The sequence below is a fragment of the Candidatus Baltobacteraceae bacterium genome (assembly GCA_036489885.1).
Lineage (GTDB): Bacteria > Vulcanimicrobiota > Vulcanimicrobiia > Vulcanimicrobiales > Vulcanimicrobiaceae > JAFAMS01.
The window spans coordinates 57,672-115,342 of the sequence record DASXEW010000001.1 but is presented as its reverse complement, the minus strand read 5'-3'; the positions used below and the strand labels follow the sequence as shown (position 1 = coordinate 115,342).

At 60.4% G+C, this 57,671-nt stretch carries 59 protein-coding genes (2 of these 59 cut by a window edge); 24 read left to right on the top strand and 35 right to left on the bottom strand.

Features of this window, described 5'->3' with window-relative positions:
* On the top strand, positions 1–279 hold the end of the coding sequence (locus tag VGG22_00565) for a hypothetical protein (protein ID HEY1726854.1). 831 nt of this gene lie to the left of the window's left edge; the window shows 279 of its 1,110 coding nt (coding positions 832–1,110); its start codon lies beyond the left edge, outside the window; it ends in the stop codon at positions 277–279.
* A 17-nt stretch (positions 280–296) separates the two neighbouring features.
* Positions 297–1,736 (top strand): DcaP family trimeric outer membrane transporter, encoded by a 1,440-nt coding sequence (locus VGG22_00560; protein HEY1726853.1) that lies wholly within the window; start codon positions 297–299, stop codon positions 1,734–1,736.
* Here the strand turns inward: VGG22_00560 and VGG22_00555 are convergent.
* Positions 1,733–2,503 (bottom strand): GntR family transcriptional regulator, encoded by a 771-nt coding sequence (locus tag VGG22_00555; protein HEY1726852.1) that lies wholly within the window; start codon positions 2,501–2,503, stop codon positions 1,733–1,735. The two genes, VGG22_00560 and VGG22_00555, sit on opposite strands and share 4 nt — an antisense overlap.
* A gap of 107 nt (positions 2,504–2,610) precedes the next feature.
* Here VGG22_00555 and VGG22_00550 point away from each other — a divergent pair, with 107 nt between their 5' ends.
* The 4 genes from VGG22_00550 to VGG22_00535 are packed head-to-tail and all read left to right on the top strand — an operon-like array spanning position 2,611 to position 8,868.
* Entirely contained in the window at positions 2,611–3,807 is a 1,197-nt protein-coding gene (locus VGG22_00550; GenBank protein ID HEY1726851.1) for an aminotransferase class V-fold PLP-dependent enzyme, read from the top strand.
* A 10-nt stretch (positions 3,808–3,817) separates the two neighbouring features.
* Positions 3,818–6,790, top strand: coding sequence for an FAD-linked oxidase C-terminal domain-containing protein (locus tag VGG22_00545; GenBank protein ID HEY1726850.1), 2,973 nt, complete (start codon positions 3,818–3,820; stop codon positions 6,788–6,790).
* Positions 6,787–8,100, top strand: a complete 1,314-nt coding sequence (locus VGG22_00540; protein ID HEY1726849.1) for an MFS transporter — start codon at positions 6,787–6,789, stop codon at positions 8,098–8,100. Before VGG22_00545 ends, VGG22_00540 begins: the two co-directional genes overlap by 4 nt.
* Before the next feature lie 9 nt (positions 8,101–8,109).
* Positions 8,110–8,868 carry a hypothetical protein gene (locus tag VGG22_00535; GenBank protein ID HEY1726848.1) on the top strand — a complete coding sequence of 253 codons (759 nt, stop codon included), beginning with the start codon at positions 8,110–8,112 and terminating at the stop codon, positions 8,866–8,868.
* On the opposite strand, the gene VGG22_00530 is transcribed toward VGG22_00535, so the two are convergent.
* From VGG22_00530 to bla, 18 genes are all read right to left on the bottom strand, one after another.
* Positions 8,865–9,620 carry an IclR family transcriptional regulator gene (locus VGG22_00530; GenBank protein HEY1726847.1) on the bottom strand — a complete coding sequence of 252 codons (756 nt, stop codon included), beginning with the start codon at positions 9,618–9,620 and terminating at the stop codon, positions 8,865–8,867. The genes VGG22_00535 and VGG22_00530 overlap by 4 nt on opposite strands.
* A 2-nt stretch (positions 9,621–9,622) precedes the next feature.
* Positions 9,623–10,378 (bottom strand): enoyl-CoA hydratase/isomerase family protein, encoded by a 756-nt coding sequence (locus VGG22_00525; GenBank protein ID HEY1726846.1) that lies wholly within the window; start codon positions 10,376–10,378, stop codon positions 9,623–9,625.
* Positions 10,375–11,556 carry a CaiB/BaiF CoA-transferase family protein gene (locus VGG22_00520; protein ID HEY1726845.1) on the bottom strand — a complete coding sequence of 394 codons (1,182 nt, stop codon included), beginning with the start codon at positions 11,554–11,556 and terminating at the stop codon, positions 10,375–10,377. The genes VGG22_00525 and VGG22_00520 overlap by 4 nt, the downstream gene beginning before the upstream one ends.
* On the bottom strand, positions 11,553–12,731 hold the full coding sequence (locus VGG22_00515) for an FAD/NAD(P)-binding oxidoreductase (protein HEY1726844.1): 1,179 nt from the start codon (positions 12,729–12,731) through the stop codon (positions 11,553–11,555). The genes VGG22_00520 and VGG22_00515 overlap by 4 nt, the downstream gene beginning before the upstream one ends.
* Positions 12,731–12,922, bottom strand: coding sequence for a ferredoxin (locus tag VGG22_00510; GenBank protein ID HEY1726843.1), 192 nt, complete (start codon positions 12,920–12,922; stop codon positions 12,731–12,733). The genes VGG22_00515 and VGG22_00510 overlap by 1 nt, the downstream gene beginning before the upstream one ends.
* Complete coding sequence (locus VGG22_00505; GenBank protein HEY1726842.1) at positions 12,922–14,049, bottom strand: aromatic ring-hydroxylating dioxygenase subunit alpha; 1,128 nt, start codon at positions 14,047–14,049, stop codon at positions 12,922–12,924. The genes VGG22_00510 and VGG22_00505 overlap by 1 nt, the downstream gene beginning before the upstream one ends.
* A 93-nt stretch (positions 14,050–14,142) precedes the next feature.
* Positions 14,143–14,832, bottom strand: coding sequence for an ABC transporter ATP-binding protein (locus tag VGG22_00500; GenBank protein HEY1726841.1), 690 nt, complete (start codon positions 14,830–14,832; stop codon positions 14,143–14,145).
* Complete coding sequence (locus VGG22_00495) at positions 14,826–15,578, bottom strand: ABC transporter ATP-binding protein (GenBank protein ID HEY1726840.1); 753 nt, start codon at positions 15,576–15,578, stop codon at positions 14,826–14,828. Before VGG22_00495 ends, VGG22_00500 begins: the two co-directional genes overlap by 7 nt.
* Positions 15,578–16,522, bottom strand: a complete 945-nt coding sequence (locus tag VGG22_00490; GenBank protein HEY1726839.1) for a branched-chain amino acid ABC transporter permease — start codon at positions 16,520–16,522, stop codon at positions 15,578–15,580. The genes VGG22_00495 and VGG22_00490 overlap by 1 nt, the downstream gene beginning before the upstream one ends.
* Entirely contained in the window at positions 16,519–17,397 is an 879-nt protein-coding gene (locus VGG22_00485) for a branched-chain amino acid ABC transporter permease (GenBank protein ID HEY1726838.1), read from the bottom strand. Before VGG22_00485 ends, VGG22_00490 begins: the two co-directional genes overlap by 4 nt.
* Before the next feature lies 1 nt (position 17,398).
* Positions 17,399–18,571, bottom strand: a complete 1,173-nt coding sequence (locus VGG22_00480) for an ABC transporter substrate-binding protein (GenBank protein ID HEY1726837.1) — start codon at positions 18,569–18,571, stop codon at positions 17,399–17,401.
* Between the two features lie 72 nt (positions 18,572–18,643).
* Entirely contained in the window at positions 18,644–20,002 is a 1,359-nt protein-coding gene (gene dnaB / locus VGG22_00475; GenBank protein HEY1726836.1) for a replicative DNA helicase, read from the bottom strand.
* Entirely contained in the window at positions 19,999–21,972 is a 1,974-nt protein-coding gene (gene lonC / locus VGG22_00470) for a Lon family ATP-dependent protease (protein HEY1726835.1), read from the bottom strand. Before lonC ends, dnaB begins: the two co-directional genes overlap by 4 nt.
* A 6-nt stretch (positions 21,973–21,978) precedes the next feature.
* A complete protein-coding gene (gene rplI / locus VGG22_00465; GenBank protein HEY1726834.1) occupies positions 21,979–22,425 on the bottom strand; it encodes a 50S ribosomal protein L9 in 447 nt (148 codons plus the stop codon).
* 1 nt (position 22,426) lies between these two features.
* Positions 22,427–22,678, bottom strand: a complete 252-nt coding sequence (gene rpsR, locus VGG22_00460) for a 30S ribosomal protein S18 (protein HEY1726833.1) — start codon at positions 22,676–22,678, stop codon at positions 22,427–22,429.
* 87 nt (positions 22,679–22,765) lie between these two features.
* The gene (locus tag VGG22_00455) at positions 22,766–24,115 is read right to left on the bottom strand and encodes an NADP oxidoreductase (GenBank protein HEY1726832.1); all 1,350 of its coding nucleotides are present in this window, start codon (positions 24,113–24,115) and stop codon (positions 22,766–22,768) included.
* A 197-nt stretch (positions 24,116–24,312) separates the two neighbouring features.
* The gene (locus VGG22_00450) at positions 24,313–24,783 is read right to left on the bottom strand and encodes a YbaK/EbsC family protein (GenBank protein ID HEY1726831.1); all 471 of its coding nucleotides are present in this window, start codon (positions 24,781–24,783) and stop codon (positions 24,313–24,315) included.
* Entirely contained in the window at positions 24,777–25,661 is an 885-nt protein-coding gene (bla, locus tag VGG22_00445; protein ID HEY1726830.1) for a class A beta-lactamase, read from the bottom strand. Before bla ends, VGG22_00450 begins: the two co-directional genes overlap by 7 nt.
* A 65-nt stretch (positions 25,662–25,726) precedes the next feature.
* Between bla and msrA the strand changes: the two genes are divergently transcribed.
* Positions 25,727–26,377 carry a peptide-methionine (S)-S-oxide reductase MsrA gene (gene msrA, locus VGG22_00440; GenBank protein ID HEY1726829.1) on the top strand — a complete coding sequence of 217 codons (651 nt, stop codon included), beginning with the start codon at positions 25,727–25,729 and terminating at the stop codon, positions 26,375–26,377.
* A 3-nt stretch (positions 26,378–26,380) separates the two neighbouring features.
* Here the strand turns inward: msrA and VGG22_00435 are convergent, their stop codons facing one another.
* Positions 26,381–27,646, bottom strand: coding sequence for a DUF6600 domain-containing protein (locus VGG22_00435; protein HEY1726828.1), 1,266 nt, complete (start codon positions 27,644–27,646; stop codon positions 26,381–26,383).
* A 98-nt stretch (positions 27,647–27,744) separates the two neighbouring features.
* Here VGG22_00435 and VGG22_00430 point away from each other — a divergent pair, with 98 nt between their 5' ends.
* From VGG22_00430 to VGG22_00395, 8 genes are all read left to right on the top strand, one after another.
* Positions 27,745–28,281, top strand: a complete 537-nt coding sequence (locus tag VGG22_00430; protein ID HEY1726827.1) for a thiamine pyrophosphate-binding protein — start codon at positions 27,745–27,747, stop codon at positions 28,279–28,281.
* Positions 28,278–28,883, top strand: a complete 606-nt coding sequence (locus tag VGG22_00425; GenBank protein ID HEY1726826.1) for a thiamine pyrophosphate-dependent enzyme — start codon at positions 28,278–28,280, stop codon at positions 28,881–28,883. The genes VGG22_00430 and VGG22_00425 overlap by 4 nt, the downstream gene beginning before the upstream one ends.
* Before the next feature lie 91 nt (positions 28,884–28,974).
* Positions 28,975–30,654, top strand: coding sequence for an FAD-dependent oxidoreductase (locus VGG22_00420; GenBank protein HEY1726825.1), 1,680 nt, complete (start codon positions 28,975–28,977; stop codon positions 30,652–30,654).
* Positions 30,627–31,661 (top strand): succinate dehydrogenase/fumarate reductase iron-sulfur subunit, encoded by a 1,035-nt coding sequence (locus VGG22_00415; GenBank protein HEY1726824.1) that lies wholly within the window; start codon positions 30,627–30,629, stop codon positions 31,659–31,661. Before VGG22_00420 ends, VGG22_00415 begins: the two co-directional genes overlap by 28 nt.
* Complete coding sequence (locus VGG22_00410; protein HEY1726823.1) at positions 31,658–32,542, top strand: CoB--CoM heterodisulfide reductase iron-sulfur subunit B family protein; 885 nt, start codon at positions 31,658–31,660, stop codon at positions 32,540–32,542. The genes VGG22_00415 and VGG22_00410 overlap by 4 nt, the downstream gene beginning before the upstream one ends.
* A gap of 5 nt (positions 32,543–32,547) precedes the next feature.
* Positions 32,548–32,937 carry a thioesterase family protein gene (locus tag VGG22_00405; protein HEY1726822.1) on the top strand — a complete coding sequence of 130 codons (390 nt, stop codon included), beginning with the start codon at positions 32,548–32,550 and terminating at the stop codon, positions 32,935–32,937.
* 44 nt (positions 32,938–32,981) lie between these two features.
* Positions 32,982–34,202: an Nramp family divalent metal transporter gene (locus VGG22_00400; protein HEY1726821.1), complete on the top strand. Its 1,221-nt coding sequence runs from the start codon at positions 32,982–32,984 to the stop codon at positions 34,200–34,202.
* Positions 34,203–35,459, top strand: coding sequence for an Nramp family divalent metal transporter (locus tag VGG22_00395; protein HEY1726820.1), 1,257 nt, complete (start codon positions 34,203–34,205; stop codon positions 35,457–35,459).
* Here VGG22_00395 and VGG22_00390 read toward each other — a convergent pair.
* The 3 genes from VGG22_00390 to coxB are packed head-to-tail and all read right to left on the bottom strand — an operon-like array spanning position 35,456 to position 38,051.
* A complete protein-coding gene (locus tag VGG22_00390) occupies positions 35,456–35,830 on the bottom strand; it encodes a cytochrome c oxidase subunit 4 (GenBank protein HEY1726819.1) in 375 nt (124 codons plus the stop codon). The genes VGG22_00395 and VGG22_00390 overlap by 4 nt on opposite strands.
* Entirely contained in the window at positions 35,827–37,419 is a 1,593-nt protein-coding gene (gene ctaD / locus VGG22_00385; protein ID HEY1726818.1) for a cytochrome c oxidase subunit I, read from the bottom strand. The genes VGG22_00390 and ctaD overlap by 4 nt, the downstream gene beginning before the upstream one ends.
* Complete coding sequence (gene coxB, locus VGG22_00380) at positions 37,416–38,051, bottom strand: cytochrome c oxidase subunit II (GenBank protein ID HEY1726817.1); 636 nt, start codon at positions 38,049–38,051, stop codon at positions 37,416–37,418. The genes ctaD and coxB overlap by 4 nt, the downstream gene beginning before the upstream one ends.
* A gap of 80 nt (positions 38,052–38,131) precedes the next feature.
* Between coxB and VGG22_00375 the strand changes: the two genes are divergently transcribed.
* The 4 genes from VGG22_00375 to VGG22_00360 are packed head-to-tail and all read left to right on the top strand — an operon-like array spanning position 38,132 to position 41,620.
* Complete coding sequence (locus tag VGG22_00375) at positions 38,132–38,722, top strand: cytochrome c oxidase subunit 3 (GenBank protein ID HEY1726816.1); 591 nt, start codon at positions 38,132–38,134, stop codon at positions 38,720–38,722.
* Entirely contained in the window at positions 38,719–39,567 is an 849-nt protein-coding gene (locus VGG22_00370; GenBank protein ID HEY1726815.1) for a Rieske 2Fe-2S domain-containing protein, read from the top strand. The genes VGG22_00375 and VGG22_00370 overlap by 4 nt, the downstream gene beginning before the upstream one ends.
* On the top strand, positions 39,564–40,934 hold the full coding sequence (locus VGG22_00365; protein ID HEY1726814.1) for a cytochrome b: 1,371 nt from the start codon (positions 39,564–39,566) through the stop codon (positions 40,932–40,934). The genes VGG22_00370 and VGG22_00365 overlap by 4 nt, the downstream gene beginning before the upstream one ends.
* Positions 40,931–41,620, top strand: a complete 690-nt coding sequence (locus tag VGG22_00360) for a c-type cytochrome (protein ID HEY1726813.1) — start codon at positions 40,931–40,933, stop codon at positions 41,618–41,620. The genes VGG22_00365 and VGG22_00360 overlap by 4 nt, the downstream gene beginning before the upstream one ends.
* Here VGG22_00360 and VGG22_00355 read toward each other — a convergent pair.
* The 8 genes from VGG22_00355 to VGG22_00320 are packed head-to-tail and all read right to left on the bottom strand — an operon-like array spanning position 41,617 to position 48,584.
* The gene (locus VGG22_00355; GenBank protein ID HEY1726812.1) at positions 41,617–42,327 is read right to left on the bottom strand and encodes an ABC transporter ATP-binding protein; all 711 of its coding nucleotides are present in this window, start codon (positions 42,325–42,327) and stop codon (positions 41,617–41,619) included. The genes VGG22_00360 and VGG22_00355 overlap by 4 nt on opposite strands.
* Complete coding sequence (locus tag VGG22_00350; protein HEY1726811.1) at positions 42,324–43,043, bottom strand: ABC transporter ATP-binding protein; 720 nt, start codon at positions 43,041–43,043, stop codon at positions 42,324–42,326. The genes VGG22_00355 and VGG22_00350 overlap by 4 nt, the downstream gene beginning before the upstream one ends.
* Entirely contained in the window at positions 43,024–43,980 is a 957-nt protein-coding gene (locus tag VGG22_00345) for a branched-chain amino acid ABC transporter permease (protein HEY1726810.1), read from the bottom strand. The genes VGG22_00350 and VGG22_00345 overlap by 20 nt, the downstream gene beginning before the upstream one ends.
* The gene (locus tag VGG22_00340; protein HEY1726809.1) at positions 43,977–44,816 is read right to left on the bottom strand and encodes a branched-chain amino acid ABC transporter permease; all 840 of its coding nucleotides are present in this window, start codon (positions 44,814–44,816) and stop codon (positions 43,977–43,979) included. Before VGG22_00340 ends, VGG22_00345 begins: the two co-directional genes overlap by 4 nt.
* A gap of 36 nt (positions 44,817–44,852) precedes the next feature.
* A complete protein-coding gene (locus VGG22_00335) occupies positions 44,853–46,127 on the bottom strand; it encodes an ABC transporter substrate-binding protein (GenBank protein HEY1726808.1) in 1,275 nt (424 codons plus the stop codon).
* Between the two features lie 20 nt (positions 46,128–46,147).
* Positions 46,148–47,047 (bottom strand): CoA ester lyase, encoded by a 900-nt coding sequence (locus tag VGG22_00330; protein HEY1726807.1) that lies wholly within the window; start codon positions 47,045–47,047, stop codon positions 46,148–46,150.
* Positions 47,048–47,091: 44 nt separating this feature from the next.
* Positions 47,092–48,003: a DUF2249 domain-containing protein gene (locus tag VGG22_00325; GenBank protein HEY1726806.1), complete on the bottom strand. Its 912-nt coding sequence runs from the start codon at positions 48,001–48,003 to the stop codon at positions 47,092–47,094.
* A 29-nt stretch (positions 48,004–48,032) separates the two neighbouring features.
* Entirely contained in the window at positions 48,033–48,584 is a 552-nt protein-coding gene (locus tag VGG22_00320; protein ID HEY1726805.1) for an SCO family protein, read from the bottom strand.
* 281 nt (positions 48,585–48,865) lie between these two features.
* On the opposite strand from VGG22_00320, the gene VGG22_00315 reads away from it, so the two are divergent.
* Entirely contained in the window at positions 48,866–50,734 is a 1,869-nt protein-coding gene (locus VGG22_00315) for an S-layer homology domain-containing protein (protein ID HEY1726804.1), read from the top strand.
* Positions 50,735–50,781: 47 nt separating this feature from the next.
* Positions 50,782–51,150, top strand: coding sequence for a hypothetical protein (locus VGG22_00310; protein HEY1726803.1), 369 nt, complete (start codon positions 50,782–50,784; stop codon positions 51,148–51,150).
* Between the two features lie 362 nt (positions 51,151–51,512).
* On the opposite strand, the gene denD is transcribed toward VGG22_00310, so the two are convergent.
* Positions 51,513–52,457, bottom strand: a complete 945-nt coding sequence (gene denD, locus VGG22_00305; GenBank protein HEY1726802.1) for a D-erythronate dehydrogenase — start codon at positions 52,455–52,457, stop codon at positions 51,513–51,515.
* A gap of 62 nt (positions 52,458–52,519) precedes the next feature.
* Between denD and VGG22_00300 the strand changes: the two genes are divergently transcribed.
* Together VGG22_00300 and VGG22_00295 are read left to right on the top strand one after the other, a co-directional pair.
* On the top strand, positions 52,520–53,869 hold the full coding sequence (locus tag VGG22_00300) for a rhodanese-like domain-containing protein (protein ID HEY1726801.1): 1,350 nt from the start codon (positions 52,520–52,522) through the stop codon (positions 53,867–53,869).
* The gene (locus VGG22_00295) at positions 53,848–55,257 is read left to right on the top strand and encodes a M20 family metallopeptidase (protein ID HEY1726800.1); all 1,410 of its coding nucleotides are present in this window, start codon (positions 53,848–53,850) and stop codon (positions 55,255–55,257) included. Before VGG22_00300 ends, VGG22_00295 begins: the two co-directional genes overlap by 22 nt.
* Here VGG22_00295 and VGG22_00290 read toward each other — a convergent pair.
* The gene (locus VGG22_00290) at positions 55,229–55,855 is read right to left on the bottom strand and encodes a thymidine kinase (protein HEY1726799.1); all 627 of its coding nucleotides are present in this window, start codon (positions 55,853–55,855) and stop codon (positions 55,229–55,231) included. The genes VGG22_00295 and VGG22_00290 overlap by 29 nt on opposite strands.
* A 56-nt stretch (positions 55,856–55,911) precedes the next feature.
* Between VGG22_00290 and VGG22_00285 the strand changes: the two genes are divergently transcribed.
* Positions 55,912–56,709, top strand: coding sequence for a DUF5069 domain-containing protein (locus VGG22_00285; GenBank protein HEY1726798.1), 798 nt, complete (start codon positions 55,912–55,914; stop codon positions 56,707–56,709).
* Here the strand turns inward: VGG22_00285 and VGG22_00280 are convergent.
* Positions 56,706–57,362 (bottom strand): PilZ domain-containing protein, encoded by a 657-nt coding sequence (locus VGG22_00280; protein HEY1726797.1) that lies wholly within the window; start codon positions 57,360–57,362, stop codon positions 56,706–56,708. The genes VGG22_00285 and VGG22_00280 overlap by 4 nt on opposite strands.
* Before the next feature lie 44 nt (positions 57,363–57,406).
* On the bottom strand, positions 57,407–57,671 hold the final stretch of the coding sequence (locus tag VGG22_00275; protein HEY1726796.1) for a HAMP domain-containing sensor histidine kinase. Its footprint extends 1,142 nt past the window's final position; 265 of the gene's 1,407 nt are visible here — the last part of the coding sequence; its start codon lies beyond the right edge, outside the window; its stop codon occupies positions 57,407–57,409.

Here is a 57,671-nt window from a genome sequence, read left to right as displayed (position 1 = left end):
CAAGTCGGCGGCGAGGACCAGGTTGCGTATGACGACGCCCGGCAGCGCTTCTACACAGCTTCGCGCGACATGACCGCGAGCGGGATCGCAGGCAAAGGCGCCGTGACGCCGGTGCTTGGCGTGATTGACGCCAGGACGCTCTCTTGGATCAGCAACGTACCTACAGGACCGAACGCGCACTCGGTCGCCACCGACGCGAAAACGGGTCGCGTGTTCGTCCCAGTCGCTCCCAGTGCGACGAGCGCGGGCGGCATCAATGTCTACGGCTACCGCAACTAATGGTGAGGAGTACCAGAATGCGAAAGAACGTTCTTTTATCGTTTACTCTTATGAGCGTGCTCGGCGCCGCGTTGATCGTGGCTTCGACCTCCGCTCGAGCCGCAGACAACACGGTCGCGCAAGCAAGCTCGTCGGCGGCTCCGGCCGGCGCGAGCATGTCAGCGGCCGAACGCGACGCTGAAATTCAAGAGCTCAAAGCGCGACTCGAAAAACTCGAAGCCGCGCAGCAGGCCGAAGACGCGACCATTCAGGCTCAACAAAAGCAGCTCGAAACGAAGGCCGCCCAGGATAAAGTGGTATCGACCGGATCATTCCCCGGTTCATTCAAAGTCCCGGGCACAAATACGTCGATCAAGATCGACGGCTTCGTCGACCTCCAAACATTTTACGATCCGCAGCAAAATCTAGGCGACAAGTTCCAAGTCGGAAACATTCTGCCACCGAGCGGTGCGCAAGCACAAACCGCCGGAACCTTTCACGCCCAAGGCAAGCTGACGAGAATCAACATCGCGACCGAGACGCCCAGCGACCATTTGGGAACGCTGAAGACGTTCTTCTCGATGGACTTCTTTAACAGCCAGGCAAACGGTCCCGGGCAGACGATCCAGAACAACAACTACACACCACGCGTGCGTGAAGCGTGGGGCGAGCTCGGCGGTTTCCGCATCGGCAAGCAGTGGTCGCTGTTCCAAGACGACCCCGATTCGATGGATAGTCTCGACCTTTCGGGTCCGACCGGGGTTCCGGCGGAACAAGTGCTCGAGCTTCGATACACGCACAAGCTCGGTATCGGAAGTCTTGCGGTCGCGGCCAACAGCCCGGCCACCGATTATGCCGGTAGCGACAGCGCGAGCGATGTCGAGAGTGCATCGGCGTACAATCCGGTACCGGATTTCGAAACGCGATACGAGGTCGGCGGAAAGGCTGGACACCTCCAAGTCTCCGGTGTCTGGCGCAAACTTGCATACGACGATGGCGCTTACCACCGCACGATGACGACCGGCGGCGGCATGCTGGTCGGCGGTACGTTGAACCTCGGACAATACAGTGCCGTCGGTGGTGAAACGTGGTTCGGTAGCGGGATCGAGCGCTATTCGCCCGATGACTTCGGTCCGGTATCGAGCGCGCAGATCAACAATATCAATACGCCCAATCAGCAGATCTACGCAGCCAACTCGCACGGACTTGCAATCTACGCGCTGCACGTGTGGAGTGCCGAGTTCCGCTCAAACGTCGGCTACGGCACCTACGCCATGCAGTGGTTCTCGTTTCTTCCGCTCACCGATTCTGAACCGGCGCTCACGAGAACGTTGCACATCAACACGATTTGGAGTCCGATGAAGCCAATTGACATCGGTATCGAGTATATGAACGGCACGAAAGCGTTTCGTTCGGGCCTCGCACTACCCGACACCAACGCATCACGCTGGGAGATGGCCTTCAAGTACAAATACTAGGAGCGCGCTGCTCGTTTCCGTGCGCGGCTGATTGCCGCAGGGAGCACACTCTCCGCAACCGGTTCATCGCCACTCATCTTTCGCAACATCCCGACGATCGCGTCACACGTATGCGAAAGATGGGTCCGAAGGATCTGCGATAAGCCCGCACCATCGCGCTGCACGAGCGCAGACACAATGCTCTCGTGTTCGTGCATAGCCTCATCCCAACGCGGTTGCGTGCGGTTCGCCGCATAGCGTGCTCGACGAATGCGTGCATTCAGATTCATGTACAAACCCAACAGCAGTGAGTTATCAGTACCTCTTATGATTCGCTCGTGGATTTCTCGATTCAATCGGAAATACGACCGTAGATCGTGGTTGTCGTGATACTGCGCCATCTTGCGGTTCAAGTTCTCGACGACGGCGATCGCGGCATCGGACATGCGTTCGCAAGCCAATTGCCCCGCCAACGCCTCGAGCGAACCCATCACTTCGAACATCTCTCGGACCGCGCTCTCGGTCAGTTGTGTGACGCGAGCCCCTCGGTTGAGGTGGATCTCCACGAGTCCCTCGGAGGCCAGCACCTTAAGGGCCTCGCGCAGCGGCGTCCGGGAGATCTTGAAGCGCTCGCAGATCTCGCGCTCGGGAATGCGATCGCCCGCGTCAAGCTCTCCTTCCTCGATCATCTCCCGCAGCCGGGCAACGACCTCGTCGTGCAGCGAGGTGCGGGCAATAGCCCGGGCCGTCAAACGGCTCTCGAGCGGCGGCCGGCCGGCGGAAACCATATAGATATGCTTTCGACTTGCATTAGTCGAATATTGAATGCAATATTCATAAGACAGTCCACCGTACTATTCTACACGTCCCCATTCCATCGAAGGTAGGACTAAACATGCCGACCGCGACTGGGCGCCACTTTCTGCAGATCCCCGGCCCGACCAACGTCCCCGACCGTGTTTTGCGCGCCATCGACAGACCCACGATCGACCATCGGGGCCCTGAATTCGCAGCGCTCGGACTCGAAGTCTTGGCCGGGATTAAGACGATCTTCCAAACCCAGAATCCCGTCATCATTTATTCGTCCTCGGGCACCGGAGCGTGGGAGGCTGCGCTCGTCAATACGCTCTCGCCCAGCGACAAAGTCCTCATGTTCGAAACGGGCTGGTTCGCGTCGCTCTGGCGTGAAATGGCCGAACGCGTCGGTGTCAGCGTGGAATTCGTACCCGGCGATTGGCGACACGGTGTCGACGCGGCTGAAGTCGAGCGGCGGCTCGAACGTGATACCAAGCGCGAGTTCAAGGCCGTCATGGTCGTGCACAACGAGACCTCGACCGGCGTTACGACACGTATTCCCGACGTGCGCGCGGCAATCGATCGCACGAGTCACCCGGCGCTCTTGATGGTCGATACGATCTCTTCACTCGCATCGATTGATTATCGTCATGACGAGTGGGGTGTCGACGTAACGGTCGGTGGCTCACAAAAAGGCTTGATGTTGCCTCCCGGCCTTGGATTCAACGCCGTATCGCTAAAAGCGCTCGACGCGGCGCAGCGTTCACGCTTCGGTAAATCATATTGGGGTTGGCTCGAGATCATCAAGGCGAACCAAAATGGTTTCTGGCCTTATACGCCCAGCACCAACATGTTGTACGGACTACGCGAGGCGATTGCGATGCTGCACGAGGAGGGCCTGTCCGCGGTATTCGAGCGCCATGCGCGTCACGGTGAAGCAACACGCCGCGCCGTCGGCGGCTGGAATCTCGAGCTGCTGGCGGCCGATCCGCGCGAGTATTCGAATTCGCTGACGGCAATAGTCGTCCCCGACGGCGTAAATGCAGACGAGTTGCGAGCGGCAATTCTCGATCGTTACGATATGTCGCTTGGAACCGGTCTCGGACGACTCAAGGGCAAGGTTTTCCGTATCGGACATCTCGGCCATTTCAACGACTTGATGTTGGCCGGAACGCTGTGCGGCGTGCAGATGGGTCTCGATGTGATGAACATTCCGCACGGCGACGGCGTTTCCGCCGCTCTCAAATACCTTAGCGACTCGAAACAAGCCAAGATCGCGACGCTGGCCACGGCCTAGCCGGCAAGCAGTGCGAACCGCAGAACAGCGCGCCATTCCGGCACGCCCTGAGCGTAGCTCCGTCTTTGACTCCAAGCTGCTCGAAGCACGGCTGAGGCGCGAGGTCACGGGCGACATCTACTTCGACGCATTCAACCGCGGCCGTTACAGCACCGATGCGTCGATCTACCAAATCGAACCGGCGGCAGTCGTTGTACCGGCGTCGCTGAATTCTCTCAAAGCCGCAATTGCGATCTGCACTGACCTCGGCGCGCCGATCGTACCGCGCGGCGGCGGGACGTCGCAGTGCGGTCAAACGATCGGCACCGGCGTCGTCATCGATACGAGCAAACATCTCAACGCGCTGTTGAGCGTCGACGCCGCAGCCAAAACCGCCGTCGTGCAGCCCGGCATCGTTCTCGATCAGCTCAATAAGCAATTAAAAAAGCACGGGCTGTTCTTTCCGGTCGATCCGTCGACTGCGAGCCGCGCGACGCTTGGCGGCATGACCGCAAACAACAGTTCCGGCGCACGCTCGATCGAGTACGGCACCATGGTCGACAACGTCCTCGCCATCGAGGCGATCTTGCCCTCAAACGAAAGCTTCCGCTTCGGCGAATTGCCTGCAGACCTCAGCGCGTTGCCCGATGACGGCTATGGCCGTATCGCAAAATCGCTCCGCGATATCGGTCTACGGGAAGCGGACGAGGTTGCTCTCCGCTTCCCGAAATTGTTGCGACGCGTCGGCGGCTACAACATAGACACGATCTCGCCGAAGGGCCACAACCTCGCCAAGGTCCTCATCGGATCCGAAGGGACGCTCGGCTTCTTCACGTCGATCGAGCTCCGACTGGCCGACATTCCACCGCATCGCATGCTCGCGATTTGTCATTTCCCGACGTTCTACGCCGCGATGGACGCCACGCGTCATCTGGTCGCTCTGCAGCCATCCGCGGTCGAGCTCGTCGATCGCACGATGGTCGATCTCTCGCGCAACATTCCGATCTTCCGTCCGACGATCGAGAAGTTCGTGCACGGCGAACCCGATGCGCTCTTACTCGTCGAGTTCTCCGGTTCGGACGCGTCTGCGCTTACCCGCAAACTCGATGACGTCGAAGGCGTGATGGAGGGTTTGCACCTTTCCGGCGCAGTCGTTAACCTGATTTCGAACACGGATCAAAGCGATATCTGGAACGTTCGCAAAGCCGGACTCGACATCATGTCCTCGATGACGGGCGACGGCAAGCCGGTCTCGATCGTCGAGGATTGTGCCGTCGGGCTTGCCGACCTCGCCGAATTCACGCAAGAGCTGAACGACATGTTCGAGCGCTTTGGAACCAAAGGCACGTGGTACGCGCACGCGTCGGTGGGCTGCTTGCACGTGCGGCCGGTTCTCAACATGAAAAGCGCGGAAGACGTCGCGAAATTTCGCGGCATTGCGGAAGAAGGGTTTGCAATCGTCCGCAAATACAAGGGTTCGCATTCCGGCGAGCACGGCGACGGTATTCTGCGCTCCGAGTTTCACGCCGAAATGTTCGGCGAACGCCTTGTTCGGGCGTTCGAAGACGTAAAGGACGCGTTCGATCCGAACGGAGTCATGAATCCGGGTAAGATCGTGCGCCCATTGCGCATGGACGATCGCACGCTGTTTCGTTATCGGCCTGAGTACAGCGCGTTGCCGCTCGACACGACGCTCGACTGGTCAGCATGGCCGGGCGGCCTTAGCGGGGCCGTAGAGATGTGCAACAACAATGGAGCATGCCGCAAAGACGACGGCCTCATGTGTCCGTCGTACATGGTCACGAAAGACGAAGAACACACGACGCGTGGCCGAGCGAACACGCTGCGTCTCGCGCTTTCGGGACAGCTCGGCGCGGACGCGCTGACCTCGCAAGCAATGTACGAGACCCTTGATCTTTGCGTTTCGTGCAAAGGCTGCCGGCGGGAATGCCCGACCGGCGTCGACATGGCAAAAATGAAGCTGGAGTTCTTGCACCGGTATCGCCGCAAGCACGGCCTCGGTCTCAAAGATCGTCTCGTTGCGAATTTGCCGCGCTACGCTCCAGCACTAAGGCGCATTGCGCCGCTACTGCAAGCCGGCGCCACATCATCCGTGGCGCGCCATCTTGCGGAACGCGTCACCGGAATCAGCGCACGCCGAACCCTCCCGGCGTGGCGGCGCGATGTCTTCGATCACTGGGACCCCTCGAGCGCCACCTCACCAACCGGAGCAAAAGACGTCGTCTTGTTGGTCGACACGTTCAACACGTACTTCGAACCCGAGAACGCGTGGGCCGCGCGCGATGTGCTCGAGGCGGCCGGTTATAACGTCATCGTGCCGGCACCGGTGGACAAACGCAGGCCGCTCTGCTGTGGCCGCACGTTTCTCTCCGCGGGCTTGGTCGACGATGCTCGCACGGAGATACGCCGCTCGGTTGCAACGCTGCAGCCGTACGTTGCGGCGGGTACGCCGATCGTCGGACTCGAGCCGTCGTGTCTCCTGACGTTTCGCGACGAAGCACTCTCGGTGCTGCCGGGCGCCGGAACGCAGGCACTCGCCAAGCAAGCGTTTCTGTTCGAAGAGTTTCTGGTGCGCGAGCTCGAGGCCGGGCGCTTCGCACTGAAGCTGCAGGCGCTGCCGGGCGATACCCATCGTGCGTTGCTCCACGGTCATTGTCATCAGAAGGCTTTCGGAGCACTGACGCCTGCGCAGCGCGTCCTCGCGCTCATTCCAAGACTCAAGGTTGAGACCGTCCAGTCAAGCTGCTGCGGCATGGCGGGAACGTTCGGCTACGACGCTCACCACTTCGACATTTCGATGAAGATGGCTGAATTGAGTTTGCTGCCGGCAGTTCGTGCTGCCGGAGATTCCGCTTTCATCGTCGCCGACGGCACAAGCTGCCGGCATCAAATCCACGACGGCGCACACAGAGAGGCGATGCACGTCGCGCGCGTTCTGCACTCGGCTCTCACATCTTCTACGGAAAGGGCCAAAACACGATGAGTGTCCAGCAGACAATGGCGCCCGCGACCCGCGCGGTCGGAGCGTCGCATGTACGTTACGCGATCCTCACGCTTATCTGCATCTTGTATTTCCTTTCGTATCTGGATCGCACGGCAATCTCTGTCACCGCTCCTGCGATGATCAAAGAGTTTCACTTCAACAAAGCGACGATGGGTTTGATCTTCTCGGCCTTTGCGACGACCTACGCGCTGCTGCAAATCGTCGGCGGTACGCTCGGCGACCGTTTCGGTCCGCGCAGCGTGCTGACGTTTCTCATGGCGCTGTGGTCGGTGTTCACCGCTGCCACCGGTGCTGCGACTAGCTTCCTGACGTTGTTCATTGCGCGTCTGTTGTTCGGGTTTGGCGAAGCGGGCGGTTTCCCGGTCTCGACGCGCGCGCTATCGGCATGGTTTCCCAAGGAAATGCGCGGCTCGCTGCAAGGGATATTGCATGCCTGCTCGCGCAGCGGCGGCGCAGTATCGGCGATGATCGTCGTTGCGATCGTCGTGTGGACCGGCAACTGGCGATACGTCTTCTTCATCCTCGGAGTACTTGGGCTCGCATGGGCTATCGCTTTTTACGTCATGTACCGCAACTCACCGTCAGACGTGCCTAGGGTCAACCCGGAAGAGCTCGCGTACATCCGAGGCGCGGCATCGACGACGCCTGAGGCGCCGCAACAGCGAGCTGTTCCGTGGGGTCAGATTTTTGCCAGCCCCGATATCTGGCTCTTGACGCTCGCATATTTCGCGTACGGCTACACATTTTGGATCTACATCACGTGGCTGCCGACGTATCTGACGGAGGCGCGTCACCTTGCATTCGGAGCACTTGCGCTCGCAGTAACGGTACCGCTTGCAGGCGGAGTCCCCGGCGATCTGGTCGGCGGTTGGCTCTCCGATGAGATCTACAAGCGCACCGGAAGCCTCAACCTTGCGCGCCGCACGCTGATTGCCGTGTCTTTCATCGGCACGGTCGTGTTCATCGTCCCGGCGCTCTTCGCCGGCAACGTCGCTCTCGCGATCATCCTGTTTGCTCTCGCGATGTTTATGCTCGAATGCGCGGTATCCAATTGTTGGGCCGTCGCGATGGACTTGGGTGGACGGAACTTTGCCGGAACCGTCTCGGGTTTCATGAACACTGGGTTTGGTGTCGCGGGCATCCTGTCGCCTCTGGTTTTCGGAATCCTCGTCGATCGTACAGGCTCGTGGCGCGCAGGCTTCATGGTTGGTTCTACACTCTTGATCCTCGGAGCGATCATCATCTTGTTCGTGAACGCAACCCGTCAGGTGGGCCGAACCCAAGCCTAAGGAGCACTAATGTCCCGGCGCCGCCATCATCTCAGAATCTTCTTTTTCGCAATGTGCGCGTTTCTGTCGCTTCACGCGTTCGCGTATGCGGGTCCACCGTACGAGACCGACGATCCTGAGCCGACGGATTACCGAAACTACGAAATCTATCTCTACGGTGACTATCATCGGATCTTAGAAAACATTGCGGCGAGTGCGGCGACGCTCGAATTCAATTACGGAGTGCTGCCTAACACGCAGTTTTCGGTATCGATCCCGTCGTCAAGCTCTTCAGCCGGCAATGGAATCGGCGATCTCGAGATCGGACTGAAGTATCGTTTCGTCCCGGAGACGCTTGGACGGCCGCAAATTTCGTTCTATCCCTCCGTAACGGTTGCAACCGGTAATGCGGCGACGGGTCTAGGCGAAGGACACGGCACGTTGTTTTTACCTGTTTGGGGGCAAAAAACGTGGGGCAAGTGGACGATCTTCGGCGGTGGAGGGTTACAGCTCGATCGTGAGGCCGGCGGCGACTTGTCCTGGCACGAGGGCATCGCGATCACGCGTGACGTCGGCGCGACGAACGTCGGCGTGGAATTCTATCGCCAAACGCCGCAAGGCATCACCTTACCCGGTTACACGGACATCGGCGTCGGCATGATTTCCGATATCGGAAAGTATCACGCGTGGCTGTGGTCGTTTGGCCGCGCACTTGCACCCGAGAGCGTGCACGCATATGCCGCTTACGAATGGCGCCTCGGACCCACGTCTTCGAAAGAGGCGCCTTAAGAGACTCGTTCGAACGCGCCGTGCCGGCGTGAGATGTCGTGTGCCGCAGAGCAGACATGTTCTGCAAATTTTGTGATGCTCGGCTCGACGCGATCGCCGGGACCTGAAATGCCGACCGCGGCGATCACCTTGCCGTAGCGATCGAAAACCGGGGCGCCGATTCCCCAGACCGATTCGCGCCACTCGCCCCGATTGACGGCGTGCCCGATGCGACGAATCTCGGCCATGTGCGCAACGATCTTTTTCACGCCGACGAGCGTGCTCGCGGTAAAACGTTTCCCGCTTTCGGCGACCGTCACGATCTCGTTCTCGGGACGCCACGCAAGGAGCGCTTTCCCCGTTGCGGTCGCATAGGCAGGCGAGCGCCCACCGACGGACGTGTACGAGCGAATCGGGTGTAGTCCATCGACTTTCTCGACATACACCGAGTAGCCGTCTTCGTAGACGGCATAGTGCGCCGTCTCGCCGGTCCGCTCGACGAGATCGCGCAAGATCGGTATCACCTCATCGCGCACGGTTTCGGAATTCACGGCATTGCAGCCGATGCGCCACATCTTCAGACCCAGCGCATATTCGCCGTGCGCCGTGCGGCGAACGAAGCCTTTGGAAACCAGAATCCCGATGAGCCGCAGCAAGGTCGATTTCGGAAGCTTCATCTCCGCGGCGATTTCGGACAGGCTTCGGCTGCCGGAAAGACCGATGCATTCCAGGACGGCAAGCGTTTTGGCAGCGGACGTGGTCGATTGCGCCATCCTCAACTCTCCTTTGCTTTTGCTGGCAAAACCTTACGCGTATGCGCACGCATGCGCTCCGCGAGACCCTTACGCGCCGTCGCGCGCTGCAGCTCTTCCATATCTGTGCCCGATGCGGACTGACGCGTCAGGCGAAGGATCGTTCGCAACGTCTCGGCGTCAAATTCCAAAGCCTTCGCAAGAATCTCATCGAGGCGAGCCTCGAGACGTTCCGGCTCGCACAGCTCGCTGAGCAGACCGTTTGCACGCGCGGCGTGCGCATCGAGGATTTTTCCCTCGATCAACGTTTCGCGCGCTTGCTGTCCGCCGATCAAGCCGCTAAGATGACGCGTCCCCAAGATGACGCCGAATCGCGAGCCTGGGAATCCGAGGCGAGCGCGCTCCGTCCCGATACGATAATCGCATGCCGCAACGAGATCCGCGCCCGCGCCCATTGCGACTCCATTGACGAGCGCTATCGTCAGTGCCGGCGCGCGGCGAATTCGTTCGAGCATCGTCTCAATGGAAACGAAGCGCGCAGCCAGCGTCGCATCGTCGACCTGATCGATATCGGCAAGACCGAACCCCGCGCAGAAGCGGGTCCCCGAGCTTTGCAGCACGATCGCGCGTGTCGTTTCGCCGCAAGCTGTTTGCAATGCTTCATCAAGCTGCGCTACGAGCTCAGGCGAGAGAGCGTTCGCGTTTTGCACGTCATCAAGCGTGATGCGAACCGCGCCCGGATGCGCAGACTCGTGCGCGATCCTAACGCCGTGGCTCATGTTTGGGCACCGGTGCGGCTAGTGAGCCAGTCGGATTGCACTTCGTCGTTGTGTTCGCCCAGGCGCGGCGGTGCGTGGGGCATTGGCGGCCGCGTCTGATTAATCTGCACCGGATACGCGACCGTTTTACTCCTGCCGGCTACCGGCACGTCGAATTCGGTGACGAGTCCGCTCCTTGCGAGCTCAGGATCTGCCAGAATCTCGGCAAATGAGTTGATTGGTCCGGTCGGCACACCGCGCTTCTCGAACTCGGCGATCCATTCGGCCGACGTGCGCGTAACGAAGACCGGCTGCAAGATTTGCGTTAGCTCTTTTTGATTTCGCGCGCGATCGCTTATTGTCGAAAAACGCGGATCGGCGAGCAGCTCGCGTTTCCCGGTCGCTTCGCAGACTTGTTCCCAGAGCGAATCGTTGCCGGCCGCAATAATGAACGGCGCATCACTTGCGTGATATCCCTGATACGGTGCATTGCGTGGATGGGCCGAGCCCAATCGCTTGGGAGAAATGCCCGTGCCCCAATATTCGCTGGTCTGCAATCCGGAAATGCCGAGCAAACAATCCAGCATCGGGCAATCCAAGTGAACGGCACGATGCTCGCGTTTTGCAACGTCGCGCATCGCAAGGATCGTATACGCCGCGTACAGCGCGGCGGTCATGTCCCCGACCGGAACACCCGCCTTCGCGGCCTCGCCATCTTCATCACCGGTAACGCTCATCAAACCCGACATGCCTTGGATCACGACGTCGAATGCACCGCGCTTGGCATAACGCCCGCGATGCCCGTACCCCGAGATCGAGCAATAGACGATCTCGCTTTGCAGTTTTGCGACCTCGTCGAACCCCAAGCCTAACCGATCCAAAACGCCGGGCCGGTAGTTTTCGATGATCACGTCCGTAACCGCGCACAACCGGCGAATGCGTTCGAGGTCCCCGGGATTCTTCAGGTCGGCAACGACGCTGCGCTTGCCGCGGTTGAGCGCGGCAAAGTTCATGCTGTAACTCTCGCCATCATTTTCGGCGAAAGGCGGCCAGGTTCGCAGACCGTCACCTTGCGGCGGCTCGACTTTGACGACGTCGGCGCCGAGATCTGCGAGGAGCATTCCGCAGAACGGGACGGCGGCAATGTGTCCGAATTCCAGCACGCGCAGCCCCTGCAGCGGTGCGTGCAGATCGCTCATGCGGTTTTTGCCTCCAAGTGCGCGTTCGAATCGACCATCGCTTTATACGCGATGACGCGGTGCATGCTGTTGTACAGAAATGCGCCGGTGACTCGACCGCCGCGCAGAAAGACGGCAACGAAACGGCGCTCGTCAAGTGCGCCTTCCACGACGCGTAGCTCGTCTGGGGACTGCGGCATCCCGACGAGCTGCATCTTGTTTTCGTATTGATCCGACCAAAAGAACGACGTCATGTCGAATGCCGCAGCGCGCTCGCGACCCGAGATGAGCGTCGCAGCCGCGGCCTCGCCTTGCCCGATCGCGCTGTCCCAATGTTCGATCCGAACCGGACCGTAGCGCGGATGATCCCAACGCGCGACGTCGCCGGCCGCCACGATATTTTCCGCCGCCATCCCGGTTGCATCGCAAAGGACGCCGTTCTGCAGGTCGAGACCACTATCTTCGAGCCAACCGACGTTGGGCGTGACGCCGATGCCGGCAATCACGATTTCGGCCTCGATGACGCGACCGTCACTCAGACGGACGCCTTCGATCGCATCGCTACCGGCGAAACCGTCGACGCCGATGCCAAGTTCGAGTTTCACGCCGTGTGCTTCGTGGAGCGTACGGCACACCTCGCCCAAGCGTTCGCCCAGCACGCGCAGCAACGGAAGCCGATCCATCTCAACAACCGTCACATCGCAACCGAGCTTGCGCAGCGACGACGCGACCTCGCAGCCGATGAACCCCGCGCCGACGACGACGGCTTTGCGCGCGCCGCGCGCGATGCGGTCGCGAATCGCGGATGCGTCCTCAACCGTGCGAAGCGTGTATGCGCCGTTGCGCCCGGCGAAGCCGGCGGGTGCGCGCGCACGTGCGCCCGTTGCGATGACGAGGCCGTCAAAAGGCACATGTTCTCCGGATGCCAGCGTGACGCGCCGCTCGGCGACGTTAAGTCCCGTGGCGCGCGCGCCGAGCCGCCAATCGAAATCCTGACGTTGAATGCGCAGATCGAGTCGCGGCCGCTCCCAGTCCCCGGTAAGAAATTGTTTCGAAAGCGGTGGACGCTGATATGGAGGAGATTCTTCTTCTCCAACGATCGTGATGGTTCCGTCGAAGGCGAGGTCGCGCAAACGATGTGCAGCAGCGAGCCCCGCGAGCGAGGCCCCGACGATAACGACCGATCGGAGACTCACTAGCCTTCGATCGTTATCGCCTGCGTCGGGCAAAGGCGCACTGCCTCCACAACCTTTGCACGAAGCTCCTCGGGCGGCGTTTCGTTCAGAATGTAGAGCATGCCGTCTTCGCGCACTTCGAAGACTTCAGGCGCGGCCATCATGCACAGCGCGTTGCTCATGCACGCCTTCATGTCGACGACGACTTTCATTATTTTGCCCGCGTTAGGTCCGTAGCGTACTTGGCCATCTCGAGCGAGGATGCCGGCGTGCCGAAGAGGTCGTTCCCCTCAGCCTTCTCCATCCGTGCAAGCACGCGACGCGCGTGAACCACGCCGACGTCCGAGCGGACGTTTACTTCACGGTAGGTTGCCCCATCCGAGAAGCCATCGGAGAACTCCAGCATCTGTTGCTGCCGAGCCAAAGCCCACTCATCTTGCGCGACGACGGCCGGAAACTCGAACGCCATTCCTTGCGCGAGCGTCATCGAGCGATCCGGTGGAAAACGTTTTCCGGCCTTCGTAATCATGATCCAGTGCCACTCGAGATTCACGTCGTCAATCGGCGTGTCGGTGTGGCACAGTATGTAGCCTTCCTCTTCGTCCGTACCGAGCTTTCCGGGCGGCGCAACGCGCAGTTGCACGCGCACGAGACCCGGGCCCATCATGCCGTGCGTGTGGTCGCGATCGACGACATCCAGCCCGAACCAACGCTGGTAGTAGGGAGGCAGCGTGTAGTTCTTGGCTTCGCGCGTGGTCATGACTTTGGGATTGCCGTCGACGGTGTCTTCGACCAGCCCAACGGGGATCATCGAGTTTGCAAGGTCACCGATGTTGCCGTCATGCAACGGAAAGAAGTGCGTGATGTCGAGCAGATTCTCGATCAACAACCGGTAGTTCGCGCGAACGCGCAGAGGCGGATCGGAAATAACCGCTTCGTAGCGTGGGTCGGCGAGCTCCGGAATGCGTGGCGGCTTGATGTCGCCCATGTTCGCCGGATCTCCCGGCCACAACCAAACGAGCCCGTCTTGCTCGACGACGGGGAACCGATGCAGCTGCGCGGCCGGAGAAATCGGGAAGTCGCGTTGCATTGGAATGTCGACGCACTTACCCTCGCCGTCATAGCACAATCCGTGATATGCACAACGCAAGATGCCGTTGTCCAGCAGCTTGCCGTCCCACAGCGGGAAGCGCTTGTGGCAGCAGCGTCCGTCGAACGCGACGACTTTGCCCTCTTGCGTTCGCCACATCACAATCGGCAGCGCCGTTATGATCTTCTTTTGAAGCTCGTATTTGAAGCCACGCGACAAACCGGCGACATACCACGAATTGCGAATCATCGAACCGAACCTCCCGCCTAAATTGTCTCACTATACGGAATATTAAACCGTATAATGATGGTATCAAGTTGTGTCTCCCGCGGTCAAATCTTTTCATCCTAAATACGCACGTTCTACCAAATCGGAGCCGCGCACGTCGCTCGCGGCGTGGGAGAACCGAATAACACCGTGCGATAGTGCATAGGCCCAGTCCGCAAACTCGAGCGCAAGATTCGCATTCTGCTCGACCAGCAGCACCGAAATATTCTGCGCCCGAAAGCCGGCAATGATCTCGAAGATGTGCTCGACGATCAACGGCGCGAGCCCGAGGCTTGGTTCGTCAAGCATGAGGAGACGCGGCTCTCCCATCAGCGCCCGTCCCATCGCGAGCATTTGTTGCTCGCCGCCCGAGAGCGTGCCCGCAAGCTGTTGCAGACGATCGCGCAATGCTGGGAAAATCTCGAGGATGCGATCGAGCTGGGAAATGCTTCCGCGCGCATACGTCCCGAGGCTAAGGTTCTCGCGAACGGTCAAGCCCGGAAATACTTGGCGCCCTTCCGGGCAGTGAACAACTCCGCGACGCACGATTGCCGAGGGAGCAAGCCTCGTGATGTTCTCCCCGTCGAACGAAATCGAGCCGCGCACGTCACGAATCAGTCCGGAGATCACTTTCAGCGTCGTTGATTTTCCGGCACCGTTCGCACCCAACAGCGCCACGACGCTTCCGTCCGGGACTTCGAGACTGATGCCGTGCAGGACGTGAACGTGTCCGTAATATGCGTGGACGTTCTCGAGCTTCAGCATCGGCTCGTACCCAGATAACAGCGCACGGTTTCGGGATCGATACGAACCTGCGCGGGTGGTCCCTCGGTAACTTTTCGTCCGAAATCCATCACAGTAATGCGCTCGGCGATGCTTTCCAGAAGTTCGAAATGGTGCTCGATCATCAGAACTGCGCAACGCGCGCCGGCATCGACGATACACTTGATCAGTTGCGGAGTTTCCGCGTCGGTTAACCCCGCGAAAGGCTCGTCGAGCAACAACACCTTCGGGTCGGAGATAATTGCGCGCGCGACGTCGAGCAGCTTTTGATGACCGTACGGCAGATCGGCGGGCGACTGATCCCGATCGCCCCAAAGATCGAGACGGCGCAACAGCTCTTCCGCTCGCGCCTGCGCATCACGTTCTTGTGCACGCGTTGCGGGTAGGTAGAGCGCTCCCTCGATGCCGGTCGTCATGTCAACGTGCAATCCGACGAGCAGATTTTCCATGACGCTGAGAGTCGGAAAGACTTCGGCGCGTTGAAAGCTGCGTGCGATTCCGGCGCCGACGACTTCGTGCGAGCGTAAGGCGAGAATGTCGCGTCCATTTAGCTCGATGCTGCCCTCCGAGACGGGACACACGCGGCTCAGCGCGTTGATCAACGTCGTCTTTCCTGCACCGTTCGGACCAACGAGCGCAAACACGCCCGAGCCGGGGACGTCGATGTCGAACTGATTGACCGCCGTAAGGCCGCCGAAACGGACGGTCACGCCGCGTACCGTCAGCATTATCGGGACCTCGGCTTTACGCGCAACAGCCCCTTGAGGCCGCTCGGCGCAAACAACACGACCAAAACGATGACGCCGCCCAGGATTGCGAGCGACAAGCCGCTCACGGTGGACGCTGCGACGCGCAGCCCGTCGACCAAAACGGTCCCACCGATTGCGCCCGCAATCGATCCCATCCCGCCGATCACGACCATCGCGAAGAACAAGAGCGTTTGATCGATGCCGAAGTCTTCAGGCGCGACGAAACCAGCGAGAAATGCGTACAGCGCCCCCGCAACTCCGGCCAAGAATGCGCTGCAGACGAACGCCAGAACTTTGGTCCGCGCGATCGGCACGCCCATGGCTGCGGCTGCGACCTCGCTATCACGAATCGCCGCGAACGAACGTCCGATCCGCGTACGAAGCAGATTCCACGTAAGAACGATGACGACGACCAGCACGGCAAGCGAGATATAGTACATTGCGACCGGCGATCCGATCTTTAAGCCAAAGAACGTCGGTTGGTGCAGATGAATCCCTTGGTCGCCGCCTGTGAGCGCGTCCCATTTCAGCGCAATCTGGTCGACCGCGATGCCGTAGCCCAGGGTCACGATGCCGAGATAGTGTCCGCGCAGACGCGTCGCCGGGAGTCCCACGATCAAGCTCGCGAGCGCTGAAAGCAATCCGCCCGCCAGCAAGCTGAGCACGACGTCAACTCGATAGTGTTCGTTCAATATCGCGGCCGTATATGCGCCGACGGCGAAGAATCCGCTGTGTCCCAGAGAGATCTGTCCGCTTCGTCCCATCAACAGATCCAAGCTGATCGCTACGACTGCGAATATAAATAATTCGGAGACGACGAACAGCCAGTAGACTTGGCGTTGTCCTATCGCCTGAAGCGCTAGCGGCAGGAGCGCACAGACTGCAACGAAGACGATTGCAACGACGTCGCGCCGGATGCTCAAACCTTTTCGACCGTTCGCCGCCCGAACAAACCGTCGGGCTTGACGTAAAGAATGACGAGCAGCAATCCGAAGACGATTGACATCGCGAGCTCGGGCGCAAGAAACGCGTCGATAAGATTGACGATGACGCCGAGGACGAGACCACCGATAACCGCGCCGAGCAGTGATCCGAAGCCGCCGAGGATTGCTGCGACAAATGCATACACGACGATCGTGTCCATCATGTTCGGCGTCACGGATGTCGTCGGTGCGGCCAGCACGGCTGCAACGCCGCCCAGCATCACGCCGATGCCCCATGCAAGCGAGAGCACGCGCCCGATCGGGATCCCCATCAAACGCGCAGCGTACATGTTTTCGGTGATCGCCCGCATGCCCAGACCAATCTTCGTCGTGCGGAATAACGTAGCTAAGCCGATGCTGAGCACGATTAAGAGTGCAAGCTCGACGACGTCTTGTGGCCGTAGGACGAGTCCGCCGATGAGCACCGGCCCGATGCCGAGCGGAATCGCCATCGGCCGCGGATTGTAACCGAAGAATATTCCGAGCATTCCTTCGATGAACATGAAGAGCCCGAGAGTCAAGACCACTTGCGTGAGGATCGGCGCGTCGGCGATTCGGCCGAGCAGAACGGTTTGAACCACGACGCCGATGAGAAATGCGGTCAGGATCGCGCCGAGCAAGGCAACGGGGAACGGAACCTGAGCGTTCGTGAGCAACAAGTACGCAACGTACGTCGCTGCCATTCCCATGGCGCCTTGTGCAAAATTGACGACGGTGCTGGCGTTGTAGATGACAACCAAACCCAAGGCAGCCAGCGCGTAGAGACTCCCTTGCGCGAGTCCAGCCAGCGCGAGCTGGAGGACGTATTGGATCATGCTACTTCATGGTCGAGCCGTTGAACATGCTGCCGGCGGCGGTTTCCCAATGATCGCCCTTCGCTTGCCACACGACTTGACAGCACAGACCCTCATGCTGCTCGGCAGTATAGTTGAGCTTACCGCCGATCGTATCGTAACCGTGTAACGTGTTCAGTGCGCTAACGAGCGCGTCGCGTGTGATCGGCCCCTTGATGCGATCCAGACCGCCATACACCGTTTGTCCCGCGAGCCAGCCCCACGCTGCATAAATATCCGGCGCGTGTCCGGGTTCGTATTTAGCCATCGCGCTTGCGAACGCGTTCCAGCGGGGATCGCTGCTTCCCGGTGCGGGAAGGAACGCCGTGCAATACGATCCTTCGAGACTTGCAATCGTTTTGAAGATGCCGGTGTAACCGCAGGCCGACGCCGTCAAAATTCGAGCCGGATGATAGTCCAGGCTCGCCATTTGATTGAGCACTTGAGCTCCGGCTGCCGCAATCGTGGCGAGCATGACGACTTTGATGCCGGCTGCTTTCAGCTTGATCACGTCGCTGCTGAAATCGACTTGCGACGGTACGTAAGGAATCGTCATGTCGACCTTGCCGAGCTCGCTCTGAATGCCTTCGAGGATCGGCTTTCCGAACGCGTCATCTTGGTAGATCACGGCCGTCGCTTGTCCCGGGAACTGCTTCTTCACGAAAGCGCCCATAGTTTTTCCGTCGGTCGTGTAGATCGGCCACGAAGGAAAGACGTATTTCAGTCCACTCGCGTAAAAAATCGGACTCCCGCTGCCCATCGAGATCAGCGGAACCTGCGCGTCATCCAACATCTTGTACACCGCCGCGGTCGTCGGACTTCCAATCGGACCGACGATTGCGAAGACGTGATCTTCGTACACCAGCTTCTTATCGAGCGCTGTCGTTTGCGAAGGCTGATAGCTGTCGTCGTACGATATCAAGCGCAGCTTCTTTCCGTGAACGCCACCGCGGTCGTTGACGGATGCGATGAACGCTTCCAGTCCCCAGCGTGAGGCGCCGATTGGAGCCTGTGGCCCCGATTGCGCAGCGGTTTGCCCAAGGACGATCGTATCGCCGGTGACGGTTCCACCCGGCGCCTCTTGCGCAATCGTCGCGACATTTAAGGTAAGCACTGCAAGAAGTGCGCTGCCAACAATGGCTGAAAGTCTCAACATGTGAGAACCTTTTCCGCAGAGTAGTGTTGCACGGGCTTTTTGCGCTCGTGCCGCAGTCACCTACTCAGTACGTCAGGGCGTTGCGTATCGTCCGGTGTCGGCGTACGCGACGAACTTCGTAAACTCCGGCTGGAACATCATCTTCACCGTTCCGGTTCGTCCGTTGCGATGCTTGGCGAGAATTAGTTCCGTGACGCCCGGGTCGGCGGTTTCCTTATTGTAGTATTCATCGCGATAGATGAATGCGACGATATCCGCTTCCTGTTCGATAGCGCCCGAATCACGAAGGTCCGAAAGCATCGGGCGTTTATCTTGACGGGCTTCAACCGCGCGGTTGAGCTGCGCAAGAGCAACGATCGGCACCTCTAGATCTTTAGCGGTCGCTTTGAGTGTGCGGCAAATTTCCGAGATCTCGTCGTTGCGGTTGGCGCCTTTACTCAATTGACCTGGACGCACCAGCTGCAAATAGTCAATGAAAATAATCCCGAGCCCATTCGATGAGGCTTTGAGGCGACGCGCGCGGCTGCGAATCTCCGTCACGGATACTGAAGCCGAATCGTCCAGATAGATCGGCATGCTCGAAAGCTGACTCATCGCTTCGCTGAGCATCGTCCACTCATTATCGTGGATGTTTCCGCGTTTGAGTTTCTGCGAATCGAGCCGCGCGGCTGATGCCAGCAAGCGCTGGACGAGCTCTTCGTTGGTCATCTCGAGCGAGAAGAACGCGACAGGCTTCTGATCGATGCGCGCGGCCTCGGCCGCCATCGTGAGGGCGAGCGACGTCTTTCCCATGCCGGGACGCGCCGCGAGAATGATCAAGTTCCCTGGCTGAAACCCAGCCGTGTGATCGTCGATGTCGCGGAAACCGGAAGTTATCCCGGTGCGATCGCCGCGCTGGCTGAACAGCTGATCGAGATTGTCGAAGACCGGCTTGAGCATCTGCGAGACCGGCGTGAATTTTCCGTGCATCTGCCGGCGCCCGACTTCGTAAACGATCTGTTCGCTGCGATCGAGCGAACCTTCGACGTCTTCTTCGCCTTCGTACCCGATGCGCGTGATCTGCGTTCCGGCGTGGATGAGACCGCGCAGCGACGACTTCTCGCGTACGATGTTCGCATAGTATTCGGCAGATGCGGCCGTCGGGACGGTGTCCATCAAGGACGTCAGATAAGCGAGCCCGCCGATCTTCTCGAGTTGCCCGCGACGCTTCAGTTCTTCGGAAAGTGTAATCTTGTCGAGCGGCTCACCGCGTTCGTACAAAGCGAGCAACGCCGTGTAGATCGTCTCGTGCATCGCCGCGTAAAAATCAGCCGGCTCGATGATCTCGGCCACGGTCGCCATCATTTCCCGGTCGACCAAAATCGAGCCGAGCAGCGCCATCTCCGCCTCGAGATTCTGGGGCGGGATGCGATCGACGCTGCCTGCGGTCATCGGTTTCGGGTTCGCCGCAGGTTGGGCGGGACCCGCACCGTTTTCTTACGCGCAGGCGCATCGAGTCCGTAGGCTGCGAGCGCTTCCTGCACCGTCGAGACGGGGATCACATCGAGCCCGAGCGTCATGCGATCGAGCTCGCGCGCATTCTCCTTTGGAATGATGACCGCGCGCATGCCGGCTTGTCGCGCCGCGTAGAGTTTCTCGACGACGCCGCCGATCGGTCGCACGCGACCTTGAATCGAGATCTCGCCGGTGACGGCAATGTTTTGCGGTAATGCTTTCTTCGTAAGCGCCGAGTACGTCGCGAGGAACACGGCGAGGCCGGCGGAGGGACCGTCGATGTTACCGCCGCCGATGATGTTGACGTGCAGATCGTAGTCGGCCAGATCGATTCCGGCGAGCGCACGCAAAACCGCGGCGGCGTTGAACACACTGTCTTTTGCCATCGATCCGGCAGTCTCGTTGAAACGCACCGTTCCTTTGCCCTGATGCGACGCGCGAAAGACGATCGCTTCAATCTCGATCAAGCTGCCCAAATAATGTACGACGCCCAAGCCGAACGATTTTCCGACTTCGCGCGTCCGTCGTGCCCGCACGGGTGTGTGCGGTAGCATACGTCCGGATTGGACGACCGCCAGAACGTCGTCGGCCACGATCCCCGCCTTGCGTTTGCTCTTCCCGCGGCGCACGAGTGCAAGGCCAAAGGCATCGGCTAAGATCTGGACCGCTTTGCGGCCTTCGATCGTGTAGGATGCGATCAGCTCGGCGACGGCTTTCGAACAGCGCACGCCCAGTCGTTTTGCGGCCGACGTAACGATCGCGGCAACCTGCGACTGGGTGAGCGGCTGAAAGTACACCGCGGCCGTGCGTGAGAGAATCGCTGGATCGATCTCATCCGGTTCGCGCGTCGTCGCACCGATCAGTACGAAATCCGCCGGCGCGCCTTCTTTGAAAAGCTTGCGGACGTACGCGGGGACGGACGGATCGCTGTCGTCATAGTACGACGATTCGAACATTACGCGTTTGTCCTCGAGCACTTTGAGCAACTTGCTCTGCAAGAGCGGATCCATCTCGCCGATCTCGTCGATAAACAGTACGCCCGCGTGCGCACGGGTCACGAGACCGAGCTTCGGCTCGGGAATGCCGCCCTCGGCGAATTCGCGCCGCGAGCCTTGATAGATCGGATCGTGCACGCTGCCGAGCAGCGGGTTCGTCGTTTCACGCGGGTCCCATCGCAGCGTCGCGCCGTTGGCTTCAACGAATGGCGCGTCCGGAACGAACGGCCCGCGGCCAAGTCGTTTGGCCTCTTCGAGTGCGAGCCGCGCCACGGTCGTCTTTCCGACACCGGGAGGTCCGAACAAGATAACGTGCTGCGGATACGGCGACGCGATCTTTGCGAGCAACGACCGCACGGCCGCATCTTGCCCGACGACTTGATCGAGCTTCTTCGGACGCAATTGCATCAGCGCGGAATCCGAGAGCGCGCGTCCTTCCATTATGCCAAGCTCTTCGAGCTTCTTCTGTGTCGCCGGCGTCTCGGGTCCGAGATCGTCTTTGAGTGCTTCGAGCTTGAGCTCACGAAGATAGTCGTTGTGGCGAGCCGCCATCTTCGCGTTGATCTTGCGATCGAGATTATCTTCGACCGTGCGCTGCGCGATGAGCTCGGCTAAGCCGTCCTCACACTCCTCGAGCTTCTTTCGAAATGCGTTCGGTGCAGGCGGACCTTCAATCGTCGGGTCTTCGAACACAAGCCGCTGCAGCGCGTGAATACGATCGCCAACGCGCTCGCTGCGCATGCCTTTGAGCGCGCCAAGCTTCCCCGCACGCAACACGATCTTCTCCGCACCGAGCAGTTCGGCAAGCAACGCGTACAAAGCGTCGACATGCCGTCGCACTTCGCCCTCGCCTCCGTACTTGCGGCGGAAGCGACGAACGAACCGGTTATCGCTGTCCTTCGCTGTAGCCACCGATGCTTACGCGGGTACGACCTCGACCGTCGCCTTTGCCGTGACGTTATTTCCGAGCTTGACTTCGACGGGATACGTTCCGACCGCTTTGATCGGCGTCTTGAGCTCGATCTTGTGGCGATCGAGCGCAATGTCGAAGCTGCGCTGAATCGCGTCGGCGATCTGCGCGTTCGTGATCGTTCCGAAGAGCTTACCGTTGCCGCCGGCGCGTGCCTGGACCGAAAGCGGCTTGCTCTCGAGGATGCGCGCTAGCTCTTGCGATTGCGCGAGATCCTCGGCTTGACGCTTGGCCTTCGCCTTGTTTTGCTGCTCGAGCGTCGCAAGCGCGCCCGCCGATGCTTCGGCGGCGAGCTTTTTCGGTATCAGAAAATTATTCGCGTAACCCTCGGCGACTTCGACGATGGCTCCGCGCTTACCGAGCGCCTTGACGTCGCTCAGGAGAATGACGCGCATGCTACTCCGCGACGAAAGGCAAAAGCGCGATGATACGTGCGCGCTTGACGGCGGTCGTCAAACCGCGTTGATGTTTGGCGCAATTTCCGGATATACGGCGCGGCAGAATCTTGCCGCGTTCCGAGATGTACTTACGCAGACGCGTCGTGTCTTTGTAATCGATCGCGTCGGTCTTCTCTGCGCAAAAATTACAGATCTTGCGCTTCGGCCGACGCTCTTTCTTTGCCGCCGCGCGCTTTTTCGTAGCTGCCAATTACCTGTTCTTCCTTAATATACGAACGAATTTCGGACTTTTGGGACCGGACGAGATTATAAGTACCCGTCCACGGAGCCTGCTCGCCTACCCCTTCCCGGCAAGCAGTGAGGTAAAATCGGTGACTTTGACCCGCTCCTCGCGGCCGTTTTTCGATCCCAGCTCCCGTTCGTGACGATCGATTGCCAGCCAGTCGTCCCATGAACACACGTTAACGCCGCGTGATTGCAAGAGCGCATCGAGCGCCGCCTCGCTCCCTTCGGGTGCCCGAGGGAGGCTCGGGAGATCCTGGACGATGGCGCGCACGGTTTCCGCGGCATCCGCTTTATTCGTCCCGATGACGCCGCTTGGGCCGCGCTTGATCCAACCGGCGACATACTGCCCGCTAACGCCGGCACCGTTTTCGTCAACCACGCGCCCAGCTAGGTTCGTGATGACATGCACGCGTGAATCGAACGGTAAACCAGGCAACGGGATTCCGCGGTAACCGACGGCGCGGAAAACCATCCCAACTGCAATATTGTCCTTCACGCCGGTCGCGACGGCGTTCTCGCGTTCGTCGAGACGATTGCGTTCGAGCACGATCTCCCGCACGCGATCCGTGCCCTTGATTTCAACCGGAGACGCGAGGAAGACCAAGTGGATCCTTCGCGGACGCCCTTCCGGCTTACGCGCGGAAAGCTCGCCCAAGACATCGAGATTGCGTTTGAGCGCGGACTTTTCGGCGACTGTTTTTGCGCTGGCTTCATCGAGCTCGAGCGCTTTGGGATCGATGATCACGTCGGCGTTCGCGATCTCACCCAGCTCGCGCAGTTCGGGCGTCGTAAACTTGGCTTGCGCGGGGCCTCGGCGTCCCACGAGATAGATGTCGCGGATGCGGCTCACCGCCAACTCGTCAAGCACGTATTCCGGCATGTCGGTCGTACGCAACTCGTCGACATGCTTCGCCAAAATACGCGCCACGTCAATTGCGACATTGCCGACGCCGATGACTGCGACCGCTTCCGAGTCGAGCGCAATCGAGCGGCCGTGCTGATCCGGATGTCCGCTGTACCACGCGACGAACTCCGTCGACGAATAGTTACCGGGCAGATTCTCACCCGGAATCCCAAGCATCCGGTCGACGGCGGCGCCCACCGTGTACGCGGCTACGTCGTAGTATTTCTGCACGTCCTCGAGCATCAGATCGACGCCGAACGCGACGTTGCCGAGAAAGCGGACGCGTTTGTCTTCGAACGTCTTCACGAACGTGTTGATGACCGATTTAATCTTCGGGTGATCCGGTGCGACGCCATACCGCACGAGTCCGTACGGTGCGGGTAAGCGATCGATGATGTCAATCGAAAGCGGTCCCGGATTCGCTTTCAGGAGCGCATCGGCAAGGAACAAGCCGGATGGTCCGGCTCCGAAAATGGCTACGCGCGTTGGACGCTCCACAACGTCACCATATGACGAGGGGGCACTCTTGTCATTCTCGCCCGAAAAGCCTAACTGGAGGCGCGTTTTCGCAGCAGCTCGCGTTCGCAGCGCGGGTACGAAATGCGCGCACATGGCAGGTGGCAATCGCAGCTTATAGCGACGAGTTCTTTCGCCAACATGTCGAACGGCGCGGCCCCAAATCGACACGCCTCCTTTTAAATCGCGAGACCCTCGACGATCTCCGCGTTCGGGAGGGCCAAAAAGATGCCCGGCGGGGCGAGGATCTTGCTCGAACGATTTCCGCCGCCCAAGATGATTTTTTCGCGCGTCATTACGCGCGCATCGACCCAAATCGGAATATCGGTGATCCCGATCGGCGTGACGCCCCCGATCGTCATGCCGGTCATCCGCTCGACGTCTTCGCCCGACGCGAATGACGCGCGCGCGCCGATCTTCTGTTTTACGGCACGATTCACGTCGAGCCGCGTGTTAGCGAGAACGACGCACGCAGCATAACGGGGCGGGTCCGCTTTCCCGATCACAACGATCGTGTTTGCGGAATCTTCGAGCGAATAGCCATATGCTTGCACGAAATTCGCGGTGTCGGCCAGAGCAGGATCGCACGCGACGATCTCCCATCCGGCGTGAATACCGTCGAGCACTTTCTGGACGGCGGGATCTACCATTTCATGCCCACGATAGCGCGAGCCACATCCGCGAGCACGGCGTCACGCTTTTCCGCCGCAACGGTAACGTCGGTAAGATAGACGGACGCGATGAACGGTGAGCGTCCCGGCGGCCACACGATCGCGACGTCGTTGCGCGTATCGTTATCACCGTTTGGCGTGTGTCCACCGCCAAGTCCCGTTTTGTCGCCCGCGCGCCACGACGCCGGAAATCCGGCACGCAATAAATCGAGACCCGTCGTCGAGCGGCGCATCCAGTCGGTCAACATCGCACGTGACCTCGCGCTCAAGATCTGATCGCGCAGCAACAGACGATAGGCATCGAATCCCATCGCTTCGGGCGTCGTCGTGTCACGCGAATCACCCGGAGTCGGCCGATTGAGATACGGCTCGATACGATCGAGGCGCGTGTAGTGGTCACCAACACTGCGCACGTAGCGAGTCATGCCTGCGGGACCGCCGACGCGTTTGAGTATGAGGTTGGCAGCAGTGTTGTCGCTCAACTCGATCGCAGCCGCGCAAAGCTCCCGCATCGTCATCCACCCGCGGCCGACGTTCGCGCGCGTAACCGGCGCGTACTCCAGCAAATCGTCCTTTGAGTAGTGCATGCGATGCTCGAGCCGCAGCGTACCTGCGTCGACGCGCGCCAACACATCCGCAACGGCGAGCAACTTGAACGTGCTGCACATCAGAAAACGTTCGCCCGGCCGATAGCTCACGCGTTGCACGCCGTGCGCGTCGAAAACCGCAACCCCTAAGCGGCCGCCGCTCGTTTCTTCGAGCTGCGCAAGTTTGGTATCGATGTCTTGCGCGAACGCGACCCCTCGCAACCCTGAGACAGCCGCGAGCGTGCCGGCCGCAAACGCACGCCTTTTCATCGGCTTCTTCATATGTAAGGCGCCCTACGGAACCTTTTCGGGCGGCGCTGCGATAATGAGGAGCGATGAACATGCGCTTCCTCAAGAACGTCCTGCTCGCCGGCGCCGCGGTTTTCGCGCTCGGCGCCGCCGCTTTTCCGGACCCGCCCGCGGAGCAAGCGCAGGCGGCGCCCGGCACCGCCAAAATCGTGCTGGCCGGCGGGTGCTTCTGGGGGATGGAAGGCGTCTTCGAATCGCTGCGGGGCGTCAGCAACGTCGTCTCGGGATATTCCGGCGGCCAAGCTGGGACCGCGCACTACGAGATGGTGAGCACCGGCATGACGGGTCACGCCGAATCCGTCGAGATCACGTACGATCCCGCGAAGATTTCGTTTGGTGAATTGCTCAAAGTCTATTTTTCGGTCGCGCACGATCCAACCGAGCTCAACTATCAAGGACCCGATCAAGGCACGCAATATCGCTCGGCGATCTTTTACGCGACGCCGCAGCAGCGCGATCTCGCCGAAGCTTACGTGCACGAGCTAACCGCGGCAAAAGCATTTTCGCATCCGATCGTGACGCAAATCGTTCCGCTGCACGTCTTCTATCCTGCGGAAGCGTACCACCAGCACTTCATGCAGAAGAATCCAAACTATCCGTACATCGTCTACAATGACAAGCCGAAACTCGATGCGCTGCGCCGCACCTATCCGAATCTCGTGAAGTCCGGCGCGTAAGCGCTACTTGCGACTGCTTCCGCCGCCGCCACCTGAGTGACCGCCGCCTGAGCGACCAGCGCCTCCGCCGCTGCGCGCACCGCCGCCGTATATACGATTGCGCACCGGAGTTCCGCCGCGCTGCGCTTCAGGGACTCGAACGGATGGATTGCGCGGAAACGGTACGCCGGAGCGCACGTAACTGTGCATCGGTGGCGGTACGTGCAATCCATTCTTGTTCATATGGTTGCTCGGGCTGACGACGACGTTCGTTGTGTCGTACCACGGTTCGTAGAAATCGCCGGGGCCAAGCGGATGCCACCATATCGCGCCGACCGGCGCCAAAGGCGGTACGGGGATCGCCGAAACAAGAGCCGGCTCCCACGAAACGACGCTCTGTTCGGGAATCCACAACCAACCGAATTCAGCGTCGTCGATCCAGCGGCCATAGTGGTAGGGAGCCCAGCCCCACGGTTCGGCGCTGAGCCAAACCGGTCCGAAGACCGGCGATGTCATCCACGATCCTATCGTGTACGGCGCCCAACCCGGCTTCTCGCCGGGTGACCAAACCATGTCATAAGTTTTGTAGGTAATCCACTGCCCATAGTTTTCGAGCTCGTTTGCACCGAGGATCGGGTTTACGCGTTTATCGGTAGCGCCTGCAGCCAGAACGACGTCGCGCTGATCGTTCCACCGATCGAACTCATCCGCGTTTGTCGCGACGGTGATATCCGTGACCGGATTTTTTCGCGTACCGGTGACTTGCAGCGACATCCCGGAATCGACCGCGAGCGAATCTCCGACCGGAAGCGGAACATCTGCTCTTCCGTCTCTAACCGTCACGCGCGTCGAGACTGCCGGGACCACCTCGATGCGATACGTTCCGGCTTGGCTGATTTGGATCGTCGAGGAGCGCGTGACAACCGTTACGGCCCGAGACTGGAATATGCGTATCTCGATCGTACCACCGTCGACTTCGAGCGACGTGTTGCCTACATCCAATCTGGCAATATAGATCAGCGAACGCGGCGCCATCCGCACCGCAGTCGCCGCATCGATCTCGAGCTCGGCATTGCCGGTCGTCGTCCTCACGAAGTCGCCGGCGAAAACGGGCGCATTGAGTACGCCTGACTCGGCCCAGTCGTCTTCCGAAATCGCAATATCCCCGCCGTCATAACTCACATGGGCGGCGACGACAAACCCGTCAGTCAGCGCGTCGGCATTTGCCGGGGCAATCAGGAGGGCTAAGAGCGCCAAAGCTGTTATGAAGCTGTGAAGCGGACGAGCCATCGACCGTTCCTCCTACCGAATACATTATCGCTTACTTGGCTGGAGTGCCGCTGGGGAGCGAGGGTCTGCAATCATAGAAAGAAAAGAGCATTCGTAGCATGACAACGACGACGAACGGCGCGACCGATTGGCGCGATCAAATCTACGATATCTTCCGTGAAAACGGTGTGCGCCACGTTGCGCACGTTCCGGACGGCGGACACGCCAAGCTGATCAAGCGGTGTGAAGCCGATCCCGAAATGACAACCGTAACGCTGACGACCGAAGAGGAAGGCGTCGGTATGTTAATCGGTTCGTGGCTCGGCGGAACGCGCGGCGCGCTGTTGATCCAATCCAGTGGCGTCGGCAATTGTATGAACGCACTCTCCGTGTTGAAGCACGGAAAGTTTCCCATCCTCATGATCGTCTCGATGCGCGGAGAATGGGGCGAGGGAATGCCGTGGCAAGTTCCGATGGGACAAGCCACGCGCGAAGTGCTCGAAGCGATGGGCGTCATCGTTTATGAAGTCGAGCGTGACAGCGACGTTCACGCGACGATCGAAGCCGCAACATGGCTTTCATTTGACTCCTCGGTCCCCGTTGCAGTCCTCTTGGCGCAGCGGTTGATCGGTACCAAGAAATTCGTGGCAGCATGACGACGACAACTTCCGCTAAACCGCGCATTGCGCTCGAGCGACGCAACGTCGTCAATGCGCTCGTGGCCAATCGCGGCAACGACTTGCTCGCAATTGCCGGCATCGGTAGCCCATGCTGGGATCTGGCCGCCTCCGGCGATCATCCGATGAACTTCTACCTCAACGGTGCAATGGGCAGCGCAGCGGCGATCGGTCTCGGTCTCGCCCTCGCGCAACCCAAAAAACGCATGCTCGTCATCACGGGCGACGGCGAGCTCTTGATGTCACTCGGCATCCTGGCGACGATCGGCGTCGCCGCCCCGAAGAATCTGTCGGTCGTCGTCCTCGACAACGAGGTTTACCTCGAAACGGGCGCACAGCCGACCCACACGGGTCGCGGCGTCGACCTTGCGGCGGTTGCCCGCGCGTGCGCGATTCGCAACGCTGAAACGGTGTATTCACAGGCCGAGCTGGACGCGGCGCTGCCGAAGATTCGCGAAGCCGACGGGCCCGTGTTCACCGTAGTGAAAATCCTGCCCAATAAGGCGAAGCTGGTCATTCCACCGCTGGAAGCGACGTATACCAAGCACCGCATGCGGGAGGCCTTGACGGGTAAACCGTAACCGGGCGCGTGTGCTCATTCATACGTCATAGGAACGAAGTACCGCGCGGGTATATAATCCCGTCGTTTTCGAGACGAGGAGGTTCCGCCGCGTGATAACCGATCACGACATCGTCGTCCTGGGTGCCGGCCTTGCCGGGATGCGGGCGGCACTTGAAGCAGCCCGTAATGGCACGAGCGTTGCCGTCGTCACCAAAGTCCATCCGTTGCGCAGCCATTCGAACGCCGCGCAAGGCGGCATCAATGCCGCGATCGGCGAGGGCGACACCTGGGAATCGCACGCTTTTGACACGATCAAGGGAAGCGACTATCTAGCCGACCAGGACGCCGTCGAGATCATGTGCCGCGAGGCGCCCGCCGACGTCATGGAATTCGAGCACATGGGCGTCATCTTCTATCGCAACGCTGAAGGCAAGCTCGGGACGCGCGCGTTCGGTGGCGCATCGCAAGCGCGGACGTACTTCGTAGGCGACATCACGGGACAGGCGCTGCTGGTGACGCTGTACGACCAGATCCTCAAGGCCGGCGTCAAAGTCTACGAAGAGTGGTTTGCTACGTCCCTATATATGGAAGACGGTCGCTGCCGCGGCGTCGTTGCGCTCGAAATGATAACGGGCGAGCTGCACCTCTTGCGCGCAAAGGCCGTGATCAACGGCGCGGGCGGTGTCGGTCGGCTTTACGAGCCAAGCACGAATGCGTTGATCTGCACGGGCGACGGTTACGGTCTCGCATATCGCGCCGGTGCGCCGCTCATGGACATGGAGATGGTGCAATACCATCCAACGACGCTCGCGGGCAGTGGATTCCTGATGACGGAAGCCGCGCGTGGTGAAGGCGCGTACCTCTTGAATTCCGAGGGCGACCGCTTCATGAAGACGTACGCGCCCAAAATGGTGGAGCTTGCGTCACGCGACGTCGTTTCGCGCTCGGAAGCAACGGAGATCGCGGCGGGTCGCGGCATCGACGGCAACGTTCTGCTCGACCTGCGCCATCTTGGCCCCGAGATCGTACTGAAAAAGCTGCCGCAAGTTCACGAGATGGCGCTCGACTATTTGGGCTTGGACATGCTCAAAGACCCGATTCCGGTTCGGCCCGGCATGCACTACATGATGGGCGGCGTGAAGACGGATGCCAATGGTGCGACTCAGGTTCCGGGTCTCTATGCAGCCGGTGAAGTCGCATGCGTGAGCGTGCACGGCGGCAATCGGCTCGGCGCGAACTCACTGCTCGACACGATTGTCTTCGGACGGCATTCCGGTAAGCACGCCTCGGAATACGTGAAAACGGTTCCGGATTCAAAGGGCGGCGAGCGCCTTTTGAAATCCGAGCAAGCGCGTATCTCCGATCTATTGGCGCGGCCGTATACGGGCGAGACGCACGCACGGTTGCGCCTCGAGCTCGCGACCATGATGGACAAATACGTCGGCGTTTATCGCGACGAAGCCGGTCTTGAAGAAGCCCTCAAGAAACAGCAAGACCTTAAGAAACGCTATGCATCGGTCGCAGTCGGCGACAAAGGCCGCGTATACAATCAAGCCCTGACGTTCGCACTCGAGCTCGGCTACATGATCGACGTCGCCGAGACGATCATTCGCAGCGCGATCTTACGCAAAGAAAGCCGCGGCGCGCAAGCGCGTACCGACTATCCGCAACGCAACGACGCGGAGTGGCTCAAGCACATCCTCGTCCACTTTCGTGGCGACAAAGCACCAGAGATCACGTACCTACCTGTCACGATCACCAAATGGAAGCCGGAGGCTCGCACGTACTGATGAAGTTCACGATCGAGGTCGGACGCTACAATCCCGAAGGGACGTACGCGGACGACGCCAAGCAGGGCGCGCCGTACCCGGCACCGTGGGCGTCGTCTCCGCCACGGCGCTATCAGTCGTACGAAGTCGATCTTCCGGAACACGCCGTCGTCCTCGACGCGCTCATCGAGATCCGCGAATATCAGGACGAGTCGGTCGCGGTTCGCTGCGCCTGCCGCAGCGCGATCTGCGGTTCGTGCGCGATGTGGGTCAACGGTCACGCGCATCTGGCATGCAAGAGCAAGCTGCAAGAATTCACCAAAGACGGTAAGACGCGCGTCGAGTCGCCGCCGTCGATGCCGGTTATCCGCGATCTCGTTTGGGATATGAAGCCGTTCTGGGATAATCACCGCCGCGTGACGCCGTGGCTCGAGAACAAACCGCTTCCGCCGCCGATGCAAGAGTATCGCGTCACCAACGAAGCAATGGAAGAGCTGATTCAAGAAGTCACATGCATCAGCTGCGGCTGCTGCTTGATGGACTGCGAGTCTTTCGCCGTCAACAAAGACTTCATGGGTCCACATGCCCTCGCAAAAGCGTATCGTTACGCCGCCGACCCGCGCGATGATGAGACGCAAAAACGCCTCGGCGAATATAGCCAGCAGGGTGGCGTTTGGGATTGCACGCACTGCTTCGAGTGCGTCCAGCAGTGTCCCAAGGGCGTTGAGCCGCTCGAGCAGATCCTCAAGCTGCGCCGCATGGCGGTCAATGCCGGATACACGCACAATGCGGGGACGCGTCACGCCGACGCGTTCGCAGAATCCGTCAAGCACAGCGGACGGCTGAACGAGCTAACGCTGTTGCCGAAATCGGTCGGCTTTTTCAATGTTCTCGGGCAGCTGGCAACGTTGCCCAGCGCGTTCAACATGATCCGCGCCGGAAAGCTGCCGCCGATCATCCATAAAACGATCCCTGGCGTCAAACGTATTAAAGCGATCTTCGATCGCGTTGGAGGAAGGTTCAAGTGAAAGTCGCGTTTCATCCCGGCTGCGTCTCAAAGGGCGCGTGCCCGGAGCTCTACGTTTCAGCGACAAAAATCGCCGGAACGTTGGGACTTGAGCTTCAGGAGCTCACCGAAGCGCCGTGCACCGGAGCAGGCGTGCTCAGCGAACAGAATCCGGACCTCGGCGATTCGCTCAACGCCTTGACGCTCGCGATGGCAGAGAGCATGGGCGGCAACTTGATGACGATCTGCAGCACCTGCCAGGGCGTGCTCTCCAGCGTCAACCACACGTTCGAAAAGAAACCCGAGCGGCTCGAAAAAGCCAATAAAACGATCGCGGACCAAGGCTACACGTACAAAGGCACTACAAAAGTCAAGCATCTTTTGTGGATGTTGTTCGAAGACATCGGCGTCGACAAACTCAAGTCGGTGATAAAACGTAAGCTGACCGGACTCAAGATTGCGCCGTTCTACGGGTGCTACATCCTACGTCCGAGCGATTCGCTCGGTCTCAAAGAGCGTCCCGAACGCAAGACGTATCTCGAGCAGCTGATTGAATTGCTCGGCGCGGAACGCGTCGACTACACGGGTTCGGGCAAATGCTGCGGCTTCCCGATGCTGACGTTCAACCGCGACAAGTCGCTTGCGATGGGCGGCAATCACATTCTCGAAGCGAAGGAAAAGGGCGCTGATGCGATGGTCACGCCGTGCCCGCTCTGCCATTTGAATCTGGACGGGCAACAGCCTGACGCCGCGCTCGCCATCTCGAGGCCTCTCGAGACGCCGATCTTCCATTTGCCGCAACTGCTTGGATTGGCGCTTGGCTTCTCGCCCGAAGAGCTGCGACTCAACCATCACGTCGTCTCGACCAAGCGCGCTCTCGAAAAAGTCGAGCTCAAAGTCTGAAGACGGTGCCGCTCGGCGCGAAAGGCACGTTCGCTCTCGAGGTCAAGCCCGATCACCTCGCCTCCCGATTCAAAGACGCGACTCTTCCGCCGGTATTCTCGACGCCCGTCATGGTGATGGTGATGGAGAATGCCGCGCTCAACGCCATTAAAGCCTACCTCGAGCCGGGCGAAAGCGCGGTCGGAACGCGCGTCGACATCAAGCATCTCGCAGCGACGCCGGTCGGCATGCACGTTACCGGCGAAGCCGAGGTTACGCACGTCGACGGACGCCGAATCGAGTTCAACGTGCGCGCCAAAGACGAGGACGAGCTGATCGGCGAAGGAACGCACGAGCGGATGATCATTGACGTCGCACGTCTCGCAAAACGCCTAGAAGCAAAAGCAACGCGCTGATCCCGGCACGCGTTCTTCAGTTTTTCCGAACGCTTGGGCCTGGTTTGATCACCGGGGCCGCCGATGACGATCCCTCCGGAATTTCGACGTACTCGGTGGCCGGCGCCAGCGCCGGCTATTCGATGTTATGGCTGACGCTGATATCAACGCCAATGATGGCCGTCGTTCAAGGCATGTGCGCGCGAATCGCGCTCGTGACCGGACAAGGCTTAGCCGGAGTAATCCGCAAGCGGCTTCCTCGGCCGCTCGTCTATCTACTCGTCGCAATAGTAGTTGTGGCGAATACGTTCAACATCGGTGCCGACATCGGCGGTATGGGTGCGGCGGCGCATCTTCTCTCCCCCGTGCCGGTCGTCGTGTGGACCGTCATCTTCGGCGTTGCTCTCATCGCCGCGCAGATTCGTTTCGATTACGAACAAATTTCGCGTGTCTTCAAGTGGTTGACGCTTACGCTTTTCGCCTATGTCGTAACCGCGTTCGTCGTTCATCCACCATGGGCAACGGTTCTGAAGCACCTCGCGGTGCCGGAATTACACTTCGATTCGGGATGGCTCTCGACAATGGTCGGCGTCTTAGGAACCACGATCACGCCCTATCTCTTCTTTTGGCAGTCTTCGCTGATGGTCGAAGAAGAGAAGGCGCACGGACGTACGACGCTCGCGTCCCGAAGGGGGACCGATGCGCAATCGGTTAGCGACGCCCACGCCGACATCAACGCCGGGATGATCTACTCGAACCTCGTGGCGCTTTTCATCATCGTAACGACCGCCGCAACGCTCGGCGCGCACGGGAAACACGGCATTGCAACCGCCGAGCAGGCCGCGGAAGCACTGCGTCCGCTGGCGGGAAATTTTGCGGCGCTGCTTTTTACACTCGGCATGATCGGCACCGGCATTCTCGCAGTGCCCGTCCTGGCGTGTTCTTCGGCATACGTGGTCAGCGAAACGTTTCGCTTTCGCGAAGGTCTGAGCCAGCGTTTCATGAGAGCACCGCAATTCTACATCGTCATCATCGCCGGCATCCTCATCGGGATTGCGATCGATTTGCTGCGCGTTGATCCGATCAAAGCGCTCTTCTGGTCTGCGGTCCTCAACGGCGTCGCTGCCGTTCCTCTTCTCGCCGTCATCGTCTGGCTCGCATCCAACAAAAAGATCATGGGGAAGTGGCGCAGCTCGGTCGTTGCGCGCGCTTGGGGATGGGGCACTGTCGTGCTGATGACGGGCGCGTGCGCGGGTATGTTCTACTTCATCGCGCGCGGTCAATAGATGACGATCGCGAGCCTCTTCAAGCGGCTCGGTCCGGGCTTTATCACCGGCGTCTCGGATGACGATCCGTCCGCGATCGCAACCTACGCGCAATCCGGCGCGCAATTCGGTCTAGCCCAGCTTTGGACCGCACCGTTCGTGTGGCCGCTGCTCTCCGCGATTCAAGAGATGTGCGGCCGGATCGGGCGCGTTACAGGACTCGGCCTCGCCGGCGTGATGCGGCGTCACTATGCGCGGCCGATTGTTTATGTGCTCGTCGGCACGCAAGTGCTGGTCAATACGGTAACGATCGGCGCGGATCTGAGCGGAATGGCGCAGAGCGGACAACTGCTCTGGCATATCCCGTATCTCGTGTGGCTGGCGATCACGACGTGCATCACGATTCCACTGATCGTTTTCATTCCATACGCTATCTACGTCGCGTATTTGCGAGTCATCGGCTTGACGCTGCTTTCGTACATTGCCGCCGCATCGACCCTCAAGATCGACTGGCACGCGTTGCTGCGCGCCACGTTCATCCCGACGCTACGCTTCGACAAAGACTTCTTGCTGGCGCTGGTGGCCGTGTTGGGCACGACCATCTCTCCGTTCGAGTTCTTCTGGGAATCCAGCGAAGAAGTCGAGGAGCTCGTTCAGGAGCACGCGATCTCGCACGAGGGCGAGCGCCCGTCCGAAGGTCAGTTACACCTCGCTTTCGTGCGTTGGGATACCGCCTTCGGCATGTTCGTTGCCAATCTGGTCATGTATTTCATCATTCTCGCCTCGGCATTGACGCTCGGCGCGCACGGCATCACGACCGTCGACACGGCCGCGCAAGCCGCGCAAGCTTTGCGGCCACTAGCCGGCAACGCGACGTTCGCCCTCTTCACGCTCGGCATCATGAGCGCCGGTTTGATCTCGATCCCGGTAATCGCGGCCAGCTCGGCATACGCCGTTACCGGCGCTCTCGACTTACCCGGCAGTCTTGCAGAGCGTCCTTCGAAAGAGCCGACGTTCTATTGGATTATCGTGGGCACGTCGCTTGCAGGATTGCTCGTCAACGCGTTGCCGATACCGCCGTTCCGCTTGCTGTTCTACTCGGCAGTTCTGAGCGGCATCATCTCGCCGGTGATGGTGTTCATGGTCATCAATCTGGCGCGCAGCTCGCGCGTCATGGGACGCCATGCCAACTCTCCGCTCAGCAACGCGCTGGGCTGGATTCTCTTTGCGATCATGACGGCGTCACTCGCTACTTGGATCGTGTTGAACCTGCACTAAGTACTCTCGCGCACGAGCTGCCACATGATGATGAACACGGCCAAAATCGCAAATACACCCAACATTGGGTGGAGCACGATTCCGATCAGAAGAGCCGCGCTGGCGAGTGCGAGCACGATTGGCCACGGTGATTCGGCGGCGAAAATGCCGATGTGCTCCCCGGCAAGCTCTGAAGGCAGGCGTTGCTCGTCGCCGTCATAGTGCGTCGATTTGCGCGTTCCGAGCAGATATGAAATCACCCAAACAAATGCAAGCCCCATAACGCCGATGAGAATCGTCCCGGCCGCTTCGCGCGTATCGAACCAATACGCCGCCGAAACGACGAGCCCGAATGCCATCGAGAGCGCAAAGACACGCAAGGCGATCGTCACCGGGGCGAATCCTTCGCGAATTCCGGATGGTGTAAATCAAACGCCGGACGCTTCGAACGGATCGGCGGCAGCGACTTGAAATTGAATTCGGGCGGAGGCGACGTGGTCGCCCATTCGAGCGCGTTGCCTGCGCCCCACGGATCGTCGGGTTGCTTCTCGCGCGCGAAGACGTGTGAGACGATGATGTTCCAGGCAAACACCCCCGTGCCGACCGTTATGATCGCGGCGCCGATTGTCTCGATGAAGTTGAGCTCGCCCCAGTGCGGGAGATTCGGGTAGGTGAACACGCGGCGCGGCATCCCCATCACGCCGAGCAGCATCATTGGAAAGAACACGACGTTGAAGCCGACGAACATGAACCAGGCGTGGATCTTCCCAAGCGTCTCGTTGAGCTTCACACCCCAAATCTTCGGCCACCAAAAATAGAGCGACGCGAAGATCGCGAACATCGAGCCACCGCCGAGCACGTAGTGAAAGTGTGAGACGAGAAAGTAGCTGCCTTGGGCTTGAAAGTCGATCGGTGGCGAAGCGACCATCACTCCTGTGATTCCACCGACCAAGAAATTCAGCATGAATGCGACCGCGAAAAGCATCGGCGTCTCGAACGTGATCGCGCCGCGCCACATCGTACCGATCCAGTTGAAGAACTTGATTCCGGTCGGAACGGCGATCGCATACGACATCGCCGAGAAAAACGGATCGTTCACGGCGCCCGTCGTGAACATGTGATGCGCCCAGACGGTCATCGACAATCCGGCGATCGCAATTCCTGAAATCGCAAGACCGCTGTACCCGAAGATCGGCTTGCGTGAAAACACCGGAATTATTTCACTGATAGCACCGAACATCGGCAAGATCATGATGTAGACTTCGGGGTGCCCGAAGAACCACCACAAATGCTGGTAGAGAATCGCATCGCCGCCGCCCGCCGGATTGAAGAATTTTGCGTCGAGATGCCGGTCGAGCAGCAGCATGAATTGCACGGCCGTCAGCGACGGAAACGCCATGATTGCCATCAGCGCGGTCGCGAGCATGTCCCAGCAGAAAATCGGGATGCGCCACATCGACATCCCCGGAGCACGAAAGACAAGGATCGTGACGATCAAGTTGATCGACGTAACGATCGACGAAATGCTGGTGAGCGTTACCCCTAATATCCACAGATCCTCGCCCGCGCCGCCGGCGACGTGAAGCTCGGAGAGCGGCGCATACGCATACCAACCCACGTCGGAAGCGCCGCCTACCGTCAAGAACCCTGAAAGAATCGTCAGTCCGCCGAGCAGGTACATCCAGTACGAGTAGGCGTTCATCCGCGGGAACGCGACGTCTGGGGCGCCGATTTGAATCGGCACCAGATAGTTCGCGAGACCAAAGCCGAACGGCGCGATAAACAAAAAGATCATCGCCGTCCCGTGAATCGTGAACGCCTCGTTGAAAACGTGCGCGCTGACGAGCGAATTGTTGGGAACCGCGAGCTGCGCACGTATCAGGTCGGCCAAGAACCCCGCGACGCAGAAAAACGCGAGGCTCGTCACCATGTAGAGGATGCCGATCCTCTTGTGATTGGTAGTGATCAGCCACCCGATCATTTGTGCTCCGCCAGCCAACGCGCGTAGTCGGCTGCCGAAAGAACGCGCACCGTAAATCCCATCTGGGCGTGAAAGGTACCGCAATACTCGCTGCATTCGCCGCGATACGTACCTACGCGCATTGGGCGTAGGTCGAACGACGTCGGCCTCCCGGGTACGGCATCGCGCTTGAACATGAATGTGGGCACCCAGAATTCGTGGATGACGTCGTCCGACCTCAAATTGATCTGCGTTGTTGCGTCCACGGGAAGCATCATGACCGGCGAAGCGCGCGGCGTTCCGTTTACCGCCAGGTTGTGCCGAGGATACGCGAAGCGCCACGACCAGCGGTAGGCGGAGACGTTGACGATCTCATCCGGCTTCGGCACCACCGTCTCGACCTTGGCTTCGACCACGTACGTCTTCACGAACAAGCCGATGACGATCAGGATTGGGATAACCGTCCACAATAACTCGAGCGGCTTGTTTTCGTGAAACGTCGCGCCTTGTTTCTGGGCAGGGTCGCGCCTGCGGTACGCAATCGCGCACCACACGATCAACCCCGCGACAATTGCGTACACCGCAATGCCTGCGAGAATGAAAACTTCCCAGACACTGCGGAGCTCGCCGGCTTGCACCGTGGCTGGCTGCATCCTGGCTTGTTCCTACCCACTAAGAGGCACCCGAACCGCCGGGCGTAACGGCGCAATTCCGCGGGTAGATACCGAGGAGCGTGTCCACACCGATAGGCTATCGCGCTCGAGATGGGCGCCTGGAAGTCCGAGGACATGCGCTGATACTCGGCGTGGTCCTGTTCCTCGGGTCGGAGCTCATGTTCTTCGCAGCATGGTTCGCGACGTATTTCGACTTGCGCGGACGCACTGCGGTTTGGCCGCCGCCATACGTTCATCTCGACACGCTCGAATCGACCGTTGGGACGTTCTTCCTCGGCATCTCGAGCTTGTTCGTCTACTTCGCGGTCCGCAACGTTCGCAACGAACGGCAGCTGGCGGCCCGATCGTGGTTCGGCGGAGCGATCGCTTGTGGCGTCATTTTTCTCGCGATCGCGATTCACGGGTGGATCTCGAACAGCTTCGGAATTAGTACGTCCGCATACGGCTCCGTGTACTTCGGCGTCACGTGCTTTCACGGTTTGCATGTCGCGGCCGGCGTGATTGCGCTGATCTATGCATTTTGGGGCGCAAACCGATCGGCGTTCGTCGGCGCGGATGCAGCCGGCGCCGAGGCCATCGGCTACTATTGGCACTTCGTTTTCTTCGTCTGGTTCCTCGGTATCTGGCCGATGATCTACTTCATCCGGTGACGATCGTGGCTGCGTTGTGGCTGTTGCTCGCAATCGTTGCAAGCGTCGCGTTCGCGGCAGGCTTTGCACTGGATGCGAGCACGCAGATCGAAGGCGCAAGCCTGGGCGTCGCGTGTCTCTCCGTCGCATGCGCACTGATCGTCTGGAGCCGCAATTTCATGCCGAACGCGACCGCCGTCGACGAACAGCATCCGAAGCGCTCAACGGATGACGACCGCGACGCGACGCTGGATGAGCTCGAAAGCGGCGTGCGGCAGATTACCGCGCGCAAGAACTGGCTCGTACGCCTAGGCCTCGCCGCGGTCAGTGTCCTCGGAATCGCGGCGCTCTTTCCGATACGCACGTTCGGTCCGAACCCGAGCGGACGGATCGGCGCGAGCGATTGGCGCAAAGGCGCGCGTCTCGTGCGCGACGACGGAACGCCGTTACGCGCGGATGCTCTCGAGATCGGAAGCGTCGCGACCGCATTTCCGGAAGGCTTCGTCGGCGGTGAGAAGATCGAGAGCATGGCCAGCGATGCCGTAATGGTGGTGCGCGTGACACCGCATGAGCTGAAGCTTCCGGCTGCGCGTTCCGGTTGGGCACCCGCTGGATATCTCGCGTACTCGAAAATCTGCACGCACCTTGGCTGTCCGCTAGGACTCTATCGGCAAGGACCGCAGCAGCTGATGTGTCCGTGCCACCAATCGATCTTCAACGTGCTGGACGGCGGCAGCGTCGTGTTCGGCCCCGCCGCTCGTGCGTTGCCGCAGCTTCCCTTGAATATCGACTCGGACGGAAACTTGCGCGCCGGCGGAGAGATGTCGGATTTCATCGGTCCCGACAACTGGGATCACGGCGCGTGATTCGCGGGCTCGTCAACTATCTCGACGATCGCCTTGGCTCATCGTCCTTTTTGCGGCGCGCCCTGCGCAAGGCGTTTCCGGATCACTGGTCGTTCATGCTGGGCGAGCTGGCCGCGAACTGCTTCCTCTTCATCCTGCTCAGCGGTACCTATCTCACATTCTTCTTCCATCCCTCGGATGCTACGGTCGTTTACCACGGCTCAATGCGCTCGCTCGACGGCCGAACGATGACCGAAGGCTATGCATCGGTGTTGCAGCTCTCGCTGCAATCAAAGGTCGGCCTCTTGATTCGCCAGGCGCACCACTGGTGCGCCGACGTGTTCGTGGCCGCGATCGTCGTGCACATGGGACGCATCTTCTTCACCGGCGCGTTTCGCAAGCCACGCGAGATCAATTGGATCATTGGCCTGACGCTGTTGCTGCTCGTGATGGGTGACGGCTTCACCGGCTACTCGCTTCCGGGTGACAATCTCTCGGGCGGAGGCCTACGAATTGCATATTCGATTGCGCTCTCGATCCCGCTCGTCGGAACCTGGCTCGCGACGCTTCTCTTCGGCGGGGCCTTTCCGACGCACGACGTCACCTCGCGCCTCTTTCCGATTCACGTTCTGTTTTTGCCGGCCGCCATCGCGGCGTTGCTCGGCGCGCACGTCGCGATACTGTGGCATCAAAAGCACACGCAGTTTCCGGGTGAAGGCCGCACGGAACGAAACGTCGTCGGCTCGCCGCTCTTTCCGAACTACGCGCTCAAATCGGCTGCACTGACGATGGCGACGTTCGGCATTCTTCTGTTGATGGGCGGGTTGATCGAAATCAATCCGGTCTGGGAGTACGGACCGTACGATCCGTGGACGCTCGCGTCCCCCGCGCAACCCGATTGGTACATCGGTTGGCTCGAAGGCGCGCTGCGCATCGCGCCGCGCTTCGCGATTCGACTCGGCAATCACTCAATTGCAGCGCCATTTTGGCCGGCTGTCGTGATGCCTGGAGTTTTGTTCGCGTTCTTATTCGCGTGGCCGTTCATCGAACAACGATTCACGCATGATGACGCCGAGCACGAGCTCCTGCAGTTTCCGTGGCAGAATCCCGGACGCGTTGCGGTTGGAGCCGGCTTGGCGACGTACATCGCGCTGCTGCTCGGAGCAGCGAGCGATGACGTACAAGCACGAATCGGACAGATGGATATTCAAACGATCGCGTGGGCGTACCGCATGGCGACCGTTATCTTGCCGTTCTTCGCCGCCGCGATCGCGTGGCTGGTGTGCCGGGAGTTGCAGCGGCGTCATGCTGCGGGCAAACCAAACCGCGTGCTCCTGGTTCGAACGTCTGAAGGCGGCTTCGAAGAAGAAAGCATCCCGACGCCATGATCGCGTTTCTCGCAGCCGCGCTCATGGCAGCCGCAACGTCGGCCGGCGGCATTCTTTACGCCGTGCACTGCAGCTCGTGTCATGGTGCCGATCTGCACGGAACGACGAACGGCCCAAGTTTGCAACACACGGGTGCAGCGGCGGTCGATTTCATGTTGCGAACCGGACGGATGCCGCTCGAAGTTCCGGATACGGAAGCACTCCCTGCTCCGCCGCAACTTACGCTTCAGCAGATCGACGCAATCGTGGGGTACACCCTTGCGCGTGGCGCAGGCTCGGGCCCACCGATTCCAACCGTCGCACACTCGGATGCGCTCGAACGCGGACGCGTTCTCTTCGATAACAACTGTCAAGCCTGTCACGGCGCGCTCGGAACCGGCGCCACCACCGGGTACGGTTGGATCGCGCCTGCGTTGCACGACGTCGATGCGACGGAGGTAGCGGAAGCCGTTCGGTTCGGACCCGGGATCATGCCGCGCTTCGACGCTCGTCTGATTTCAGGCAACGATCTCGATGCGCTCGTCGCGTACGTAATAACCCTTCGCCATCCGCCGGATATCGGCGGCTACTCGGTCGAAAGCTCCGGACCCGTCGGAGAAGGTTTGCTTGCGTGGATCATTGGCGTCGGCGGTGGAGCGATCGTCATGCTACTCGTCGGCGAAACGCTGCGTGCCCACAAGCGCTAGACGCCGAGATATGCGTGCTGAACTGCGGGATCGGCGCGCAGATCCTCCGGCTTGCCCTCGATGATCGTGGCTCCGGCCTGCAACACGTAGCCGTACGTTGCAACATCCAAGGCCTGCTCGATCGACTGCTCGGCCAAAAGCAGCGTGAGCCCATCGCGCGCGAGCTGCGCGATCGTATCGTAGAGCCGCTCGACGATCACGGGCGCTAAGCCGAGGCTCGGTTCGTCGAGCATCAAAAGCTGCGGATCCGACATCAAGGCGCGTCCGATCGCAAGCATTTGGCGCTCGCCGCCTGAGAGCGTCCCGGCGATTTGCGCGTAGCGCTCGCGTAATCGCGGAAAGAGATCGTAGACGCGTGTCAGGAGCTCGGTGGTTCGCGTCCGGCTTCGCAAGATCGTCGCGCCGAGACGGAGATTCTGCTCGACACTCTGCTGCGCAAAAAGACGCCAGCCTTCGGGCGCCAGCGTCAGACCGCAGCGAATGATTGCATTCGCACTCATTCCGTCGATTCGCCGATCGTCCCATTCGATCGTTCCCGCGCTCGGCGTCGAGAGACCGATGATTGCGCGGAGGGTCGTACTCTTTCCCGATCCGTTCGCGCCGATCAATGCCACGACGGCGCCGGTAGGAACCTCGAGCGATACATGCGAGACGCCGATGAGGTCCCCGTAACGAACTTCGATATTGTTGACGCGCAGACGGCTCATCGTTGTGCTCGCCGTCCGAGGTAGGCTTCCGCAACGCGCGGATCGCGCACGACGTCCTCCGCGCTACCGGACGCGATGACTTTTCCTTCGTCCATCACCACGACGCGCTGCGCAAGCGCCATGATGACTTCCATGACGTGCTCGACGATCACGAGCGCGATACCCGATGAGTGGACGCGCCGTATGAGCTCGATCGCTTCCTGGGTCTCGACGGGCGTAAGCCCGGCAAGCGTTTCATCCAAGAACAAGACGCGCGGCCCGGTGGCGAGGGCACGTGCGATCTCGAGGCGTTTGCGTCCAAGCGTTCCGAGCGTAGCGCCGAACGCGTCGCGACGCTCCGAGAGTCCAACCAGCGCGAGAATCTCGTGAGCCTTCGCAATAGCACTCGCACGCGTTCGCGCCCGAAGGTACGCCCCGACCGCAACGTTATCGACGACGCTCATGCGCCCGAATGCGAGCGGAATTTGATACGTCCGCCCGATGCCGAGGCGCGCGCGGCGCTCCGGCTCCGCTCGCGTTACGTCGACGCCGTCGAAGACGATCGAACCCTTCGTCGGACGATAGTCGCCGGCCAAACAGTTGAACAGCGTCGATTTTCCTGCGCCGTTCGGTCCGATCAAGCCGACGATCTCGTTTGGCCCGACGTCGATCGAAACGTCGTTGACCGCAGCGAGACCGCCGAACAGCTTCGAAAGATTACGCGCTTGCAGCAGCACGGAATCGCAACCGGTTCCAAAGACCGAGCAAGCCGCCGGGTTCGAAGCGCGTGAGCACCATGATGACGGCGCCGTAAACGACGTACGACAGTCCGGTTCCACCTCCGCCGAAGGTAGCATTTGCCCACTCTTGCGTCGGAACGAGAATCACAGCCCCAAGCAGCGGGCCGTAAAGCGTGCCCGCGCCGCCGAGCGTTGCGACGATTACCATCTGCACGGAAACGAGCAGTCCGAAAACGCTGTCCGGATTGACGAAGCCGACAAAAAGCGCGTAGAACGACCCTGCCAGCGCCGTGCACGCGGCACTGATCATCAATGCGATCAGCTTGTAGCGATAAACCGGCACACCCAGGCTTCGCGCTGCGCGCTCGCTGGATTGGATGGCGCGTAGATAATAACCGACGCGGTTACGTTCGAGCCAGGCAACGAGACCGATCATCAGCGCAAGCGCGACGAGAAGGACGTAATAGTACGGCAGCGGGCTGCGCATCGAAAGTTCCCACGGATTCTGCTCGACCGGCCCCGAGAGACCGCTGGCGCCACCGAGCGCCGGCGTAATCGTCACGCCCAGCAGGAAGAGCTCACCGAGTGCCAGCGTCGCCATCGAAAAATAATGCCCGCGTAGCCGGAAGGTCGGAATTCCGATGCATAGCGCGACGAGCGCCGCGAGCGCCATGGCAAACGGAATCATCAGAACCGGATTGCCCTTAGTCTGCGTATAGAAGAGCAGCGGCACGTAGGCGCCGATGCCGTAGAACACGGCGTGACCGATCGAAACCTGTTCTGCGTAACCGCCGACGATGTTCCAAGCGGTTCCCGAAAGCGCCGCAAGAAGCACCAGCACGCCGACCCGTTGACCGAACGTGCTCGTCATGATGAACGGGTAAACGACGAGAGCCAGCGCGCAGACGATGAGCGTGAGACGCGGCCGCGTCATGTTCCCCCGATGCTTCGGCCGAGCAGACCTTGCGGACGCAGCCACAAGACCAAGATGAACAGCGTGAACACGGCGATCTCGGCGAATTGTGGGCTCGTGTAGTATCCCGTCGCGACCTGCACGACACCGATGATCGGTCCGGCCAGCATTGCGCCGGGCACGCTCCCGAAACCGCCGAGCGTCACGGCGACGAATGCGAACAGTACGAACGTCCCGCCGACCTCAGGCGAAATATAATAGAACGTTGCAAGCAGTGCTCCGGCGACGCCTGCGCATGCCGCCGAGATTCCCCACGCCAGTGCTTGCACCCGGTCGGGATCGATGCCCATCAAACGCGCAGCCTCACGATCTTCCGCGACTGCGAGCATTTGACTGCCGATCTGCGTGCGAACCAGGAGATAGTATACGGCGGCGGTGAGCGCGATCGCAACCAGCGCGGCGATCAGCTTCGGATAACTGACGTACAACCCGTCGATATGCGCCGTACCGCCCAGCAACGTCGAGGGCAAGGTTCGATAGTTGGGCGAGAATATCCAGAAGAGCATGTACCGGATGAACAACAGCAAGCCGAACGTCGCGAGGACCTGTGCGAACATCGGGCCGCGCATCACGTCACGAATCAGCGCGTAATAAACGACCTGACCGATGACGAAAAGCACGATTGCCGCCAGCGGTATGAATACGAGCGGTCCCGTATGCCAAAACGAAAACGCCAGGAAGGCCGTGAACATGCCGAGCGTTACAAACTCGCCGTGCGCGAAGTTGAGGACGTTCATCATCCCCCAGATCAGCGTCAAGCCGACTGAGATCAGCGCGTAAACGGCACCTAAGAGCAGCCCGTCAATGAGGATTTGGACGAGCTGAATGACGTGTTACTTCTTGCCGACGAACGGCCACTCGAGCTTGGCTTGCGCGTACGATGCAGGCCAGACGACGACGTACTTGCCGCCCTGAATCTGCTCCATGATGGCTGCGCCCTCGAAGTTCTGTCCCTTTGCGTCGAACTTCACTCCGTGATACGGCAAGAGCAGCTGCTGGGGCGAGAGATTCGTCGCGTGCAACGCAGCGATGACCGCATCCGGGTTTGTCGATTTGGCGCGATTGATCGCGTCCATCAGCACCCAGAAGCCCTGGATGTCGCGCGCGGCCGCCTCGAACGTATCGAAGTCGAAACCCATCGCCTTGTACATCTGATTGATCTTATAGGCCGGCGTTCCGGGTTTGGGCGGCGCCCATGACGAGCGGCTCATTGCGCCTTCCATGATCGATGACGACGTTTTCAGGAACGTACCATCGACGAATCCTGAATCATCGCCGATGATCGCCGGCGCCGTGAAGCCGAGCTCGTTCATCGTCTTGGCAAACAGGATCGAGTCGGACGTGTAGCTCGCGAAGAGCACCGCGTCCGGCTTCTTGGCTTTGAGCTGGTTCACTTCAGCCGAAAGGTCGGTTGCGCTGGCCGTGTACGGGATGCGTGCGACGATTTGATAGGCCGTGCCTTTGGTTACGGCTTCCATTGCGTCGCCGACGGCAGTTCCGTAGTCCGTGTTCTCGTGGACGACCGCAATCGTTTTGATGTTTTTGCCTTGCTTCTTCAGATCGTCGAAGAACGACATGTAGACTTTCGCGAATTCCGTAATCGCGGGCGTGACGCGGAAGAACGTCTTGTAGCCGCGCTCGGTCAGGTCGGCTGCGACGGAATCACCGCACACGAATGGGATCCCGTAACGCTCCGCGACTTCGCTGGTCGTCTTCGTGACGCCGGATTGATACGAGCCGAATAGCGCAACCACGTGCTCTTGCGTGACCAGACGCACGGCTTGCGTTTGCCCGACGGACGGATTGCCTTGGCTGTCCGCAAAGATCGGTTCGATCGTCGCGCCGCCGAGATTCGGTAATCCGGCCGACGAGGTCAACGGTAGCGGAGCGAGATCCTTGCTGTTGCCTTCGTTGACGATCTTGGCAGCAAGCTCGATCGCAGCTTTCATCGCCTGTCCGCTCGGAGCCGATACTCCGGTCAGCGGAACGATGACCCCGATCTTGATGGGTGGCGGCGCGGCGTGCGCGCGCATTCCGGAGAAAAGCGTCGCAATGCCGGCAGCGACGACGATAACCGAAACGAACCCGAGCGATAAGCGTTTCGTCACGTGAACCCTCCTCGCGACACCTATCTCGCGACCTTACGCGCCTCCTTCTGCTCGATTGCTGCCTGACGTTCCAGAATGCGCTCGGCACGCCGCAGCGTCGGCGTATCGATCATGCGCCCATTGAGGCTCGCGGATGCGCGCCCGCCTCGCAACGCTTCTTGCATCAGCTCGATCGTCTTATGCGCGCGCTCGACTTGTTCGGCGCTCGGCGAGAACGCGCGGTTGAGCACCGGAACTTGCGCCGGGTGAATGCACGACGCGCCTTTGAACCCGAATTGCGCCGAGCGGACTGCCGACTCTTCATATTCGGTCAAGTCGCGAAAATCGAAGGCGCTGCCGAGACGTCCGTAGGCTTGAACTCCGGCTGCCGCAGCGGCTTGCACCGAAAGCGCGTTGCCGTAGAAGCGCTCCCAGCCTTCGAGCGTGGTCTCGACGCCGAGCTCCTCGGTTGCATCTTCTGCGCCGTACGAGATACCGAAGACGCGCTCTACGCGCTCGCACTCCGCGACGATCTCGTTGACGTTCAAGACGCCGCGCGCACTTTCGATCGCGCACAGCACGCCGACCGATCCGGACGATAGGCCTGCCGCAAGCTCTCGCTCGTGGATCAGTGCATCGAGAATCGCCAGCTCTTGCGCCGTCTCGAGCTTCGGAAAGAGAATCCCGTTGACGCCGGTAGCGATCGCGGCGTCCAAATCCAAAATGAGCTGCTCGAACGGTTTGTTGACACGCACCAAGACGTCGGCGCCATTGCGGCTCACGCCGGCATATGCCGCACGCAACACGGTTCGAGCCGACCCCTTTTCGCTTTCCGGTACCGAATCTTCGAGATCGAGTATGATTGCATCGGCGCCGCGTTCGTGCGCGCGCTCGATGTAACGCGGAACATTGGCCGGAACGAATAACATCGAACGCCGCACCAGCCGCCGCGAACGTGCGCGGCGTTCTTGCCGGCGCGCTTCGTCTACGAGGCGAATGAGGTCAACTTCAAACGGTCGATATAAGCGATGCGGCCGCGTACACGACGAATTGCACTCGCCAGCTCGAGATCGGCAACGGCGCGCGCCACGACTTCCTTGACACTGCCGGTGGCCGCCGCGATCTGCGTGAGGCGCAACGAGGGCAAGTGAACGGGGTCCACCGGCGCCAGACCGCTCTCGCTCGGAGCGTATGGAACGAGCGCACTTGCGACGCGTGCGATCGTTTTCTTCGATACGTGCCCGTGCACGAGATCGACGATCGTACGCATCTGCTGGGTTGAGGATGCCGCGAGCGCAAGCGCAAAACGCGAATCAGCTTCTGCGAATTGGAGCACGACCAATTTCGGGAACAACAGGATCTCGGCTGCGTCCGAGAGTGTCGCAAAGCGCGAAAAAGTCGAGCCGCCGTCGAGAATCGCATTGTTGCCGAAGACTTCGGTCTCGAGCGCTTCGAAAAGAATTTGCTCGCGCCCGGCAGGCGTTCCAACGATCGCAAACACTTTGCCCTTTCGCACCACACCCAAGAAAGGCCACGACGCTTCCTGTTCGGCAATGATCGTTTTGCGTGGAAGCACGCGCGACTGCGCGGCGAACGCAAGAGCAGCGTGCGTCGATTGCGCGGCGGTGGCGAAGATGGGACAACGGGTCATGAAATCCGCGATCGATCCGTTTGCCGATGCCGGCAGTTTGCGAAGCGAGACTTCCCAATGTTCGCTACCGAGCCGCCGCTGCAGCCAAACGTAGCGTTGTGCCTGCGCATCTTCGAAACGTCGGCGGAGCGGAAGCGGATCGTACTCGTAGATCACTTGCAGCGTGTCGTGGTCGCGCATATCGGAGAACGCGCTAAGGACGAGACCGTGACGTTCCCACGACGGCGTGCTGCGGAGGTCGAGCACTCCTCCCATGGTCGTAATTTAGGGCAGAGCTACGAAGCTTCCCTCAAATCTTGCGCAAGCGCGCTCGTGGAGTCGCTCGAATCGGCAAAACCGGCCGGATGCCCGTTGCGATCGATGATCCAAACCATCGAGGTGTGCATCTCGAACGGATCGCCCGCGCGCTGCGATTTCGGCGCCACCTCGAACGCAACGTGATAGGCGCGATAGACGGGCGCAAGCTCGGCCCGGGTCCCCGTGAGGCCGACGAACGACGGGTCGAAGTGCGCCAAGTATTCCTTTAATAGGCTCGGCGTATCGTGGTCCGGATCGATCGTGACGAAGAGAACGCGGGTCTGTGCGCCGGCGGGTCCCATTGTCCGGCGGGCGCTTGCCAGGTGCGCCATGGTCGTCAAGCACGTGTCCGTGCAGCGCGTGTAGCCGAAATAGATCGCGACGGCATGCCCGCGCTCGTCCGAGAGCCGGAACGGCTTCCCGTCCTGGTCCGTCAACCGGAAATCGTAAGCCAGGTTCTCGTGGGCCCTGATTTGGACAGCCGCCCAGGCCGCCAGCCCCAGAATTAAGGCTGCTCCTACGGCTAACAAGGCAAGAAGGTGAGCGTTTCTCAATCTAAGCTCCCAGGAGGGATTCTCACCCCCCAAGAACGACCAGGCGACCGGAAAAGTCGCTGAAGAGTGACTTTGGTCATTTCTTTAAATAGCGAAGCAAGCTACCAAAGGTTATAGAAGAGACACTAGGGGCCCGAACGACGGTTCGGGTTGCTGGGTCTCGCTTCGCACGTTTGTAAGAGGGTACAAACTTGTCACAACTACGCCGACTCATCGTCGGCTTGCGGGTCGCTGCGATATTACTAGGAATAGCAGCAATGTGCACGAGCCCCGTGTTCGCGCAACAGGCCACGCAAGACGACAGCAACGGCACGGCTGTTGCTCAAAGCGGTAATCCATTCTCAGACGTTCCGGCTAATAGCTGGGCGTACCAAGCCGTAAAGGCGCTCGCCGCCGACGGTCTTGTCGAAGGCTATCCGAATGGCAAGTTCGAGGGCAACCGCCCGATGACGCGCTATGAGATGGCCGTCCTGATCAATCGCGCCGTCGATAAGATGGAAGCACAAATCGCGGCTGGTCAGAAACAGAATGCAGCCGACATCGCGACGCTCAAAAAGCTCGTCGATGCCTTCGGTGCCGAGCTCAAGGCAGTGCAAGATCACGTAGCCGCGCTCGATACCAAGGTTGCAGCGATCGATGCCGCCGAGCGGGCGGATTCGACGCTGCTCAAGCGGCAACAATTCCACCTGTACACCTTCCTGCGCGCGCCTGGCTCGTATCAGGACTCGGTGTCGGCCTTCAACGGTCCGGCAGCTAGTTCGACGACGAACGGCATGGCGATCAACGCACCGGCCGGCGGTGCGATCGTTCAGGGAACGCGTCTCGTCAGCAACGACTCGCTCGGAAGCCCGGGCGGCGTCGCTGGACAAAACGCGTCGTATACCGGTTCGGAAACGTACGGTACGGCCTATATGGTCAACCGGTTGCTCTTCACGGGCGACATCGATCCGAACGTCAGCTACATCTTCCGTCTCGAAAATCGCTACTACATGGAAACGCCGAACTACGGCGCTCCGGCAGCGACGATCGGTAATTCGGGAAGCGCTCCGTTCTACTGCACGAGCCTCGCGGCTCAGGCCGCTCCGCTCCCTGCGAGCGCGACGACCTGTCCGGTTGGCTCGGACTATCCTTCGAATGAAACGTTCCGCCTCAACATCGCGCAGCTGACGTGGCACACGCCCGGCGGCTTCTACGTGCAGGGCGGACGTCTCGTCCAAGGCGACGGGGGCAGCGACCTCGGCGGACAACCCGTCAACCTGACCTACTCCGACTACTTCAACGGCGGCCTGATCGGTTACGCTCCGACGAGCGGACCGCTGGCAACGTTGCGGATCGAAGGCGGTTACGGTGTCGGACAGCCTTCACTTCAAGGCAATGCTACGCATATCACGCAGCAGCAGCTCTGGGGTCAAGTCAGCTACGACATCATGCCGAAGCACTTGAACATCGGCGCAGCATGGGTCTCGGAAATCGGCAACTCCGAAACGCTCTGGGATCCTTCGGCTCCGATGGTCTATCAGGCATCGGGTAACGGATTCGTGAAAGGTGCCCCCGTGTTGAGCACAATCACGGGTACGCAAGTCACCGGCGCATACTGCGGCATCCAGTTAGCGGCAACGCTGACGACGACGGGCTGCCCGGCGTTCCACGGAACGAACATGACGTTCGGCTCAGTGTTCCTGACCTATCGCATGAGCGATTATCTCCACGTCAACGTTGAAGGCGTGCACCACTTCGGAAACGACCCGTTCACGGGCGCGACGTGGTCACAACCCAACGGCCTCTGGGGCGTCGTGACGCTCGGCAACAACGCCGGCGGAAAAGGCACGCCATGGGGTGACATCGGTTACATCGCGACCGGCTTCAACGGTGAGTCAGTCGAGGGCGGCATCACGTCGACCACGACCTACTTCCCGATCTATGTCGGCAACCCGGCGGGCTACCAGATCGTTTACGGTAGCTTGCACTACAAGATCGCGAACAACGCGGACATTGCGATTATCCTTCAGCGTCATACGATCCTGAACGGTACTGCAATTCCGGCAGGTAGCTCGACGTGCCCCGGATGCTATATCTCCGGCGACACCAAGAACGCTATCTACCTCCAAACGCTCTTCGCGTTCTAACGTAGACCAGGTTAAAACCAAACGCACGGGGGAACGAAAGTTCCCCCGTGTTTCTTTTTGTTCTGATGCTCGCGATGCAAACCGCACCAGTCGATCTGCAAAGTTGCCGGGTGCCAATGGCGATGCCGATCATGCCGGATAAGCCCGCGCCGGCTCAGCCGCTGGCTGCCGGAGTCGCGGTCACCTTCGTGAATCGCGCCTCACAAGCCGCAACGCAAGTGACGCTGCGCGTCAGCTATGCAAATCGCACCGAGCTCATGACCGATGCCGGCAACTTCAGTCCAGGCGTGCAAATCAAGACGATGTTTCCGAATTTCGCCGGCGCCAATTACTGGCGCGACGAGCCCGACGCGTGCTCGATCGTCCGCGTAAAATTCGCCGACGGTTCTATTTGGGCGCATAAGGCGTCAGGATAACGCTCGCATGATCACCGGGCGCACGTGCACGATGACCGGGCGCACGTGCACGATGACCGGGCGCACGTTCGATCCCCGCATGCCAGCCACCCATCGCAAAGGGCCACTTCAAAAAGCACGATTGCGCCAATGTTGTCATCCCGAGCGTAGCGCTCCGCAGGAGCGCGCAGTCGAGGGACGCGCCCGAATCACGCCGGCCGCGAAACGATGCGAGAAGACCGAGGGCACGATCGTGCCCGCAATTTGCGACGATCGTTACGCGACCCGGATTGCTGTCTCGCGCCCCTCGACTACGCGGCGCCGCGCGCCGCTACGCTCGGGATGACAATGGCGCCGCCACGCTCGGGATGACAATGGCGCCGCTACGCTCGGGATGGCAAAGAGGCAAGATACGATGCGATTATCGCATCGACGCTCGCGTCGGCTGTGAGCCCGAGCGCGGTCGCACGTTGCGCGAATACTGCGCGCGGCCACGTGTCGACGATTCGCTGAATCTTCGGATCCGGACGAATCGTAATACGGTTGGCGGCTTGGGCTCCCCCCGCGCGCCGGACCGCTTCGATGATGTCGCTGACCGATGCGGAAATTGCGGGCAGCAAGAGTGAGCGGTGCGTTCCGAATTCCGCTGCGGGAAGCTCGTGCGCAAGCTCGATGCAATCGAGCAGCTTTTCGACCGACATCAACGTCATCACCGAATCGCTGCTCACCGGACAGTCGGTCGCGCGACCCGAAAGCGGTTCGCGGATGATCGTCGACGTAAAGGTCGACGCCGCGAGGTTCGGTTCCGGCCGCACGACGATTGTCGGGAATCGCAGCGAGCGCCCGTCGATGAAGCCCTTACGGCTGTAGTCGCTGATCAAGAGCTCGCCGCATGCTTTTTGCGCGCCGTACGACGTCTGCGGATAGAGCGGTGTGTCGTCGTCGATCACGGCCGGCAATGCGCCGCCGTAAACGGCTTCGCTGCTTCCGAAAACCAGCCGCGGTGAAGTTCCGAGCCGCCGGCAGGCTTCAAGGACGTTACGTGTGCCTTCGAGATTGACGCGCATTCCGAGATCGAAATCGGCCTCGGCGCCTGCGCTGACAACCGCGCCGAGATGGAAGATGCTCGTCGTTCCGGTTGCGATGACGCGTGCAACGGTCGCGGCATCACCTACGTCGCCTGCGATTTCCTCAGCGCGTGGGTCGTCGATGCCACCTCGAACGGCGACGTCGAAAAGGACGAGCCGCTTTAGCTCAGGACGCTTTAAGAGGCGTCGGACGAGACGCCGGCCGATGAAGCCGTTGCCGCCGGTAATCACGATATTCACGCGGCAGGGAATTCGGCCTTAGGCGCCTGGATACCACCGCAATCCCATTGCGGAGGCGAGCCGTGTATTTTCAACAGTTTTTTCTAAGCTGTCTTGCGCATGCATCGTATTTCATCGGTTCCGACGGCGTCGCAGCCGTCGTCGATCCTCAACGCGACGTCGAAATCTATCTGCGCGAAGCCGAAGAACACGGATTCAAGATCTGCTACGTGATCGAGACGCACCTACACGCCGACTTCGTAAGCGGACATCAAGAGCTGGCCGCACGCACGGGCGCACAAATCTATCTCGGCGCCCGTGCCCACGCGACGTTTCCGCACGTCGATGTACATGAAGGCGACGAGCTGCTTGTCGGCAATTGCCGCCTTGCGTTTCTCGAGACGCCGGGACACACGCTGGAAAGCATCAGCATCGTCGTCCAAGACGAATTGGCAAAGCCGGCGATGGTACTCACCGGCGACACGCTGTTTATCGGCGACGTCGGCCGTCCGGATTTGGGTGGCGATCCCAAAGACCTCGCCGCAATGTTGTATGACAGCCTGCACGGCAAGCTCATGAAGCTTCCGGACGACGTTGCGGTATTTCCCGCGCACGGCGCGGGTTCGCTGTGCGGTCGCGCGATGAGCACCGATCGCAGCTCGACGATCGGTCGCGAACGTCAGACGAATTATGCGCTGCAAGCTCCCGACAAAGCGTCGTTTGTCGAACTATTGACCTCCGAGCTCCCCGACCGTCCCGGTTATTTTGCGACGGACGTCGAGCTGAATCGCAAAGGCGCAACGCCGCTCGATCAGCTGCAAGCACCTCAGCCGCTCTCACCGCAGGACGTTCGCGCACGGCACGAAGCCGGCGCCATCGTCCTGGACACACGCGATGAAGACGCGTACGGCGCGGGGCACGTTCCGGGTTCGATCAGCATCAGCCTCGATGGACAGTTTGCCGTATGGGCCGGCACAATCGTTGGACTCGAGAACGACGTCATCGTCGTGGCCGAAGACGAAGAGCGCGTGCGCGAATCGCAATTGCGATTAGCGCGCGTCGGCATCGACCGCGCGACGGCATTTTTGTCGGGCGGCATGAAAGCCTGGAAAGCGGCGAACATGCCGGTCGCGTCGGTGGCACTCCTCGATCCGCCGGAGTTCGCATCCGCCATCAAGAAGCCGGACGTGCAGGTCGTCGACGTACGGCGGCCGGCCGAATGGTCGTCGGGCCATCTTTCAAGCGCCGTGCACATGCCGCTCAACCGGCTGATCGGAACCATGCGCGACCTCGATCCGAACCGTCCGATCGCCGTACACTGCAAGAGCGGTTATCGCAGCTCGATCGCCGTCAGCTTGCTGCAGCGTGAAGGCTTTTCGGATGTCGTGCACATGCGCGGCGGCTGGGACGCTTGGCAGGAAACGGGGCTCTAGAACTAGCCGCGGCCTATTTCGACGGCGGAGATTTCGTCGCCGATCTCGCGCGCCGCGTTGCGATTCCAACCGAGAGCCAAGCCGACGTTCGCGTGGACGTCATGCGCGCCTATCTCGAAGACGAGCTTGCGCCCTCACTCGAGCGCGCCGGTTTCACCGCGTGCGTCTGGGACAATCCGAATCCGCGAGCGGGCGGATTTCTTTTTGCCGAGCGCATCGAAGACACGTCGCTCCCCACGGTGTTGACGTACGGTCACGGCGACGTCGTAATGGGGATGGAAGGCCGTTGGCGCGAGGGCCTTTCGCCCTGGACGCTGGTGCGCGAAGGCGATCGTCTTTACGGCCGTGGTGCAGCCGACAACAAGGGCCAGCATCTGATCAACATCGCGGCGCTCGAAGCCGTCGTCCGGGCACGTGGACGCCTTGGCTTCAACTGTAAGGTTCTGATCGAGACCGGCGAGGAAGCCGGCTCACCCGGTCTGCGCGACGTTTGCATTCGCGAACGAGCGGCGCTCGCAGCCGACGTCTTCATCGGTTCCGACGGTCCGCGCATCACAGCCGAACGTCCGACCATCTTTTTGGGCAATCGCGGCTCATTCAATTTCGACATGACGGTCGATCTGCGCGAAGGCTCGCATCATTCGGGCAACTGGGGTGGTGCGCTTGCAAATCCCGCCGTGATCTTATCGCACGCGCTTTCAACGATAACGAGTCCGCGCGGACAGATCCTGGTCGACGGCTGGCTTCCGCGCGAGCTGCCCAAACGCGTGCGAGAGCTGGTGCGCGATCTCGCGATCGGCGAAGGCGACGATTCGCCCGAGATAGACCCGGACTGGGGAGAACCCGGACTTTCACCGCCCGAGAAAGTCTACGGCTGGAACACGTTCGAGATTTTGGCCTTCGGTGCGGGCAATCCCGAGCGGCCGGTCAATGCAATTCCCGGAAAAGCGAGCGCGCATTGTTCGCTTCGGTTCGTCGTCGGCAGCGATCCCGAAGGTTTCTTGCCCGCGCTTCGCAGGCATCTGGATGCGCGCGGCTTTGCCGTCGTCCAATTGCAACGCGCGAAAAAAGGCTACTTCGATGCGACGCGTCTCGATCCGGATAATCCGTGGGTGGCGTGGATTGCCGAATCGCTTGCGAGTGCAACGAACAAAGACATCGCGCTCTTGCCGAATCTCGGCGGCTCGTTACCGAACGCCGTTTTCGCGCACGACCTCGGCTTGCCGACGATCTGGATTCCACACTCCTATCCGGCGTGCTCGCAGCACGCGGTCAACGAGCATCTGCTCGCGTCGGTAGCGCGTGAAGCGTTGCTGATGATGACGTCGCTCTTTTGGGATCTCGGCGACGCGAAGAGCGTTAAGCCCCTTTTGTCATCCCTAGGGTAGAGCCGAAGGCGCGTAGCCGGGGGACCGCCGCATTGTCTTTATAAAAACACGCGCCGCACAGCGAGATATAATTATGCTCGCCTTCGATGCCGATCTGTTCGCCGAGCGTAATCCGGTTACCGCAAGCGTCGACGCGCGGATTCATCGTCGCCTTGCGCCCGCACGGGCACACCGTTTTCAACTCTTCGAGACTATCGGCGAGCGTCAGCAGATACGCGGCTCCCGGGAAGGGCTCGCCGAGGAAGTCGCTGCGGATTCCGTAGCAGATGACTGGAATCTCACCGACGTGCGCGATGCGGTGCAACTGCCGCACTTGTTCACGCGTGAGAAATTGGGCCTCGTCGACGAGGATGCACGCGAATTCATCGACGGAGCGCGATTCGAACGCTTCGGAGAAATCGAACTTGGAGTCGAACGTTGCAGCGCGTCGCTGAATCCCTAGGCGCGACGTGATCTGCCCGATGCCGAAACGATCGTCGAGATGCGAGCTGAAGATTGCGACCTCGCGTCCCAGCTCTTCATAGTTGTGCGCGACCTGCAGAAGGGCGGTCGACTTGCCGGCGTTCATCGCCGAATAGCGGAAGTACAGCTTTGCCACAACCCCAGCGTGTGGCTGCAAGGTGCCAGGTGCCTGGCACGCAAAGGCGGCCCGCCATGGCAACCTCGAAAAACGGCAGCGCGCCGCCCGTCGTTCCCATCGTCAGCACCTCGGCGGTCGGGCCCCTCGGGGTCTGCCACCTGCCACGGATGTGGCTGAAGGTCTTGCTCCACGCGAGTGGCCGGCTTCCGGCCGGCTACCGCCACGGGACGGGCGGCTTTGACGAGACTACCGCTAATGCGCTCGGATTCGATCGTGACGCATTCATCGAATTCGTCAGCACGCAACATCCGACGTACATGGAGACCGAAGCCTGGGTTCGTAAGAACGCTCAGAACCTCGACGCCGAAACGATTCGCAAGCACAACGAGAGCATACGCCGCAAAAAGCCGTTACTGATGGCCAAGGTTCAGCGCGCGTTCGTCGGGCTGGACGACGAGAGCATTCTGGATGCCACGTTGCTCAACGATCTCGACGACTGGCACACGCTTCACGCGCAGGTCACGAAAGGCGCGTTGCCTCCGCTCATGATATCAAGCTTCAACGCCGAGATTACCGAGGTTCTGAAGGAACTACTCGTCGCGACGCACGCGAGTCGCGCCGCAATTCACGTCGACATGGCGTCGTTCGGCTTCGAGCCGTCGAAACCGGCAGCCGAAACGAAGCGCGCCGGCGGTGAGGGTTCGGAAATCGCAAAATCCGAGATCGTTCGCGGCGGGAAACCGGCCGCCTGGATCTCCGTTTACGGAACGCGCCCGTGGAACGATGCAGATTCGAAGGCACTCGACCGCGCGACCACTCGCGCCGGCGAGATCATCGACGAAGTAAGTTTAACGCCGGTCGGGCACGACTAGTTTACGACGACGATTTCATCGCCGGATTCGTCGCACAAGAAGCGCGTCGAATAGCGCATCTCGTTGGCCGGCGGCGTCTTGATTTTTGTATGAACCGTCAACCTGTGCATTGCGTGACCGTTCAAATGCGTGATGCCCCCGTAATCGAACTGCGCGGTCGGCGACGTTTTGCGGTCCAAGCGATTGCGCTGCACGAGCTCGTTCAGCAGCCGTTCGCGTAAATCGCGCGGTACGAGATGGGCGATCTCCGATTCGTCGATGCGCGCCGACGGCATGTTCGCCATTTCGGGTGAATCGGATCCTGTGATCCACTGCATGATTGCGTCCCAATCGCCGCCACCGAGGCTCGTGAACTGAAAACCATAACAGATGGTGCGCCTGTTGCCTTGCGAGACGTCCGTGTGCCAGATCGGCTGTGCTCGCAGACGGACGTTCTTACCCTGCAGCGTCATCGCAATATCGACGATGACGCTTGGAATCTCGCGCTCGCTGTTCGCGCACATCCCGCCGCCGGTCAGATCGACGCCTTTGAGCGGGCGCCACGAGTGGCCCGCGTCCAGTGAATACTGTGCGTCGTAATCGCGTTTAAGACGTGGATACCTGCGACGATTTTCCTCGCGCCCGGCATACCACCCGACGAGTTCCGCTAGCATGCTTACACCCCGACCCAAGCGTACCACCGGACCGGGTTGTCAGGCTAGAGGGGGGCCGTCACAGCAATTCGCGGCAGCGTGATCGTGAAACGCGAGCCGCTCCCCGGCTCGCTCTCGAGCGTCAGGGTTCCGCCGGCTCGTTCGATGGCGCGTTTGGCAATCGCCAATCCCAGTCCGGAGCCCGGGACGTCGCGGTTGTCGCCCCGGTAGAACCGGTCGAAGACATGGACTGCGGCGGCCGAGTCGATGCCGGGTCCTTGGTCGGCGACGTCGACGGCGACGTGTCCGTTCTCGAAACGGACCCCGACA

Coding starts and splice junctions, on each gene's coding strand:
- VGG22_00560 (HEY1726853.1), top strand. CDS start 297: ATGCGAAAGAACGTTCTTTTATCGTTTACTCTTATGAGCGTGCTCGGC.
- VGG22_00555 (HEY1726852.1), bottom strand. CDS start 2,503: ATGGTTTCCGCCGGCCGGCCGCCGCTCGAGAGCCGTTTGACGGCCCGG.
- VGG22_00550 (HEY1726851.1), top strand. CDS start 2,611: ATGCCGACCGCGACTGGGCGCCACTTTCTGCAGATCCCCGGCCCGACC.
- VGG22_00540 (HEY1726849.1), top strand. CDS start 6,787: ATGAGTGTCCAGCAGACAATGGCGCCCGCGACCCGCGCGGTCGGAGCG.
- VGG22_00535 (HEY1726848.1), top strand. CDS start 8,110: ATGTCCCGGCGCCGCCATCATCTCAGAATCTTCTTTTTCGCAATGTGC.
- VGG22_00530 (HEY1726847.1), bottom strand. CDS start 9,620: ATGGCGCAATCGACCACGTCCGCTGCCAAAACGCTTGCCGTCCTGGAA.
- VGG22_00525 (HEY1726846.1), bottom strand. CDS start 10,378: ATGAGCCACGGCGTTAGGATCGCGCACGAGTCTGCGCATCCGGGCGCG.
- VGG22_00520 (HEY1726845.1), bottom strand. CDS start 11,556: ATGAGCGATCTGCACGCACCGCTGCAGGGGCTGCGCGTGCTGGAATTC.
- VGG22_00510 (HEY1726843.1), bottom strand. CDS start 12,922: ATGAAAGTCGTCGTCGACATGAAGGCGTGCATGAGCAACGCGCTGTGC.
- VGG22_00505 (HEY1726842.1), bottom strand. CDS start 14,049: ATGATTCGCAATTCGTGGTATGTCGCCGGTTTGTCGCGTGGCTTCAAA.
- VGG22_00500 (HEY1726841.1), bottom strand. CDS start 14,832: ATGCTGAAGCTCGAGAACGTCCACGCATATTACGGACACGTTCACGTC.
- VGG22_00495 (HEY1726840.1), bottom strand. CDS start 15,578: ATGCTGACGGTACGCGGCGTGACCGTCCGTTTCGGCGGCCTTACGGCG.
- VGG22_00485 (HEY1726838.1), bottom strand. CDS start 17,397: ATGATCCAATACGTCCTCCAGCTCGCGCTGGCTGGACTCGCGCAAGGG.
- VGG22_00480 (HEY1726837.1), bottom strand. CDS start 18,571: ATGTTGAGACTTTCAGCCATTGTTGGCAGCGCACTTCTTGCAGTGCTT.
- dnaB (HEY1726836.1), bottom strand. CDS start 20,002: ATGACCGCAGGCAGCGTCGATCGCATCCCGCCCCAGAATCTCGAGGCG.
- rplI (HEY1726834.1), bottom strand. CDS start 22,425: ATGCGCGTCATTCTCCTGAGCGACGTCAAGGCGCTCGGTAAGCGCGGA.
- VGG22_00450 (HEY1726831.1), bottom strand. CDS start 24,783: ATGGTAGATCCCGCCGTCCAGAAAGTGCTCGACGGTATTCACGCCGGA.
- bla (HEY1726830.1), bottom strand. CDS start 25,661: ATGAAAAGGCGTGCGTTTGCGGCCGGCACGCTCGCGGCTGTCTCAGGG.
- msrA (HEY1726829.1), top strand. CDS start 25,727: ATGAACATGCGCTTCCTCAAGAACGTCCTGCTCGCCGGCGCCGCGGTT.
- VGG22_00435 (HEY1726828.1), bottom strand. CDS start 27,646: ATGGCTCGTCCGCTTCACAGCTTCATAACAGCTTTGGCGCTCTTAGCC.
- VGG22_00430 (HEY1726827.1), top strand. CDS start 27,745: ATGACAACGACGACGAACGGCGCGACCGATTGGCGCGATCAAATCTAC.
- VGG22_00425 (HEY1726826.1), top strand. CDS start 28,278: ATGACGACGACAACTTCCGCTAAACCGCGCATTGCGCTCGAGCGACGC.
- VGG22_00415 (HEY1726824.1), top strand. CDS start 30,627: ATGGAAGCCGGAGGCTCGCACGTACTGATGAAGTTCACGATCGAGGTC.
- VGG22_00395 (HEY1726820.1), top strand. CDS start 34,203: ATGACGATCGCGAGCCTCTTCAAGCGGCTCGGTCCGGGCTTTATCACC.
- ctaD (HEY1726818.1), bottom strand. CDS start 37,419: ATGATCGGGTGGCTGATCACTACCAATCACAAGAGGATCGGCATCCTC.
- coxB (HEY1726817.1), bottom strand. CDS start 38,051: ATGCAGCCAGCCACGGTGCAAGCCGGCGAGCTCCGCAGTGTCTGGGAA.
- VGG22_00360 (HEY1726813.1), top strand. CDS start 40,931: ATGATCGCGTTTCTCGCAGCCGCGCTCATGGCAGCCGCAACGTCGGCC.
- VGG22_00355 (HEY1726812.1), bottom strand. CDS start 42,327: ATGAGCCGTCTGCGCGTCAACAATATCGAAGTTCGTTACGGGGACCTC.
- VGG22_00345 (HEY1726810.1), bottom strand. CDS start 43,980: ATGACGCGGCCGCGTCTCACGCTCATCGTCTGCGCGCTGGCTCTCGTC.
- VGG22_00315 (HEY1726804.1), top strand. CDS start 48,866: ATGTGCACGAGCCCCGTGTTCGCGCAACAGGCCACGCAAGACGACAGC.
- VGG22_00285 (HEY1726798.1), top strand. CDS start 55,912: ATGGCAACCTCGAAAAACGGCAGCGCGCCGCCCGTCGTTCCCATCGTC.
- VGG22_00280 (HEY1726797.1), bottom strand. CDS start 57,362: ATGCTAGCGGAACTCGTCGGGTGGTATGCCGGGCGCGAGGAAAATCGT.